Below are 57,671 nucleotides of genomic sequence, written 5' to 3' on the forward strand. Positions count from 1 at the left end.
ATGACTTGGTAATCTTAAAGTTACGAATAAACACCCACTTAAACAACTGATACCCAATTTGTTTTTTAATAATTTGTCGTTTTTAAACAGGCTCTAAAAATGGATTGGAAGTTTATATTAAAAATCATGGACCTGAAGAAATCATTATTAATGCGAATCAGTAGTTGAAACAATTCGCTGATTTGTTTAGTTAAATTATTTATTATCAATGAAATAAGCGCGTTGAATATTTGCTCAATCTCTTGAAAATCATTAACTTAAAAGAATAATTCCCATTATTTTTTTAATTATGATTCCCAAGAAGAAAGAGCTTAAACTGATAAAGATTTATATGTATATCTGTGATTTATACGATTCAGAACTGAAGTATTACTGTCAAAGATATAGTAATAATTCCAATCCCGTATTTACCGATCAGGAAATAATGACAATTTACCTATTTGCAGGACATTGTCAAAAGTATTTATTGGTCAAGGATATACATACTTTCGCATCAGAATATCTTTCCTCTTGGTTTCCTTATTTGCCATCCTATCAAACATTTAATCTTAGATTAAACCGTCTTAGTGAGGCATTCAAGATATTGAACCAAAGACTGATTAGTTCATTCATACCAAAAAATTACTTTGGTGTTAATTCATTATTAAATAATTCGGCTTGGCCTGCACAAAGAACAGGTACCATTGGAGGCAGAGCAGGAGATTATTCTTTACGATGGGAAAATGATAAATTTGCATTTGACGGAGATAAGTTCAGAAGTAACGCTATTGAATTTGGGTATAAGAATTGGATGATAGGGACAAATGTATATACTACAGACCCAAACATAAATGGAAAAGAAAATTATGATACGAATAGTAATGGGTCTAAAATCTTTAATAATAAATATAATACATATAAGGAAGGGAAACAATTGTCAAGCCCATTATACATAGGATATAAACATAAAAACGGAGCTGTTACTCGGATTGGATATAATCATCGAGCTATTGGCGACATGGTTCAAAATGGATTTCATCATTTACCTTTTATCGCCTCCCCTAACTTTAAAAGAGGAACCCATCATAATAGTTTTTATTATCAAGTAGGAAGATATAAACCAAATTCTATGTATTGAAATATGAAGTTTAAATTATTTATTTGCCTTTTTATAGGTATACTGTTCTGTTCTTGTGTTTTTGGATATTTAATAAAACCAATTGGTTTTAAATATAAATATGATGGCAAATATACAGGTATTGATACATTGATTAATATTGAGGGATATTATTATGATGGAGGATCTCATTATATAATGTTTTATTCAGATGGATTAGCCTCTAGTTATTCTCATAGAATGGATACGATAACTCATAGAAGTCCGGTTTGGGGTAATTATGTTTTATCAAAAGATACAATCAAATTTCAAAAAGTAGTGGATAATGGATTGATGACAGATATAGGTGTCGATATGGTTTATTTCATCATTTTATCCCCAAAAGAGATAAAAGAAATTTATCCTGCTTATAAAGGAGAAAGAGAATATTCATTTCATCCATTAGAAAACCGGATTGATTCCACTAACTGGTTGTTGAAGAAAAAATGGTTTTGGAAAGATAAAAATGCATATAAAAAACGAAAAAAAGAATGACTCGTTTGTATCAAACGAGTAGGTGTGTTTGAGTATTTCAGATAGCGATTAGTGAATGTCCGACTGTATGACCCAACCCTTGGACGTTTCCTTTCGCCCGATCCATATGTACAAGCACCCGATTTCAGCCAAAATTTCAATAGATATACTTATGCACTGAATAATCCGTTGAAATATACAGATCCTGATGGAGAGTGGCTCATAATTGATGATATAATAGCAGCTGTTGTAGGAGGAGCTATTAATGTTACTGTAAATGCTATCCAAGGCAATATACACAGTTGGGGGCAAGGATTTTCCTTATTTGGAGTAGGGGCTGTAGGCGGTGTAGCAAGTTTATACGGTTCTCCGCTTTTAGGTGGGGCTATTATGGGTGCTGGAAACTCTATAGTGAATCAAGGGTTTGGTTCAAACGGAACATGGAACTCAGATAATATTAACGGTCAGCAGGTTTTTTTCGATGGAATAATGGGGGGGGCGCTAGGTGGAGCTTCAAGCTATTGTGGAAGTTTTATTTCTCCTCATATAGGGAAGATGGTTTCAGGCATAAATAGTCCTGTTTTACAACAAGCTGTAGCAGGAGGTATTTCTAGTTCTGCTATGGGCTTTACCATGACTACTGCATTAACTCTTGCCAATAATGGAGGAGATATAGGAGGTGCTTTAGATGCTGGATTCAATAGTGCCCTAACTGGATTCGGCATAGGTGCTACAACTGGAGCCGCAACTGGTTTTAGAATGGCTCACCAGAAAAATGTAAACCCTTTTACAGGAGCAAGTAAGCAGGCAGCACAAATAGAAACAGCTAAAGGAGGATTGAACTTATTTAAGTGGGGAGCAGAACAAACAAGCGAACAAACAGGATGGAAAACTGGAGACTATATGTTACATCTCCCCGACCAAGGAACACCTAAGCTAAATTGGAAAGCCAACTATGGATCATTACGTATGGAAATGAAATTAGGAAACCCAATATACGATTCATACCGTACTCCTAAAGGTAGTCTTATTCCTACAAGAGGCTTCTTGAATGCTGAAAGGTTTACATTACAAAGTCGTGGTTGGATTTATAATTCAAATAGAGGAGCATGGCTACCACCATTCAAATAACTTATACTATGAAATTTACATCACTTGTAAAAGCACAGCTTTTTCCAATATTTCAAGAATATGGATTTAACATAATAAGAGAATCTGAAAATACTATACAATTTAAATCTTTAATTTTAAAGATAAATGTAGTATTTAATAAATATGATAAATCACACCTTATTGAGATAGGTAAAGAAGGTGCATTATACCCATTAAATAACAATGTTGTTAAAGAACTTTTTGATTCTAATTTGTCTATTGAAGAAGTAACATCAGAAACTTTCGTACAAAATCTTTCTGTATTATTTAAAACAAGGAAAGGTGCAGAAATGTTAAATGGAAATGTGGAATTTTTGAAAAAAAACATTATACAACAAAGTGAAGACTACACATCTGAATTGATGCAAAAACAAGAATTAGAAGCTGCTTGGGAAGCCTGGGAAGTTGGTGATTATGAAGTTTTTATTAATAAAATAGATAGAATAGGGGTAAACAAAGTACCACAGTCCTATCAGTTGAAATATAAGATAGCTAAACATAAATTATGAAACATAATAGCAATTAAATTGGGGCTATAACCATTTATCCTCGTTCAATAAAACCACGAAAATAGAATATAAAATATTTGAAAATACAAAAGTTATGAAATATCTATCCCTTTTTAATTGTATAATATGAGGACAAACATATTTTTATTATTGTTTTTTCTGTTTTTTATTGGCTATGGATGTGTTTCTAAGAAATATATTTACATCCAAAATAAAACAGACCATGATATCCAAGTTTATAAAATAGATATTTTAGATGTAGGAAACGATTCTGATATGAAAATGGTAATGCAAAAAAATAATTTGTATAGTAATCTTCAAAATGGCAAGTTAACAATGCGCTATCAGAGGGTTTTAAAACCTGATTCATTAGCATTTTTAGATGTTGTTTATGGAGAAAAATCGAAGACGGAACTAATTGATTCCAATAGTAATTATTTTAATGGGCTATTAGTCATCTTATCAAAAACTGACACAATAATGTTTAACCAAACTGAAATAATACAAAAAGTCAATGAAGCCTGGTTTGAAAGGAATACGGACTCTTCTATAAAGCTAAAAGTTCATGAGAAGACCCGATTGACATGGAAGTTTAGGGATTAATTCCTCCATTTTATACAAATCATTACCGGCATTTTCTTAAAAGAAGATGTCGGTATTTTTTATATGTATGCCTGTTTTGAGTTACCTCTGAGCAGGTTTTTCTTCTTTGTCGCGGAATACGTAATTGAACGATGTGCCTTCTCCTTTTTCATTTATTAAAGCCAAAGTCATTCCGTTTTTGTAATCGACGTATTCGTAGTCGGTTTTGGCTCCGGTTTTATTGTCGATACACTGGTATATCATCATTTGGGTTGTTTTACCCAATATTCCGGCATAGAAAGCAGGCTTGTAGTCTCCTAAATAGATAGGAGGTAGCAGCAAGGAGTTTTTGTTTTCGATGCTTAGCGATGGCAGAAACTTATAATCGTAATATTTGTTCTTAAAACCAATAGCCTGATGGTCGGCATTGTATTTTATATCGCAAAAAACCTCCGGGCCTTTGGCAAAACTAATAGGACGTTCCTCAACGATGCGTACCAGATAGCTTTTTTCGTAAAAGAAACGCACTATATACCGGCCACTTAGGGATGTAACGTAACACTCTGTGGCATAACCCTCCTCCATCTTGTAGCGAAAAATACGCTTATCGAAACGGTCGAACATTATTACTTCATCTTCTTCGTATTTAACCGAATCTATCGCAAAGTAAGATGTGATGCCATTGTGAACCGTCACATCCACGTAACACGAAAGCCTGTCTTGATTGTCATATTGGATAAAACTTTCAACGGTTTTCATATCTGGATATTTTTCCACAACATGTTCAATCCACCTATCCTGAAATACTTTGTCGGCTTTTTTGTTACACGAAAAAAAGAGGAAAACCAGCAGTAATAACACAAAATACTTTTTCATAATCAAACATTTAACCGTTCAACAATTTCTTAGCTTCATACTTTTGATACGTTTTGTAGCCTAACCATCCCATCAACAACCCAAACGCAATTCCGCAAACAACATCCAACGGGTAATGCTTGCCTACGTACATACGGCTATATGCAATGAGGGTAGCCCAGAAGAAAATGAACATCGAATAATACCTGTTTCTGAAGAACAGTGCGGTAAACAGAGCCAAACAAAATGAATTGGACGAGTGTGCCGAAAAAAAACTATAACTGCTACCACAATCCTCCAATACATTGACCACACCGTTGAGAGCCTCGCATGGGCGAGGGCGCATGACAATTATTTTCAGAAGATTACTCAATCCGCTGTTCAGCCCTATTGTCATTAACAAAAAGAAAACGGCTATTGTTCCTCGTTTTCGGTATTTATATGCCATAAAACAGAGAATCAATATCAAAATGGCTCCCCAGAAGAAATATGTACTGAAAAAAATCATGGCAGGATCGAGCAAACTGTGTTGCTTTTCATTTATCCATACCAGCAAATCGGAATCCCATTGAGGGAAATCGTATAATAATATAAACCAATCGGTAGTCATGAAAAATATCTTTGGGTGATAATCTTCTGGAAAAGACAGTAAGCGAAATTCCTCAAGGCTTGAGGTAACAATTCAAAGATTCGCCTATCCACGCGTTTTTACGCTGTATTTTCTCAAAATAATTTGCCGTGAAATTAAGCAAAATATATCAAATCCAACGCACATTTTTCTCCTTTGTTTTTCTGCTAAACACTTCTCCTTTCAGAAATATGGCTTTTATTGTTCATATAAAATAGGGTTATATTATAGTTTCATTTTCCTTGTTAACGGTTGGTCATTTATTCCCGCAAGCAACAACTAAAACACCAATAAAAAGGAGATAAATCCTAAAAAGCATTCGGTTCTCCCTACAATCATTAAAGTAGGAAGAACCGAATATCTTGACTGGTTTATACTGTGTACCTGTTATTTTGTAACCGTCACGCTACCAGAACCATGAAGCACTGATGTTTGCGAACAATAGTTCCGGGCAAATACAGTAATCTGGCTACCGTCGAAAGTTCCGGACTTAAGAACCTTAAACCTTAATGCATTACCTTCTTTAACAACACACAAACCATTACTGTAAGAACCTGCCATCGGTTCTAAATATTCTTCGGGATATGTCCATATATAATATGTGGGTATACCTATAACGGCCGGATATCCACTCAAAGAAACATAAAGAGAGCCTTGTACTGTATTATTAAATCTCATTTCAGAAATATGCTCGGACAAGACTACACATACCCCAGCCCTAACAAAATACATGATATCCTCAGAATAACCACTTTCTCCACAATTATTTACAGCCCTCACTTTAACTGTATAGTCTCCGGGGGGTATTGAACTGGGTACACTGAAGCTTAGATAAGGTACATTAGTTATTATCGGAGTCGATGATAGTATTGAAGGCAGCACCCATTCGTAATAATCGGCTCCCGCAACCGGTTCTACTGAAACAATCATAAGGCTACCAAGACTTGAATATTTAGGATAAAAAGTTATTTTGCCCGGAGTATCAGGTATAGGACAAGGATCGGGGATTGTTACATTTATAAATCCGGTTCCTTTTCCCGATACATATCCACAATCGTTAACCGCATAAACTATAATATCTTCACCCGAATAATTACCTGTTTTTTCGGCAGTTATTGTTATAGAAGGGCCTGAAGAATGTCCTGTCAGCCCATTGGGCAATACCCAATAATAAAAATCGGCGGTGGCATTGGTTACAGGTGTTATCGAGGCCGTAAAAGTATCTCCTTTATTGATTGTTCTACTACTAAAAGAAATAGGCCCTATATCCCCGGGCTTGGGGCAATCCACGCAAGGATTGACCGGATTTACAACCATTGCTATCGAAGAAGCACGGGCTTCTCCGATGCCGCAATCATTTACAGCTTTCACCTTTATGGTGCCAGCACTGTAAGTTCCATCCTTAACTGCTGTAATTTCAATAGTTGAAGTTGTAGAAAAACCCATTAATCCCTCGGGTAGCTCCCAGATATAAGACGTAGCTCCGTCCACGGCTGCTATCGATGCAGTAAATTTATCGCCCTGATCTATCGGACCGACCGGCGTAAATGTTATTTGCCCCGGCATAGCTGGCACAGCACATCCCTCGCCGTCCAGCAAATGCCATGCACCATCAGACCATACGTATACTCCAATACCTTCCAGTCCACTTTCTAAAGTCTTAATATCATTTTCATTATATACAATCATACCTTCAGTTGCGCTTCCGAACAAAGGATTCCACACAATAGCAGATGTTAAAGCTACCTTAGGCAGAAGCAAGCCTTTGTTGTCGGAATATAATTCGAGTGCTGCGCCATCTTGAGCTTTAACATCCTTACCTATAGCCACCTGCGAATAAGACGGATTGGTGAATAGCATTAAACAGGCTAAAACAAAAGCTATTCTCAATAATATATTATTTATTTTTTTTGATTTCATTATTTTATTTTATAAAAGTTAGGAGAATTCGAGTTATGAGTCACGATGAACAGACTCCACCTAATTAATTAACCTCAATTGTACCGGTACCCGATACTTGTGAGCCAGAACCACAATCATTGCTAACCGACACCTTTATTTGAGAGGCATCATAACTTCCTGAGGCACTTGCTGTAATAGTAATATAGTTTTCGTTCGAAGTACCTGTTAACCCTACCGGCAAAACCCAGCTATAAGAACTTGCACCTTTAACTTCGGGCACTGAGGCTACAATAAAAAGGTTATTACTGCCTTTATCTATTGTACGAGTATTAAAAGAGATGCTGACAGGGGTACCAGGAGCCGATGTGCAGGGAGAAGACGCCCGCTGTAAGATATTCCACCGGTTATTGTACCATACATACGTACCCTTTCCTTTCAAATTATTGAGGGTTGAGGTGTTAGTATTAAAAACAAGCATTCCATCATCCGGAGTTCCCTCAAGAGGCTGCCAGTAATCGTACCGTGCCAACGAAACCCGTGGCAGCAAAAGTCCTTTACTACTATTCGATTCTATTTCCAGAATAGATCCCGCATGGGCAGCCGTACCCCTACCAATTGTTACCTGGGCATTAGCCGATATAAATAGTGCAAAAAATATAAGTATTATATATGCTTTCTTTTTCATTTTACTTGATTATTTTGGTTATATATAAAACAACTCTTCATTCTACTATCTATGCTTTTTTTTACTGCGTTACAATAGTTCCGGTTCCGGTTCTTGGGAAACTTGATTCGCAACTACTGTTGGCAATAACCATAATTTCGGAGGCATCAATAGTTCTTCCTGAAGCAATTACCTTGAGTGTGATTGAAGGTCCGACAGTTAAGTTCATATCAGCTTCGAATACATCGTCGGGATAAAACCATTCATAATATATGTCATTACCCGAAGGATAGCTCGACATGGAAATGGTTAAGTTATCACCATTATTAAGTACTCGTGAACTAAAATTTAATACGCCCGGCTGATCCGGCACAGGACATGACGATCCGGTTTGAACATCTACCGATATAGTTGCTCTATCGCCTTCCGCACAATCATTTACCGGTGTTACGTTAATCGCATAAGTACCTTCCGGTAGGTTCGAAGGGATATTGAAAGGATAAAATATGGAAGATGAACTAACAATAGGTGTAATCCCCAGACTCGTTAAGTCATACTTGTATGAGGTTGCGTATCTTGCAGTAGGTACGACAAGTATAGCCTCTCCTCCTACTATTACTTGCTTTGGATATATCCGTATATTCCTTGAATTAATAGTTCCGGGCTCAGGACACCTTACTAAAATACTTTGCTGATCGTTGGTTATCATACTATATCCACAATCGTTAACCGCATAAACCTTTATTGTTCCCTTGGCGTATGTTCCGGCCACATCGCCGGTTATTGTTATTACTGAACTTGTAGAATATCCGCTCAATCCGTTGGGCAATACCCAATAATAAAAATCAGCACCGCTAACAGGCGTTACCTCCGCTCTCATCTGGTCAGTGCGGTTAATACTCACCGGATCGTCATTGTTTACAACATAATATGTAAATATAATTTTATCGAGAGTTCCGGGTTTTTCGCACTCTACGCAAGGATTAACATAATTCACAATAAGCGCCGTTGCAAAAGACTGTTCTTCACTTATACCACAACTATTAACAGCCCTGACCTTGATACTTCCGGCAGGATAATTACCATCAAAAACGGCTGTAATAGAGATTTGGTTGGTTGTAGAAAATCCCATTAGACCATCGGCTAATTCCCATATATAAGAAGTAGCACCACTTACGGCCGCCACCGAAGCTGTAAACTTATCTCCTTGATCAAAAGGGCCATTATCCGAAATAGATATACTACCGGGCCGGGCCGGAACAGGACAATCCTGATTATCGAGCTTATACCATCGGTTATTTACCCATGTGTAAACCCCAACTCCATCGAGCCCATTTTCAGGGGTACTATTAGTGTTATACACCGTCATACCATCAACGGAACTACTACTTGTCATCGGAGGATTCCAAGCTGTTGCAGATACAAGAAACAACCTCGGTAACAACAAGCCTTTGTTACTGTTCGAGACTATTTCTAAGGCGGCACCCTCATGAGGCGGAACGTCTTTACCTATCGTTACCTGAGAATGTGTAGATAATGCTGTAAATGTTACACATATCAGAATAAACATTTTTTTTAGAACTAACTGATGATGTGCTGTTTGTAGTTTTGTTGTTTTCACCTTTTTTATCATTCCTTTCTAATTATTGTTATTAACATATTTTTCAAGCATTCCTTATCTTCTTCTTGATTAAGAACCTGTTATAATATCTATAATCAGTTTAACACACACTTAATCAATACAAATCGTATTGTGTGCCATTTTTAAATTATTTGATTGTATTGATGTTAGTGCATCTTTGGCACAAAAAATGGAAGGGGAGTCCTTTTCCAATTTGTACATATTGCTTACTATTTTCGCAAACGGCACGGCAATTAAATCGAATCGAATGAAAGGCAAATATAAAATAGGAACTCCCCGACCCCTTTTTTGTAAAGCTCTCGGATAATATATTGAACGAAAAAAATTAAATGTTAATTTTTTATTGTTGGTAGATGTAGGGCACAAAAAAACAGGATATATTTTTTTATAAAAAAATACCCTGACCTTTTTTCTGATAAAATTATTTCGTATAATGCGCGCACATGTACACGCACCTAATGATATGAAAATAGAAACATATATTTCTATATTCTGTACAAAAAATGAAAAAAATAGAGATATTAATCGACCCTTATGTGAGGCTCTCTCTCTCTCTCTCTCTCTCTCTCTCTAATAAAATAACGGTACTATCCAAATTTTGGACAATAAAAGCACAGTTGCGAATTCTTGTTTTTGGGCTTCCCATTATTTCAATTCATTATTCAGACGACAAATATAATTATAAAAAACGAACAAAAAAGCCCCGAAATGAATATTGTGGCAAATATGTTAAAATACGAATACGTAGATTTCACAGATTGAGAGCACCTTTTTTCTGTTCTGTTTTTCTTAAAAAAATTCTTTACAATTAGCCCCATAATCCTTTATTCATAAGCATTACTGCATACTGAAGAAATATGCGAAAATAAAAAAATCCAGAACCTTTTATGACATCTTGTAATGTTATATTTTCGCACACCATAAGCTCATTTATTTACATTTTTTAAAATAAAAAGAGGTTTATTTAACAATATGGATATACCTCCTGTTTTTTAACTATTTTTCGATTAGTTATATTAATATCAAGTTGCCTTTTATAAAATAAATCAATAAAGAATTTAATCCCTTAACCTTTGCACAGAACATACTACATTATCTATGGAAAGAGAATTAAAATAACCCGTGACGCACCTAAATAACTCACCACAAATTTCTCATTATAAGCAATTTGCAATTCTTACCATTGAATCACCTACACTCATCGAACGTTGTTTCTGAACAAAGTGAAGAGTCTCTGTTTTTTTATTAAAGATCCTTCGTTTCACTCAGGATGACAAAATGGATATATCTTATTTCTCAGATAATGAATTTTCATATTCTAAATGCGCCACGGATTTGAAATGACTTTCTCGGATATTGCTAAATATATGCTAATAAGATTTATACTGTAACCGAAAATTGCTTTTTGATTAAACTTATTATACTCATTCGGGTGTATACTCTTTTTATTATTCGCACAAACCATAAATAGCAATTTGAATTACAAAGTATTCTTCTTTCATTATAATTTCGGCATATATCGCTCTGTCTTATTTTTGTTTTCAGAAATAATATGTTTTCTGTATAGATTTTGTTTTAATAGCTCTGTACTTTTCATTAACTTTGTTCCACATTTCAGAAACTTACTAACAAGTTACAAAAAGAAAATATGGTTGCTTTCTTCCAGAATCCTGCTAAGGATGTTATTATTGCAGTTCAAACCGATTTAGTATTAAACCCTGCCGATGTTCAGAAATTAACTTGGCTCTTTGGCGAAGCGCAAATGCTCGATACCTCCCAGATAGATGGCTATTATGTGGGGCCTCGTAAGGAAATGATTACTCCGTGGAGTACAAATGCCGTTGAAATAACCCAAAATATGGGCATTGCAGGCATTCTCCGCATCGAAGAGTACTTTGTATCGAGCCAAGATGCGAAATTCGACCCCATGCTCCAGCAAATATACAGTGGGCTTACGCAGGATTTATTTACAATAGATAAGCAGCCCGAACCAATCATCGAGATTGACGATATTGAAGCCTACAACCGCAAAGAAGGTTTGGCACTGAGCGATGACGAGGTTGGATATCTGAACGATTTGAGCAAAAAACTTGGTAGGAAGCTTACCGATAGTGAAGTGTTTGGTTTCTCGCAAGTAAATTCGGAACACTGCCGCCATAAAATATTTAACGGAACGTTTATTATTGATGGCGAGGAAAAGGAAAGTTCACTATTTAAACTGATAAAGAAAACATCGGCCGAAAATCCAAACAGACTTGTTTCGGCTTACAAAGACAATGTTGCTTTCAGCGACGGACCCGAAATTGAGCAATTTGCTCCCGCAACAGGCGATAAGCCCGATTACTTCCAAACAAAACAAATAAAATCGGTTATCTCTTTGAAAGCCGAAACACATAATTTCCCAACCACAGTAGAACCTTTCAACGGTGCTGCAACAGGAACGGGAGGCGAAATACGCGACCGTCTGGCCGGAGGCCGTGGCTCGCTGCCTATTGCCGGCACAGCAGTTTATATGACAGCCTATCCCCGCACAAAGGCAGGCCGCAAATGGGAACAAGGTATGGCCGAGCGCCAATGGCTATACCAAACACCCGAAGAGATTCTTATAAAGGCATCGAACGGAGCTTCCGATTTTGGGAATAAATTTGGGCAACCCCTTATCTGCGGTTCGTTGCTCACGCTGGAACACGAAGAAAACGCGAAGAAATTTGCTTACGATAAAGTAATAATGCTTGCCGGAGGTGTAGGCTTTGCTAATAAGCGGGACGCACTGAAAGCAGAGCCCACTCCGGGCGAAAAGGTTGTTATCCTCGGTGGAGACAACTACCGTATAGGAATGGGCGGAGGCGCAGTCTCGTCGGTCAACACAGGTCAGTATTCGAGTGGAATTGAGCTGAATGCCGTACAGCGTGCCAACCCCGAAATGCAAAAACGGACATCGAACGTTATCCGTACACTGTCCGAATCGGACAATAACCCGATAGTTTCCATCCACGACCATGGTGCAGGCGGTCACCTGAACTGCTTGTCTGAGTTGGTGGAACACACAGGTGGTATTATCGAGGTAGACAAACTTCCTGTTGGCGATCCTACCCTTTCGTCGAAAGAAATTGTAGGAAACGAAAGCCAGGAAAGAATGGGTATGCTCATACCTGCCGAAACAACAGAGATGATTAAGCGTGTTGCCGACCGTGAACGCTCGCCTATGTATGTTGTTGGCGAAACTACCAACGATATGAAGTTCGTTTTTGAGCAAAAAGACGGTAAACGCCCTATTGACCTTAATCTGGAAGATTTCTTCGGGAAAGCGCCTAAAACAATCATGCGTGACACCACCCTTGAAGAAACTTACAGCAACCCCGAATACAATATTTCCGGCCTGAAGGAATATATAGAAAACGTGCTTCAACTCGAAGCCGTTGCTTGCAAAGACTGGCTCACAAATAAGGTAGACCGTTCGGTTACCGGGAAAATAGCCCGTCAGCAATGCCAAGGAGAAATACAGCTACCATTGAGCGACCTCGGAGCCGTAGCACTCGATTATCGGGGACGTACAGGTATCGCAACTTCAATCGGCCATGCTCCACAAGTGGCGATGGTCGACCCTGCGGCAGGATCGGTAGTATCTATTGCCGAAGCCTTAACCAACCTCGTTTTCGCACCTATCGAAGGAGGGTTGAACAGTGTATCGCTCAGCGCAAACTGGATGTGGCCCTGTAAAAATCCGGGCGAAGACGCACGTCTATATAACGCCGTGGAGGCTTGTTCCAACTTTGCGTGTAGTTTGGGTATAAACATCCCGACAGGGAAAGACTCCTTGTCGATGACACAGAAATATGGCGAAGAAAAAGTATATTCACCGGGAACGGTTATCATTTCGGCAGCAGCAGAGGTAAAAAACATCCGTAAGATTATTTCGCCTGTTTTAGCTTATATAAAAGGTACATACCTTTACTATATAGATTTTTCGTTCGACACGTTTAAACTTGGAGGTTCGGCCTTTGCCCAAACTTTGAATAAGGTAGGCGAAGAAGTTCCCACCGTGAAAGATAGCGAATATTTCAAAAACGCATTCAATGCCGTTCAGGAATTGATAGACCGTGGTCTTATCCTTGCCGGACACGATATTTCGGCAGGTGGTATGATAACCGCTATGCTCGAAATGTGTTTTGCCAACCCTAAAGGAGGTCTGGAAGCAAGACTCGATAAACTGCATCATTCCGATTTGATAAAAATTCTGTTTTCCGAAAATCCGGGTATTCTCATTCAGGTGAAACACCATCATCTGGTAGAAAAAATTCTGGAAGATTATGGACTCGGATTCGCTATCGTTGCACGGCCAACCGAAAACCGAAAACTTACAATTCAGAAAGACGACTTTTATCAGGAATTCGATATAGATCAGTTGAGAGACGTTTGGTACGAATCGTCGTATTTACTTGATAGGCTTCAGAGTGGAGAAGAATGCGCTAAAGCCCGTTTCGAGAACTATAAGAATCAACCTTTGCAATTTAATATAAGGCACGACTTTTCGGGTCGCTTCTCTAATTTGGGCATAACGCCCAACAGGGAGGGAATGTCGGGTATTAAAGCTGCTGTTATCCGCGAAAAGGGAACAAATGGTGAGCGTGAAATGGCGTACTCGCTTTATCTTGCAGGCTTCGATGTGAAAGACGTACATATGACCGACTTGGCTTCGGGCAGGGAAACGCTTGAAGACATAAATCTGATTGTGTTCTGTGGCGGATTTTCGAACTCCGATGTGTTTGGTTCGGCCAAAGGATGGGCAGGCAGCTTTATGTTTAACGAAAAAGCGAAACAGGCTCTCGATAATTTCTATGCCCGCAAAGACACCCTTAGCCTTGGTGTATGTAACGGTTGCCAGTTGATGATGGAATTAGGACTGGTTTATCCCGAACACACACAAAAACCAAGGATGGAGCATAACATCTCACATAAGCTCGAATCAGCGTTCGTCAGTGTAGAGATACCCGAAAACAAATCGGTTATGTTCGGTTCACTATCTGGCAGTAAGCTTGGCATCTGGGTGACACATGGCGAAGGACGTTTTGTGTTACCACAGGCAGAACAAGACTATGAGTTTGTTGCAAAATACGTTTACGATACATATCCCGGAAATCCTAACGGATCGGACTACAATACGGCAGGCGTTTGTTCTAAGGATGGTCGCCATTTGGCTATTATGCCTCACTTGGAGCGTTCGCTCTTCCCTTGGCAATGCGCATACTATCCCTTCGAGCGCCGCAAAGACGATGTTACACCTTGGATAGAAGCATTTATCAATGCCCGGAAGTGGATTGAAAACATTAAGGAATAAAGCCTTATGGCAGGTTTTTGTAGATATCACTAAGAGAGAATATATCCAGATAAAAAGAGGTTTAACCGCCTCTTTTTTTGTTCAGTATCCCTGTGAAATATACAAAAAATACGACAGCAATTTTTATGCTGAACTTATGTTTTGAATAATAGGGTTTGTATTAATAAAATAGCGAAAAAGAATGTCCTTCTTTTCCGCTATTTCTTTATGATATGAATTATTTTCTCTATACAACAGAAACCTACAAAGCAGACGCTCCTCCGATAATGTCGAGCAACTGGTTTGTAATAGCACCCTGACGACTCTTGTTGTACTCAACAGTAAGGTCTTGTACAAGGTCTTGAGCATTGTCGGTTGCTATTTGCATAGCCATACTCCGTGCCGCATGTTCGGATGCATTAGAGTCTAACAGGGCTGAATATAAGTTTGAAGCCAAAACCTTAGGTATAAGGTGCGAAAGAAGTTCTTCGCGAGTTGGTTCAAGTATATAGTCGGTTTGCACATTATTAGATCCTCCTTGGGCATCTTGTTCCCTTACACTATCCAAATCGAAAGGCAAATAAACAGAGTTCGTAACTTGTTGCGACCCTGCCGATTTAAAGTGTGTGTAAACGAGAATAATCCTGTCTACCTCTTTGTTCAGGAATTTTGAAACCAAATCGTTCGACAGCTCCAGCACAGGCTGAAACGAAGGCTTATCGGCCATAGCCGTAAATTGCCCTTCTATCTTTATATTCGATTTGTTCGCAAAGTCCATTATCTTTTTCCCAACGGGATAAACAAGGATATTTTCTTTACCCAAATTTTCGTACTGCGAATATGTTTGGCTGAACTCTTTAAGGATATTGGCATTAAAGCTTCCGCAAAGGCTTGAGTTTGACGAGAATGCCACGATAGCAACTCTTTTCACTTCACGCTCTTGCGCATAAGCCGAATCAAAATTGCTGTCGGAAGCCAACAAACAAGTAAGGATTTGATTCAATTTTTGTGTATAAGGCAAAAAAGAAACGATTGTAGCCTGAGCCTTATGCAACTTAGCTGATGCAATCATCTTCATGGCTGAAGTAATCTTTTTCGTACTATTGACCGATGCAATCCTGCCTTTTATTTCCTTTAATGATGCCATAGAGTTTCTTTATTTTTAAGCTTTATACAAACTTGCAACTTCTTTCGCCACTTTTTCTATTGTAGCGGCAACTTCGTTTGTTAACTGACCTTTTTTCAGCACGTCAAGTACCGATTCCTTGTATTGCGTTTCCAATACTTTCAGGAACTCAGATTCAAAGTTATGAACCTTGTCGAGAGGTATGGTGTTAAGCAGCCCGTTAGTTCCGCAATAAAGAATAGCCACTTGTTTTTCCACTGGCATTGGCGAATATTGCGCTTGGATAAGCAACTCCGCATTTTTCTGTCCTTTATTGATTGTAAGGGCAGTAACAGGGTCCATATCGCCACCAAATTGTGCAAACGCCTCCAATTCGCGGAATTGAGCTTGGTCTATCTTCAAAGTACCCGCAACTTTTTTCATTGCTTTGGTTTGTGCACTACCACCCACACGCGAAACGGAAATACCCACGTCGATGGCCGGACGGTTACCCGAGTTGAACAAGTCAAGGTCAAGGAATATCTGTCCGTCGGTAATAGAAATCACATTGGTTGGAATATAGGCCGAAACGTCGCCCGCTTGGGTTTCGATGATAGGCAAAGCAGTCAGAGAACCTCCGGCTTTCACTTTTCCTTTCAAAGATTCGGGCAAGTCGTTCATTTGCTCGGCAACCTCTTGCTGTTCGATGATTTTGGCCGCACGCTCCAATAAGCGTGAGTGCAAGTAGAAGATATCACCGGGATATGCTTCACGACCGGGAGGCCTTCTCAAAATCAGAGAAATTTCGCGGTAAGCCACAGCTTGTTTCGACAAGTCGTCGTAAACAACAAGTGCGTGACGACCTGTATCGCGGAAGTATTCGCCAATAGCAGCACCGGCAAATGCTCCGAAATATTGTAAGGCGGCTGGCTCGGCTGCTGTAGCAGAAATAACCACAGTATAGTCTAAAGCGCCTTTTTCTTTTAATGTTTCAACAATGTTTGCTACCGAAGAAGCTTTCTGACCGATAGCAACATAAATACAATAAACAGGATCGCCCGCTTCGTAGTTGGCTTTTTGGCTGATTATGGTATCTATGGCGATTGCGGTTTTTCCTGTCTGACGGTCGCCGATAATCAACTCACGCTGACCACGGCCGATAGGAATCATCGCATCAATAGCTTTCAATCCGGTTTGCAAAGGTTGAGTTACAGGCTGACGGTATATTACACCCGGAGCTTTACGCTCAAGGGGCATTTCAATCAACTCGCCCTCAATATCTCCTTTTCCGTCAATCGGTTCGCCCAGAGGAGTGATTACACGCCCCAACAAGCCTTCGCCTACTTTAATAGAGGCAATCAGGCCTGTGCGTTTCACGATATCGCCCTCTTTTACAAATACCGAAGGACCCAATAATACGGCTCCCACGTTATCTTCTTCAAGGTTCATCGCTACGGCTTTCAGTCCGTTGTCGAATTCAAGCAACTCGTTCGATTCTACATTTTTCAAACCGTATACACGAGCCACGCTATCGCCCACCGAAAGAACCACTCCCGTTTCGTCAAACTGAACACGGTTGCTGATTCCATCCAGTTGCATCTTCAACACTTCTGAAACCTCGCTTGCTTTTATATTTCCAGACATATTAATTTTTTCTTATTAAAAAACTATCATCAAGTTAACGATAACGGTTTTACACAGGGTTACACAACTTTTTTGTTACTTCTGAGCAATTGCTCTCTGATTGACTTTAATTGTGTAGATACGCTTGCATCCAATCGATAAGTATCGATATATAATACAAAACCACCTCCAATTTCAGGATCTATCCGGGTCTCGAATTCGAGAGCACCTTTCACCTTGCTATTTACCAGTTGTTTTATCTTATCTTGGGCAGCTGTATCGATAGAACCTGCCGTTACTAACTTGCCTACACTAATATTTTTATAGTCTCTGTATAAATCCAAATATACTAAACTGATCGTTTGCAGATTTTTTTCCCTTTTCTGATGCAATACTAATTCTATGAAACGGACGAAGGCATCAGATACCTGGCCTCCGGCCGCTGTTTTTGTCAGTTCAAGTTTATCGCTGGTAAACAATACAGGATTATCTAATGCCGTACGAAGCGAATAATCGTTGGTCAAGGCTTGGCTTAACTTTTGCATGTCTGTAAAAACCTTGTCTTCAACGCCCTGTTCTTTCGCATATTCGAAAAGAGCCCGTGCATAACGCTTAGATACTGTTCCTGAATTCATAACTTATTAATATATTAAGATTTTGATACCATAGCCTCGTCTACCAAACGGTCTATCATTGCCATTTGTTCCTTGTCGGTACGCAAGTTGTCGCGGAGAACTTTTTCGGCAACACCAACCGATAGTTCGGCAACCTGACGACGTATGTCCTTGATTGCCTCTTCTTTTTCAAGTTGTATTTGCCTTCTTATTTCGTCCAGCTCCTTCTGGCCTTCGGTACGGGCCTGCTCGCGTGCTTCGTTTACAAGACGGGTTCTGGTATTTTCTGCATCATTTAAGATTTTCACCTGCTCGCTTCTTGCCGAAGCTATCATAGCTTCGCTCTCTTCTTTTATATTAGCCAATTGTTTGTTGGCTTCTTTGGCTGCGTCCAAAGATTTTTCGATATACTCATTGCGGTTATCGACCATCTTTGTTATCACAGGGAATCCGAATTTCGCAAGAATGAAAAACACGATCCCGAATGACAAAAGCATCCAAAATAAAAGACCGACTTCAGGTTGTAAAAGCATTTTTTATTAGTTTTCTTTGGTTTATATGATAAATCCGCAAACTACTACCGCAAACAAGGCAACCCCCTCGATAAGAGCCGCTGCAATAATCATAGACATACGGATGTCGCTACTTGCTTCTGGTTGACGAGCGATACCTTCCATTGCCGACGCACCGATTTTTCCGATACCAATAGCTGCTGCTATTGTTGCTAAACTTGCTCCAAGAGCTGCTCCTAAACTTGCTAAACCTGCTGCTTCTAATAAAACTGATAGTAACATAATTCTTTGATTTTTAAGTATTGATTTTATTAATTTAATTTCTGATTTAGATTTTTTCCTTTAATGTTTTGCATGATGGGGTTCCACCTGCGCCAAACCGATAAACACCGCCGAAAGCATAGTAAATACATAAGCTTGGATGTATGCCACAAGTATTTCTACCATGTTGATAAACACGGTTAACAATACCGACATAACACTCATCGACGAATTTATGGCCGTACCCAACGATACGGTTACGAATACCAAACATACAAGACCCAACACAATAGAGTGACCGGCAAGTATATTGGCAAAAAGACGTATCATCAAGGCAAAAGGTTTTGTAAATATACCTACAATCTCGATGACAGGCATAAGCGGAATGGGGAACTTAAGCCATGTAGGTACATCGGGCCAAAGTATTTCCCTCCAGTACTCGCGCGAACCGAATACGTTTACCGTAAAGAACGTGAAAACCGCCAAAACCATAGTTACGGCTATGTTTCCCGTTACGTTCGCTCCAAAAGGGAAAATAGGAATCAAGCCCATAATATTATTGGTGAAAATAAAGAAAAATGCTGTCAGAAGATAAGGCGCAAATTTCTTGTAATTTTTACCAACACATGGTTTAACAATGTCGTCGTTGACGCTCATTATGAACATTTCCATAAATCCGACAAACCCTTTTGCTACTTGCGGATTATCGGGCGTATTGTGTTTCTTATACCAACGAGCCACGCTTAGGATAATAGTAATGAGTACGATACTACTCAATATCAGAGCCATCGCATTCTTTGTAAGCGAAAAATCCCAAGGACGAACTTCTTCGCCGGCAGCATTTTTCTCTACAATCTTGCCTCTGTAACTACCTTCCTGTGCAATATAAAAGCCGTTATATTCAACCGTTCCGTGATGAAAATTTGACGACATGAACACCTGCCAGCCACTATTCTCGCCTTTCACAATAACGGGCAGGGGAACAGATACTTCGCCCCAAAGATGCCAGTCGTACGAATCGCCAAGGTGGTCAAGAATCAGTTCTTTCACATTCAGTTCACCGCCTTCTTCTGTACTTCCTCCCGACGCCATAAGCGTTGTGTTGGCAACAAATATTGCGCACAACAGCAAGAGTATATATTTAAATTGGCTATTCATTTTTTTCTTTATTTTTTTTTATATGCTTTTCTATTTTTACAAATAAAATCGATTCAACAAGCAAAAACAAAAGATAGAAGGCCATGAAAACCGCCACAAAAGGCTTTATCATCTCTTTGCCCTCAATCACAACAAAAATACCGACAAATATGAGCGATACCGCTATTTTTATAACTTTGGTCAGCATATAAATCTGTTGCAATTGCTTCTTTTCTTTTTTGCGGCTGAAGGCCTCGACCATCGTCACCAACAGAAACTCCGTTATCAGAAAGAACGACAGTATGCCTACAAACCACTGTTGGCTGAATGTGGGAACAAAATAAAATGTAACGGCTCCTACCAAAGCCCCGATCATCATACCGGAAGCGATAATCGTAGTTATCAGTGTTGCTTTAAACAGGTCTTTTGCCATAAACAACTTTAATTATTGCTCAACACAAACAGTAATCACATTCTGCTTCACCTCCACAAAACCTCCGGATATTGTTACAGTCTCGGTAGTGTCTACACTTTTACCATAAACTATTTCTCCTGCTTGTAGCGATGAGATAAGCGGCGCATGGTTATGATGTACACTGAAATTTCCTTCCGTACCGGGTAGCTTCACAAAGGTAGCTTTTCCTTGATACAGCGATTTTTCGGCCGATATTATTTTTAAATCCAGGTCTTTCATCTTAATATTTATTTTTCAGGATGTTGTGAATCAAGGGCTCTTATGCTCCGGCTGCTTGCACCTGAAGTTTACGGCCTTTTTCTATTGCGTCTTCGATGGTTCCAACGTTCAGGAATGCTTGTTCGGGAAGGTCGTCAACCTCTCCGTCAAGAATCATCTTGAAGCCTTTTATTGTGTCTGCTATATCAACAATCACCCCAGGAACGCCTGTAAACTGCGTTGCCACGTTAAATGGTTGCGACAGGAAGCGTTGCACACGACGCGCGCGGTTAACCGTTTTCTTGTCTTCGTCCGAAAGCTCTTCCATACCCAAGATAGATATGATATCCTGAAGTTCTTTGTTACGTTGTAATATTTGTTTTACACGTTGAGCCACATCGTAGTGATCTTGTCCCACTACGTTAGGATCCAAACTGCGTGCTGTTGACTCCAATGGGTCTACCGCAGGATAGATACCAAGCTCTGTAATCTTACGGCTCAATACGGTTGTAGCATCCAAGTGCGAGAAGGTTGTGGCGGGAGCAGGGTCGGTCAAGTCATCGGCAGGTACATAAACCGCCTGTACAGATGTGATTGACCCGTTTTTAGTAGATGTGATACGCTCTTGCATAGCACCCATCTCCGATGCCAAAGTTGGCTGGTAACCTACCGCCGAAGGCATACGTCCCAAAAGCGCCGACACCTCAGAACCTGCCTGAGTGAAACGGAAAATGTTGTCGATAAAGAACAATATATCTTTAGGACCTCCGTCTTTGTGGTCTGCATCGCGGAAAGATTCGGCAACAGTTAGCCCCGTAAGCGCTACCGACGAACGTGCGCCCGGAGGTTCGTTCATCTGCCCAAACACCAACGATATCTGTGAGTTTTGAAGTTCATTGTAATCTACTTTCGACAGATCCCAATGACCTTCTTCCATACTTTTCTTAAATTCTTCGCCATAGCGAACAACGTTCGATTCTATCATCTCACGCAACAGGTCATTACCTTCGCGCGTACGCTCTCCAACACCCGCAAAAACCGAATATCCATTGTGTTTTTTTGCAATGTTGTTGATCAACTCCATAATCAACACGGTTTTTCCTACACCGGCACCACCAAACAAACCTACTTTACCTCCTTTGGCATAAGGGGCAAGCAAGTCGATTACTTTAATACCAGTGAACAGTACTTCGCGCGATGTAACCAAGTCTTCGAACTTAGGAGGTTCCCTGTGTATAGGCAACGAAGCGGCACTGCTTACAGGCTTCATGCCATCTATCGATTCACCTACAACATTCATCAAACGACCTTTTACCTGGTCTCCGATAGGTACTTCTATGGGCGAGCCGGTTGCTACAACCTCCAAGCCACGGCGAAGACCATCGGTACTATCCATAGCAACGGTACGAACCGAGTTTTCTCCAATATGTTGTTGAACTTCGACAACCAATATGCGGCCGTCAGGTCTTTTAATGTGTAGAGCTTCATGTATTTGCGGTAATTTCGCTGCGCTATCCTTTTTCTCAAAATAAACATCCACTACCGGACCGATTACCTGAGATATATGACCCATTGTTTGCGACATAATAGAATTAGAGTTTTTATATTTTGAATTATTTTACTTTCATATTTAAAGTAATACCTTATTATTGAGACACATACAATAATAAAATATTTATTAGGGTTTCTTAATAATTTAAAAACAATTGCATTATTGTCCGATCTGAAATAGACCTACGTACTAAAAAACGCACAAAGATAAATAAAAAATCAAAAAATACGAGCTTTAGCAAGCTTATTACATAGCAATATGTTTACTATTTCATTTTTTAATTTTATTTTTACATTGAGAAACAAGGATACATGCATGTTTTTTATTTTTTTAGCATCAATTTGTTTTAAAACATATATTTAAATCACCATAATACATTGAATAAAATGGGAAGAGTTCTTATTATTGGGGCGGGTGGCGTTGGCACAGTTGTTGCCCACAAGGTAGCCCAAAACAAAGACGTGTTTACTGACATTATGTTAGCCAGCCGTACTAAATCGAAATGCGATGCTATTGCCGAAAAAATAGGAGGAGGCCTTATCAAAACCGCCCAAGTGGATGCTGATAATGTGGAAGACCTGAAAGCCTTATTTAATTCGTTCAAACCCGAACTGGTTATTAATGTAGCTTTACCTTATCAGGATTTAACTATAATGGATGCCTGTCTGGCTTGTGGCGTTAACTATCTGGATACGGCAAACTACGAACCTAAAGACGAAGCCAAATACGAGTATAAATGGCAATGGGCATATCAAGACCGTTTCAGAGAAGCTGGCCTGACTGCTATTTTGGGATGCGGATTCGACCCCGGAGTAACCAGCGTATTTACGGCTTATGCGGCAAAGCACCATTTTGACGAAATGCACACCCTCGATATTGTAGACTGCAATGCGGGCGATCACGGGAAAGCTTTCGCTACAAATTTCAATCCCGAAATCAATATACGCGAAGTAACCCAAAAAGGTAAATACTGGAAAGACGGCAAATGGGTGGAAACAGAACCACACGAAATACACATGCCACTCAATTATCCCAACATAGGGCCTAAGGAATCATATCTGATTTATCACGAAGAATTGGAGTCGCTTGTCAAAAATTTCCCTACACTGAAGCAAGCACGCTTCTGGATGACCTTCGGACAGGAATATCTTACTCATTTGCGTGTAATACAGAATATAGGTATGGCACGTATCGACCCTATTATATATAATGGTGTAGAAATTGTGCCTATTCAGTTCTTGAAAGCGGTTCTTCCCGATCCGGGCGAACTGGGAGAAAACTACACCGGCGAAACATCTATCGGTTGCCGCATTCGTGGTGTGAAAGATGGAAAGGAACGGACGTATTATATATATAACAACTGTTCGCATCGGGCGGCCTACGAAGAAACAGGAGCGCAAGGGGTTAGTTATACAACCGGTGTTCCGGCAACAATAGGGGCCATGATGTTCATGAAAGGCTTGTGGCGTAAACCGGGAGTATTTAATGTAGAAGAATTCAATCCCGATCCTTTTATGGAACAACTGAACAAACAAGGCTTGCCTTGGCACGAATTGTTCGACATTGATATCGAACTTTAATAGCCTAACCGACAGGATATAAAAAAACGCCTCTTGCTTTTTTAGTTTAGAGGCGTTTTTCGTTACAAGAACCTACCTTTTTCGAGGTATTTTGAAATACTTTATATTCAATCTCCCCTCCTGCAAATCAAATTGATTTTTGTTTATGATGTATTTGCAAAAATTATCTTAAAAAAACTTTTCAACATCAAAAAAACTCCAAAAAGCCTATCTATAGAGGGTTTCAAGAAATATAAGGAGTTTGTGACAGTTGATTACAAAACTGAAATTCCGGATTTTTACTATTTTTTACGTTTAGTATGAGGGTTTTGACAATATAAATACCTATATTTGTATGCGCTTTTCAAGCGTCATATCAACACTATACAATAACGAAGAGAATTATCTTAGAGAGGAGTTAGCCGTGAGGCTCACTCCTTTTGCTTTTACAAAGCACTCTTTAGATATATTATCATCCGTGGGTATCTTTATTATAAATCGAAAATAAATATTTCAGATTATAACGAAATTGATATTACTGTATGCGTTGGTACACTATAAATGTATGATTATACATATTTTTCTCGTCTTTCGGGTTTTCTGTTCTGGATATTTCCTTCCATTTTGTTAAATCCAAGTTAGAAAAAAAGACATCTGCCTCATCAAAAACGTGATCTATTATTGTTAAATATAGTTTATCGGCAAGGTCTATCGTTTCGTTATATACCGAAGCCCCTCCCATGATAAAAACTTCGTTTTCGTTTTCGCAAAGGCCAAAAGCTTCATCTATATTATGACAGGTTTCGCATCCGGGAAAAACCATATTTTTATTGCGGGTGATGACTATATTACGCCTGTTAGGCAATGCTCCTTTGGGTAACGATTCAAAAGTCTTCCGCCCCATAATGACGGTGTGCCCGTTGGTAACGGTTTTAAAATATTTTAAATCGTTTGGCAGATAGCACAGCAAGTTATTATTCTGCCCTATGGCTTTGTTCCGGTCAACGGCAACTATAATAGATTTTATAGACATATTACTTTTTTGAATCCGAGCAAAGATATTTAAAATAACAGTAATCAATATCGTTTTTAAAGATGCTGTAAAACCAGTATTTATAATTCTCTTTTTTAAACATAGTCTATTTTATCTTATCTTTGCACCTTGAATTTAAAAAGACTTGCGTAAGCAGGAGATTGTATTGTTTATGAGCGATTTAGAAAAAGAGATAAAAAGAAGGCGTACTTTTGCCATTATTAGCCATCCGGATGCCGGTAAAACAACACTTACCGAAAAACTATTGTTGTTCGGAGGGGCTATCCATGTGGCAGGAGCTGTAAAGTCGAATAAAATAAAGAAAACCGCTACATCCGACTGGATGGAAATAGAAAAACAACGTGGGATTTCGGTTGCAACTTCGGTTATGGGATTTGAGTATGGCGGATATAAGATCAATATTCTGGATACCCCCGGTCACCAAGATTTTGCGGAAGACACTTACCGCACCTTAACGGCAGTAGATAGTGTTATAATTGCTGTCGATGTGGCAAAGGGTGTTGAAGCCCAAACACGTAAACTGATGGAAGTGTGCCGTATGCGCAACACCCCGGTGATGATTTTCATAAACAAGATGGACCGCGACGGGAAAGACCCTTTCGATTTGCTTGACGAACTGGAAGAAGAACTGAAAATAAAAGTCCGTCCTTTGAGTTGGCCTATCGACAGCGGACAAAGCTTTAAAGGTGTATACAATATATATGAGCAAAAACTGAATCTTTATACACCAAGCAAGCAAACCGTTACCGAAAACATAGAGTTTAAGGATATCAGCAGCCCCGAACTTGAGTCGCACATCGGCGATAGCCTTGCCGCCAAACTACGTGAAGATATTGAATTGATTGAAGGGGTTTACCCTGAGTTGGATATAAATACTTACCTTGATGGTGAGGTTGCCCCTGTGTTTTTTGGTTCGGCCTTGAATAACTTTGGGGTAAAAGAATTATTGGATTGCTTCGTTAAGATAGCCCCCTCGCCACGACCTGTGGAAGCGGTTGAAAGAGAAATAAACCCGATGGAAGATGCTTTTTCGGGTTTCATCTTTAAAATTCACGCCAATATGGACCCGAACCACCGCTCGTGTATAGCTTTCGTTAAGATATGCTCGGGACGATTTGAACGTAACGCCAATTACAAACACATCCGTTTTAACAGACAGATGCGCTTTTCGGCCCCTACGGCATTTATGGCTCAGAAAAAAGAAACGGTAGACGAAGCCTTTGCCGGAGATATTATCGGTTTGCCTGATACGGGTAACTTTAAGATAGGCGATACGCTTACTTCGGGCGAAGAGATTCACTTCAAAGGTCTGCCCAGTTTTTCGCCCGAAATGTTTAAATATATCGAGAATGCCGACCCTATGAAAACAAAACAACTCCAAAAAGGTATCGACCAACTTATGGATGAAGGGGTGGCACAGTTGTTTGTTAACCAATTTAATGGACGTAAAATTATTGGGACTGTCGGGCAATTACAGTTCGAGGTTATTCAGTACCGCTTGTTGCACGAGTATGGGGCACAGTGTAAATGGGATCCTATCAACCTCTACAAAGCTTGCTGGATTGAAAGCGATAATGCCGAAGAATTGGAAAACTTCAAAAAGCGGAAAGCACAATACATGGCCAAAGATAAAGAAGGCAGGGATGTATTTTTAGCCGATTCTAATTACGTGCTGATGATGGCGCAACAGGATTTTAAAGATATACGTTTTCATTTCACATCAGAATTTTAATACACATGATTTCTGTAATCATATCTTTTTACAAACGTTTGGATAATCTAGAAATGATTCTTCGTAGACTTAGTATGCAAAGCGAGAAAGATTTTGAAGTAATAGTTTCGGAGGATGACAATGCGCAAACAACTATAGACTATTTGAAAGATGCTCGTAAAAGATTCGACTTTACGATAAAGCATATAAGTCAAGAAGACAAAGGTTTTAGAAAAAACAAGGCGTTAAATCAGTCAATAAAAATTTCGGAAGGAGAATACTTGGTCTTTTTGGATGGAGATTGTATCCCTCATATCGAATGGTTGAAAGGGTACAAAAAATGGTTAAAACCCAAAACTGTTTGTCTTGGTAGACGATGTTATTTGGATGAAGCTATAACCAATAGGATATATGAAACTAAAGGGAAAAGGATACCCTTCTATTATGTTTTGCTTCATACCAAACGTTTAACTAATGCCTTTTATCTGCCATTCTTAGACCCTGGAAAACCTAAACGAAAAATTATAGGATGCAACTGGGGAGTACACAAGCAAAGCCTGATAGATATTAATGGTTTTGATGAAGATTATGAGGTTGCAAGTGTAGGCGAAGATATGGATGTTGATTATCGTTTCAGACATACAGATGTTATCTTTAAGAATATTAAACACTCGGTAGTCACTTTGCACCTTTGGCATAAAGCCAACTATAAACCGGAAGATGTAAAAAAAGCCAAAGCAATCTGGGCAAAAAAGAAAGAAGAAGGCCTGGTTTTCTGCAAAAACGGCTTGATTAAAAACAAGGACAATTAATATTACACAGAAGAAACGAAGGTAATCTCCGTTAAGATTCCTTCTTATCCATGGTCTTTATTATCTGTCTTCCTATATTCTGCCCTTTTACTTCGATATACTTGTAGGTAATGCTTGATACAAGATAAGTTATCAAAGATACAAGTAGATACATCAATACAAAATTGAGAAGCGATGTGTATATATCATTTACACCGAACAAGTAATTAAACCCAATATTGTTGAGAGCGTGAATGATTGCGAAGTGTACTAAGTACATACTGAAACTTACTTTCCCTACTTTTGCCAGAACTTTGTTTGATAATATTTTGAAAGGTTTTCTTGCTTGTATTACAACAAGGATAAGCAGTATCAAAGAAAACAGAAGATGTTTGGGTATGGGCATAAAGAAGAAAAAGAAGACAAATGCCGCCAACATCAATGCTAACGTAGATCTTCTGATTGGTTCTTCGTTGTTGTTCAATATCCTATAACAAAGAAATCCAAGTGTAAACACCGGAAACTGAACAAAAAAATTGAATACCGCAAAACCATCATCACTGTTCTGCTGCACAGTATCGGGTATGAGGTAATAGCATGCAATACTGCTTATTATAGCACCCACCACAAACGCGATTGCCGCAAAGCTAATACTTTTGTTTACATTACTTATTTTACTGCATAAGAACGGGACAAACAGATAGAAAATAAACTCAACAGAGACAGACCAACCACCAGGCACATACAGGTTTGCGTAAAAAGGAAACAAGGAATTAACAAACAGAATACTGCTTAGTAATGCTTTTAGTGGTATAAGTGAAAAATCGAGATTTGAGAAATCAAAACCAATAAATTGATCGAAAGTAAAATATATTATAGCCAGATAATACATGGGAGCAATCCTGAAAAAACGGCGGATAAAGAATTTTTTCACAGGTTGTGTTTCTCCTTTACGATTGTTGTGCGACATAAAAAGGGTCAGTGCGCTAACAATAAAAAACAATTGCACCCCATACCGTCCGGCAGATATGATACGACAAAGCCATTCCGGATAATGATACTGAATCTCATCCTGAGGTAACAACATGTTTCCGATGTGTACCAATATCACCATCAAAACGGCAATACCGCGCAGGCTATCTATGTATTCGTATTTTTTAGGTTCCAAGTAAGCAGGTGTTTTTTGTTTATAAAAGTTTGGTAATATATATCCTCCGATTATGCTTTATATACGCAATTTCAGGTATAAAGTTTTGCATTGGATATGATTGGGCTAAAAGCCAGATATTCTTTGTTATCGGCATAGATAAACAACAAAGAACCATCTTTTATTACATCTATAACCGCGTCATTGATATCGGGTGGTAGGGCGGGGCAACCCCAACTACGGCCAAGTCGGCCGTTCGATTCCATGTAAGATGGCTCGCAATAATCGGCGGCATGTATCACGACTGACCTTGCCTTGGCATTGTCGTTAATGCCTTTTTCCAATCCGTTTATTATCAGCGAATAACCATTCTTGCCGTTGTATGTGTTTTCTGTAAGGTAAAAGCCGAGGGAACTTTTATGCGAATTTTTACGGTTCGAAAACGATGTGGCGTAGTTCTCGCCACTGCCACGCCCATGTGCTACATGGCTTGCGAATAATATCGTCTTGTTTTCGAGGTCGAGAACAAAAAGGCGTTCTTGAGTTGAGGGTTTGGTGAAGTCAATCAGCGTGATTATCGTTTTGTTTTTAGGATTTATGGCCTTATATCCGGCCATTGCCTGTTCAAACATTTCTTGTCCGATAAACTCCTTGAGGTTCATTTCTTCGTATAGAAGTTCGGTTTCGGACATTGTCGGTGCTGTGATTTTTCTTGCCGGCTTTTGGCTTGAAGTATTGTTGTTCGAATTACTTGCAGGAACAAATATGAAAATTGAAATGAGGGTTAAACCGAAAAATAATTTATACATAAGTTTTTATGGGCACAATAATGTTTTCTTTCCCCTGTGTGCCTCAGAGGTTTTTATTAATCTAATACAAATACTAATGCCTCATATTTTGGGGCCCAATCGTATACAAACTTTGCGTGCGACGACGCATTACGCACACACATGTGCGAACGCGGGGTTGTACCCAATGTTGAACTGAACTCGATAATATCGGTCCGTGGCAGATTGACAGGAACGCCATGTATATAAGCTCCGTTTGTGAAACGGCTTGCATAAGGGGCAAAGCCGGCATGCTCGGTCAATGATCCGTCTTGCAGGAATATCATTGTAGATCTTTTGTCTTGTACTACAAACAAACCTGTTGGCGTTTCCTGCCCGTATGGTGGCCTGTGTTTTCCGGTAGTTGCAGGATTCATGCTGCGGACTACCCAACAAGTGTCTGTTTTTTCGAGCGTTGCAATGTTCTGATTTGTAACGTCAACAAATACCGCCTTGTTAAAAACAACTGTGTCGCCAATCGTTTTGATATATCGTTTGGGAACCAACCATTCTTTTTTAGTTTCAGCTATTTCCACCTTTACAAAGTCGGATACATCCTCCAAATATCTCACCAAACTTCCATCCCGTCCGTAAAGTTCAGCTTCGAGGGTATCGTTTTCCAAAAACAAGGGAACAGATTGATAGCGCTCCACCCCTAAAGTATCTGATATGCGCTTATATTCGTCTCTGTTCCATACTTTAACCAAAGGAGCTTGTCCATTCAGATTTTTGTAATTTTGCAACACTGCCCACATGGCAGGTTTGCGTTGCATGTTTTCGACCAATGCTAACCGCTCCTTTATTTTGTCCCACTGAAAAACACGAACCGTATCTTTATACGGGTAAGTATCTTCGAGTGTATATTTATCGTATTTTAATTCTTTTACTATCAGTATATCGTCAGCCGAGAGAGTGTCTATCACCGGTTCTACGTCTTCTACCAGCAACGAGTCTGTTTTGTTTGCATCGTTGGTTGGCCGGTTAGAATTTGTATTGCAAGACGAAAAATAAAATATATTTGCTAAACAAGTAAATAGTATTACAACTTTTCTCATTATTTATGTTTGCTGGAAGTAATATGTGTTAAGTATTAGATTTCAGCCAACAAAGATAATGAAATTATTAAAAACCCCTCAGCTCTTTAAATAACTTCTGTACGGGTAGCCCCATAATATTGTAGTACGAACCCGAAATATATTCAACCGCAATATAGCCTATCCACTCCTGTACGCCATATGCTCCGGCCTTATCCATCGGTCTGTATTTTTCTACATAATATTCTATATCGTTTTCGCTCAATTCGGCAAAACGAACATCCGACACAGCCGAGAATGTTTTTTGTTTATCCTTCGTGTACAGGCAAACTCCTGTTACAACCTGATGGGTTTTGCCTGACAGTTTAGCCAGCATTTGCTTTGCATGCGTTTCATTTTCGGGCTTTCCGTATATTTGCCCGTCCAGTATCACTACCGTATCGGCTGTTATAACCATCGTATCGCCATCTACCAAGGAAGCATAAGCCTCAGCCTTTTTATTGGCCAGGTATTCGGGAACTTTTGCCGGTTCAATATCCGGAGGATAAGACTCGTCAATATCTTGCAGAACTTTCACCTCGAAAGGTATATCCAACCCTTTCAACAGTTCCTGCCTGCGTGGCGAGTTCGATGCAAGGATTATCTTGTAACCGTCAACCATTACAAAGCCTGTTTAAGACGAACCAGACGGGTCATAAGCCCTTCCATTTGGTCTAAAGGTAACATATTTGCCCCATCCGATTTTGCTACCGATGGGTCTTGATGGGTTTCTATGAACAAACCGTCAGCACCTGTGGCTATACCGGCCTTGCACATGGTTTCTATCAGTTTGGGCTGCCCGCCGGTAACCCCCGATGTTTGGTTTGGCATTTGCAAACAATGGGTAGCATCGAGTACAACAGGGAAACCAAAGGCTTGCATTTCGGGTATCGCGCGGAAGTCTACCACGAGGTCACCATAACCAAACGAAACTCCACGTTCGGTCAACATCACATTTTCATTGCCCGAATCAACTATTTTCTGAACCGCAAACTTCATGGCATGAGGTGCAAGAAACTGTCCTTTCTTTACGTTTACAATCTTCCCTGTTTTAGCGGCCGCAACCAACAGTTCGGTTTGCCGGCACAAAAAAGCCGGAATCTGCAACACATCTACATACTGCGCGGCCATATCGGCCTCGTGCACTTCGTGAATATCGGTCACGGTGGGTATGCCGAAGGTTTCGCCCACCTTGCGTAATATCTTCAGGGCTTTTTCGTCGCCTATGCCCGTGAAGGAATCAACACGCGAGCGGTTTGCTTTGCGGTACGAACCCTTAAAGACATAAGGAATGTTGAGTTTGGAGGTAATGTTCATTATTTTTTCGGCAATATCGAGAGCCATTGCTTCGCCTTCAATAACACATGGGCCTGCCATGAGAAAGAAATTACCGTTCTTCAGTTCAGATATATTCATTTTCGTTATCGGTTTCTATTTAGGTCTGTTAATCGTTTTGTTTCTTTATCGTAAATGGGCAAAACATGTTCGGTATCCGTTTGTAGGCAATAGCGTGCCACCTCAAGCAGATTGTGTTGCTTCAATCTTACATAATGTTCGCTGCGTTCTATGTATTTGCCAACATCGGCTTTGGCTTCGTGCCACATAGATAGAGTCACTTGCACGGAGTCGGACAGAACGGAATAGTTGCCCTCCGTTTTCAGTATATCGGCCAAAGCTCCTCCAAAAAGGGTATCTTCTATATTGAAACGGTCTCTCCATCCGGAGCAAAGCACAAGTACATTTTTCTGTTCCGCAAGGCAGTAGTTTGCCACAGCCGACAGGTTCGAAAATGAGCCGATTACCAGCGAATAACAGTTCTTGGCTATTTCTATGGCGCGTGTTCCGTTTGTTGTGGAAATAACGATATCCTGATCCTTCACCTTATCGGGCGAATAATCGGACGGAGTATTGCCAAAATCGGCAAAATCGACACGCATCACATTACGCTCACCTCCCACCAGATAGCCTTTATCTTTATACGCCTTGGCTTCTTCTATGGTTTCGACGGGGATGACGCTCTTTGCTCCACTACCCAAAGCACCGCATATTGTTGAAGTAGCCCTGAATACGTCTACAACCACTACAATGGCATCGGGTTCTTCATACACGGGATATAACCGGGGCGAAAAGCATATTTCTATCTTACTCATTTTCTTAAATCTTTCGGGGATGCAAATTTACTAAAAATACACGAAAGCTGTGGATTCTCAAGGGGGTATTGTCGTCTCCCGTTCACGGTTATTATTTGCAAAGATTGATGAGCCGGTCTATAAAGCTTGCTTCGGCTCCCAGTTCTTTTGCTTTTTCAAAGTCTTTCTTTGCCGCAAGTTTATCGTATTGTTCCAAGCGGATTTGTCCACGCATGATATACAATTCGGGACTTTCAAAACCTAAACTCTGAGCTTTGTTCAGGTCGTCGGTTGCATAGCGGAATTTGCGGGTGTTCAGATAACATTCGGCCCTGTCGAAATACAATTTGGCCAATCCTTTGTTTTCGCCAATAAGATTGGTATATATTTTTTCGGCATCGTTCCATTGGTTCAGGTGTTTAAAGGCCAATGCGTGCCCTTGCTGTGCCATAATGTTGTTGGGTTCTATTTCTTCAATCTTATCGAAGTCTTTTCTGGCGGCGGGAATATCATTCTGGTTTATATGGAGCAGTCCGCGCCTGTAACGGGCAAGGATATCATTTTCGTTGTAAAAAAGGATAGAGTCATAGTCTTTCATTGCATCGTCGTCGCGTCTCATTTCGCAATACAGAACAGCCCTGTTGTGCAGAATACTGGGTACATTGTGGTTTTTAGACAGAGCAGTGTTGTAAGCCAGCAATGCCTCCTCCTGCTTACCCAACTTGCGCTGTATTGTTCCCAGATTAGACAGCAAAAGTGTATTACCTGCATTTGCGGGTTCTGCACGTAATGCTTGCAAGAGAGCAATTTCGGCCGAAAGGTAATCTCCTTTTTCGGCATAGTCGGCCGATTTAAGAACTAATTCTTCATACGTTTGCGAAAGAGTGAAACTTGAAAAGAAAAGTAACGGAATGAAGATAAATAAGCTTTTTTTCATTTTCGGTCTGCAATCTGTATTTATATTTCAAAAGCAAAAATACTTTTATTTTGTGTAAATACCTCTCCGATGGGCGTATAAAGAAACAGAAACTATGTTTACAGATGTTATTCCAAGAAATAGAGACGGAGGCAGAGGCGCGTCTATTCATCATCCCATTCCTTGAATGGAAGGTAAAGCTGCATGGCTCCGCTCCAATCGCTTTCGTCTACATCCGTATTTTTGATGGTAAGCCCAATAAGCCTCACTTTAGGGCTTATATCTATTGTTTCGAGCAACTCTGCCCCTACCGAGTAGAGGGTTTCGAAATCAGAAACAACCAACGGCATGGTTCTGCTACGGGTTATTATCCGGAAATCGGCAAATTTCACCTTCAAGGTAACGGTTCTTCCCTGAAAGGAACGCCGGCTTATGCGCCCTATAACATCTTGGGCAACACCCTCCAACTCCTTTAGGAGTTCGGGCAAAGAATCGAAATCGCTGGCAAAGGTATTTTCGGCTCCTATCGATTTGCGTACACGATTGGGCTGAACCTCTCTGTCGTCTTGTCCACGAGCATTCATAAAATAAACATGTCCGGCTTTACCGAAGGCGGCCGCAAGCTCGGCTTCGGTTTTGAGTTTCAGGTCGCCCCCTGTTTTTATTCCCATTTGGTGCATCTTTTGGGCAGTAACCCGTCCTACACCAAAAAACTTTTCTATGGGCAGGGCTTCAACAAACTGCTCAGCAACCTTGGGGCGTATAATGAATAATCCGTTGGGTTTATTCTGATCGGATGCTATTTTTGCGAGGAACTTATTGAAGGACACACCTGCCGAAGCCGTTAGCCCTGTTTCCTGAAAAATACGGTCTCTTATCTCTTGTGCTATCTGTGTAGCCGATTCTATATTTTTATGGTTTGTGGTGACATCCAAAAAAGCTTCGTCGAGCGCTAGAGGTTCAACAATGTCGGTATACTCAAAAAAAACATCCATAATATGCCTCGATACTTCCTTGTAAGCATCGAACCGGCTTTGAACAAAAATAAGGTGCGGACATTTGCGTAATGCAGTTTTGGAGGGCATCGCCGAGCGCACACCATAACGGCGGGCTTCGTAACTGGCCGCTGCAACAACACCTCTATCGCCCGGATGACCAACCGCCAGAGGCTTCCCTCTGTACGCCGGGTTGTCGCGCTGCTCTATGGAAGCATAAAACGCATCCATGTCTATATGTATAATTTTCCGTACCATGAATCTTATACACAAAGATAGATTTATCCGGCTGTATACACAGAGTAAAAATGAGAAAAAAGAAGAGACTGGCTCAATCGGAAAAAATGACAAACCGAATTGAGCCAGCCTCTCGTTATTTTACTATCGTACCGTCACTTTTATTCCGGCCGTATGCGATACAAATTCGGGAGCATACATACACTGTATTGTTGTGATGCCGTTCGAATATTCGCCCGTGCGATTGGCATAAACAGGATATTCGAATACATATGTACCTTTAGGCAGATGATCGAAATAGAAATTTGTAGAGGCATCCTTTGTTGCTTGATAATAAATAGAGGCATTCTGCCAACGCACACCCGAAAGTGTTTCTATCGGTTCAAAACACGACGCCCGCATATCTTTCAACTGAACAAAGTCTAAATCGCGGTCGGCACGCACGGTTAGGCGTACAACAACTTTATCGCCCACTTTTATCGGATTGCTTTCAGTTATCTGTACCAAAGTTTTTCCGCCGGCTGTAACCTGTTCCACAAACAGTTTTTTATCTACATTTAAATCGCCCTTTTGTGCCGAGATCTTGTCAAGGTCTTCGTAATACTGCCAATACATGGCCCCCCATTCGGGTCCGCCATCGGGTTTTTCTATGCGTATTTTTGCCATGTTTGCGTTAATATCTTGTCCTGTCCAAGCCTCTTTAAAGTAGCCTGTTCCCAGCTCTTTGTTTTCAGGTGCAATCTCCTTACCACCTACAAAAACCTTTGTGCCGGCATCAGAAGAGAACCAGTCAGAGCCATTACTCAACAAGGCGTAAATAGCATCAATCGTGGCATGAGTCGATTCCCAGGCTTGCGTTTGCTTTTGTTTCAATAACCATTGTTTCAACAAATCCATTTCTTGGGCTGGAGCTTTCATTTCTTTGAACGCTTCCATCATAAAGGTATGAGTCGTTACAGCCGATTGCGACATAAATGCCGAACTTTGGTTATTTGTCCAGAACATACCCATTTCGTCGTTTACGGTTGCATATTCACGTACCGATTTCATTATCTTGTCGGCCAATTCTTTATTTCCGTTACGCAAGGCAAGCACTATCATCAGTGAACGTTCGTAAAGGTTTAGTTTTGTCCAATTCTTTTCAACAACCGATGTATAGAAACGTTCCGCTTCGCGTGCATCCTTGTCGATTGGTATATCCCTGTATGCCGAACGTACGAACATATATTCCAACTGCGAAGTACTGATGTTGGTTGCTTTTTCCCAATCTTTCGTTTTTTTCAGTTCAGTGTAATCCTTCACTATTTCTTTATCCAAGAAGTTCAAGGCATTCATCTGCGCTTGTTTTATCTGGTCGCCATACTGAACCGCATTCAATCTTACCAACTGTGTGTATCCATAAAGGATGTATTGTGTTACACTGCGGCTCGAATACATACCCTTATACCACGACCAACCTCCGTCGTTTCTTTGCAAATCAAGCAGTTTGGTGGTAGCGGCCTCGGTTTGCATGCGCGAGTTATTCATGTCGAACAACAACGACAAACGGTTCATTTGCTCCGTCTCAGTTTTAGCATCAAGTACCCAAGGTGTTTCTTCCAAAAGAACGGCTTTCAGTTCTTCGTTCTTTTGCAATTTCGATATCAGCGTTTCTTTGCTTCCGGCTTGCTTTTTCCATGCGTCAATCATAGCGTTTACTTTCGGATATTGTTTCATAATGTGCATGCCCAATGTATTTACATAGTAGCTGGCAAGCCAGTTCACGGCATTTTCGTTAGCCGGATTACTCAATACCGGCAGAGTTTGAACGGCATACCAAGCCGGATTATCGGCATATTCTAACGTCAAGCGATAATTGCTCAACGATGCCGATTTGTTGCCCGCAAAGCGGTCGAAAGTAAATTCTTTCACTCCTGCTTTGTTGGCGTTTATTGTCATGCTCTCGGTAACCAACATGCGGTTGGGCAATACAGAAAGAACATGCTGTTCGCCATCGCTAAACGACGGACTCTCGGCAACGATGCGACAACCCAAAAGGTCAATATCGGCAGGAACGGTAAATGTCCATGTTGCTGACGAAGAAGCATCTTTACCCAGACTGAATGTCTGCTTCTGTCCATCTATTGCAAAATCCAGAATTTTGTCTGTCAATGGGTCAAAAAACTCGATGCGAACCTCTCCGCTCACGGCATTGTCCGACAGATTGGAGATTTTGGTAGAAATACTGGTTCTGTCGCCCTGACGAACAAAACGTGGCATATTGGGCGTCACCATCAGCTCCTTGCGCGACACAACCATTGCCTCCAGCGAACCCTTGTTGAGTGACTTATCGTAAGCCAAGGCTCGGAATTTCCATGTAGTGTTGCTTTCGGGAACCGTAAAGCTGATAATTGTTTCACCCTGCTCATTAGTACGCAATTGTGGATAGAAAAATGCCGTTTCATTAAAATTACTACGGATTTGGGGAGATGCACCACTTTGTTTTTTAGGGGCACTTCCATATCCTTTCACAACAATCTCCCCTGTTGCTTCTGTTTGCAATCCGTCAATTTTACTTTCTAAAGCATCTGCCATATCATTCATAGGCGACATCGGCGCAGCAGCAGCCATACGATAACGGGTATTATACCCCATGCCTAAGCTTAGATCAAACCAATTCAAGCGGTCAAAAATAAACGCCGGATATTCTAATGTTTGATAACCAAAATAAGAGTAAAGATAAGTCATTCTTTGATTTTCCCTCTGAAACAGAGAAGGAGAATCCCATGAAAAGGGGAATGGGTAGAAATGCCAATCTTTCGTTTTATGTATTTTATCGAGTGACGAATCGTACATTGATGCTAATAGCTCTGCGAAAGCAGGTTGTCCTTTTTTATCCTTCACAGATATTCGCCATTCCTCATGTGCTCCAGGACGAAGTTTATCGCGGAATACTTCTAACTTCAGATCCAAACCTTTACTATTATCTTCTACTTTATATAAATCACACTTATTTACATATTCCCGGCCTTCAACCACATAAGTAAACACAGCCGAAACTACATCCTCGTATTTATCCTTATAAGGAATTGTAAGTTTACGATTCTCATTATTTAAAATAAACTGCTGCCGCTCCAGAACTTCACTCCCTTTCATCAAATCGAACAAGACAGTTGTTTTGCCGGAGACACCAATAATTATTTCTACATCTTTCGCTTTCCTGAATACATTATTTTTTTCTATAATCCAATTATTGGTTTCTATTGGAGGCTTTTTGTCGTTATAAGAATACAATACAAAATCGTTTATTGCTTCCACATCTCGCCCTTTTTCATCATTGGTTTTCAGCACTATACGATATTTAGCCGATGGTAAATTCCGAAATACTCCCATCAAATCCATTACTCCATTTGTAGAAAAATTGCCTGTCTTAACCTCAGAGGCTATACTGTCGTTCTTCTGTAAACTATAAATGTTATATATTCCATTCACAGAAACCGGCTCTCCATTCAGATTAACGGCCGTTACTTTGAGTGAGTCTTTACTATTTTTATTCAAACGTTCGTCAATTTCTACCGACAGCGCCATAGAAACATCGCCCACTGCAAATGAGTAATTGCCCGATTGAGTTTCGCCATTCACATCCGTTATAGCTGCATCAACCGTAAAATTGTAAACGTTAGCTCTTTTCAAAGGAATTATATCCGAAGGGTTTTCTTTATTTTGAGGAATGGTGAAAGTTATCTTGAACGACCCATCATTGGCAGTGGTTACGTCTCCACTTTCCACAAAAGTGCTTCCTGTTTGATACCAACGCAAAAAAGACGATTTATTTATAGTATAAGAAACATTCGCTCCTTGCAGTTTTACGCCCGAATAACTTTCGGCATGCCCTGTTAGGGTTACTTCATCGCCAAAAGTATAAGTTTCCTTTAGTTTATCGAAAGTAACCTGAAATGTGGGGCGTTTATATTCTTCAACTTGTATATATTCGGAAGCATCACCAATCTTTATCCGATAGCTACCTGTTAGCCCTCCCTGTGGCAAAACAAATTCGCCCGCAAAAGAGCCGAATTCATTGGTCAATAATTCTTTTTCTGCAATAACCTGCCCATTAGGGTTAGAAAACGTTACTTTATAACTCTCCTTTGTAATCAATTTGGCTGTTCTTGGCTTTCCCTGTTGAACAGCAATCACCTTAAAATAAACAGTTTGTCCGGGGCGATAGATATTCCTATCTGTCAGAATCGTAATATCTTCATCATTCTTATTATCTGTCCTATAAGAATAGAAACGAGGCATTTGAGTTTTCCCTGTTAAACTATCATTTTTCAAACTAACGGAATAAAAATAACGATAACTCTCTTTTGTAGGTAGTGTGTACTGAGCAAATCCCTCATTATTGGTTTTAACAGTACCTTCTTCTTTATAATCATCCCTTTTCAATAATGAATAAACCGTTACGGTTGCATCCCTCACCGGTGTTCCATCCTTGCTGTCAACTACATAAAATTCGTAGCCGGTATCGCTTAAACAACGAGCAAAATGAGCAAGCTTTGTTATTCCAAATTCAAAAATGCTATCTGTATTAGTAGTATTTTTATCGTATTTAACAGTGGCTGTGTAACTACCAACTTCACTAACTGTCAGCACAAAAGATGTATCCTGAGCCTCAAATACATTGGGCGAAGTGAGATTCATAGTGATTGTTTCCGCAACCTTGCCTGTATTCTTCTCTTTTATTTCGATAGTAGCCTTATTCAGATTTCTATATCTAAAACTTATTCTTTTATTTTTGTTGTCAGGACGAAAGGTCGCGCTACCCATAATTTGGGCATAAGGGTGTGCCATCAAAGTTAATTGGTTTTTCAACAAATTAATCCGCTTGTAATTGGGGTACTTTTCTATTCCATATTCTGCCCAGTTGTACATTTCTTTTCTTTTTGTAGAATATTCCTCGCTTCTTTCTGATAAATAACGCTCCGGATCAATAATCGAAACGATGGCATTGATTACCTCCACATTATAATCGTAGGCTTGGTTTTCTTTTTCAAGAGCCAACAGTCGTTCTTTCGCATATTCGGTTTTGTATTTATACGATTTTCCAGCTAAATAATTTATCAAACTAATCTCCGTAAAAACAGCCGATTCGTTCAATCCTCTTTTCTGTAAAGATTTCAGATACTTGGAATAATAAAAAAGCGGACTCAAGCTTCCTTCGGAAGAAAATTTAATTTCAGCAAATTGCCTTGCCGGAACAGCAAGCCCTTCGAGGGTTATATTTTCTGCTTTGAGCGCATCGTTGAAGCCTACTATCAAAATCTGGCTCGATTGCTCAATAGCGCGCTTCATCAGAAAATCGTAAAGCGTAGGCGACAGGGTGCGGGAGTCTGCCCCTAAGATGATGATATCTTCATATTCTTTGGCCGAGGCATTCAGAAGCAAAGATTCCTGCTCAACCGACCGTGCCAAATGTTCGCGTACCTTATTAAAGAAGATATTGGCCGACCACTCTTTGATATCGTCCGGCACAAAGTCCTCCAGATTGGTTCTATTTCGTATCTGCCATTGGTTAGCAGTATAATAATTAAGATAAAGTTCCCCAATCATGGAGTGCAGCAGGGCCTTATCGGTAGGCTTTGCAGAAGTCTGCAACAAACCGGACAAGTCGTTTATTATCTCTGCATCAACGTTTCTGTCGGCAGCCGTTGTTAATTTATTTTGCCAGATAAGAGCCTTAATGGTTTGTGGGGTATTTTTCTCGGCAATAGCCTCTTTCAGTATTCCGCCCACAATAGTGCCCGCCGATTTTGGCAAATCGCTTTCTTTCCAGATTTTTTCTACCTGTTGCCATCTGTCGGCATATTTATCCGTTGATTTTTTGTTTGGAGCGGTTTGCGCCAATAAACCGACACACACCATAAAGGCGAACCCAAAACTAAGTAACTTCTTCATAAGAATATATATTATTGCATTTACTATTACTGTATAGATGTTGTTCTTGAAGAAAAACCATAAACGCAAATCGTTTTTTTACATTTATTATGTTCGTTTTTGCAATTTACGGTTCAACTCTTAATTAACGTTTAAAGCAGACGATTAGTTTTCAGATATTCGCTCAAAGCATCAGCACTTCGTTCTCCATCCATTGCTGCCGAAACGATACCTCCGGCATAGCCTGCACCTTCGCCACAGGGGAATAATCCCTTCAGCTCAATATGCTGCATGGTTTCTCTGTCTCTGATTATGCGGACGGGCGATGAAGTGCGGCTTTCCACACCAAGCAAAAGGGCTTCGTTGGTCAGGAAACCTTTCTGCCGCTTACCCATTTCTTTAAACGCCTTTTGCAGGCGATTGCTCACAAATGGGGGCAACCACTCGTGCATAGGCGACGAAACCACTCCGGGCGCATAAGACGACCGCGGCAAACTGCCACTTTGCTTACCCTTTACAAAATCGTACATCCGCTGGGCGGGGGCAACCTGCGTAGCTCCTCCGGCCTGCCAAGCAAGTTTTTCCAAATCTTCCTGAAACCGCAGAAGGCACAACTCCTCATACTGTGTATATTCGGGGAAATCTTCGGGATGAACCTCAACCACTATGCCCGAATTAGACCAATGCGAACCACGCCCCGAAGCCGACATGCCGTTCACCACAACCTGCTCCGCCCCACTGGCTGAAGGAACTACCGTTCCACCGGGACACATACAGAACGAATACACCCCTCTACCTTCTGCCTGAACGGTAAAGCTATATTCGGCAGCAGGCAGATATTCGCCTCTGCCTGCTTCGTTATGATACTGAATACAGTCTATCAGCTCTGCCGGATGTTCTACCCGAACACCTACCGCCAAACCTTTAGCTTCTATCTTCACTCCTTGCCGTTTCAGCATACGGTAAACATCGCGTGCCGAATGTCCCGTAGCAAGAATAACAGGCCCCTCAATCGTATCCCCCCTGTGGGTTTTGATGCCTCTTACTTTACCTGATTCTATAATCAACTCTTCCATCCGGGTCTGAAAATGGACTTCACCGCCCGAAGCCTCTATCTGCAAGCGCATACGCTCAATTATACCGGGCAGCTTGTCTGTCCCGATATGGGGGTGTGCATCTATCAGTATATCGGTGCTTGCTCCGTATTGGCAAAACGTGTTCAGTATTTTATCTACGTTCCCCCGCTTTTTGCTCCGTGTGTAAAGCTTCCCATCCGAAAAGGCTCCGGCTCCTCCTTCGCCAAAACAGTAGTTCGAATCCGGGTCAACAACATGATTTTTACTGATCCGGGCTGTATCCAATTTTCGGTCGCGCACATTTTTACCCCGTTCCACCACAATAGGGCAGATGCCCAATTCTATCAAGCGTAGGGCCGCAAACAATCCGGCAGGCCCTAAACCCACCACAATAGCTTTGAAACCACCCGAAACATTGGGGTAACCAGTAGCTTCAAACATTTGCACAGGCTCAGGTTCATTTATATATCCCCTTACTGTGAGGTTAACAAAAATATTTCGTTGGCGGGCATCGACCGAACGTTTAATTATGCGTACAGCATTTATATCCTTGAGTGCGATTCCGGTTTCGGACGCAAAAACTCTCTTTATTGTATCTACTTCTGAAGCATCTTTTGGATTTAACCTCAGATTTATATCTTTTTGCATATCAAATCTGTTTCCCACAAAGATAGCAGAAAAGAGGTTAAGCCTCATCATAGTTTATGCTTAGATAGTCTGCCGATTAAAGAAAAATGTACTACTTTTGAAGAAACAGAATACCCAAAGTATATATATTGGCACTACTGATTATATTATAAACTCAACAAAAAAGGGATGGACGTAAAAATAGACAAAACATGGAAAACAGCATTGAGCAGTGAATTTGAAAAGCCATACTTTGTACAATTGACTGACTTTGTACGCAACGAATACCGTACAAAAAAAATATTTCCACCCGCCAAACTTATATTTAATGCCTTCGACCATACTCCATTCGATAAAGTAAAGGTTGTAATTCTGGGGCAAGACCCATACCACAACGATGGACAGGCTCATGGTTTATGCTTTTCGGTTAACGATGGCATACAATACCCTCCATCACTACTGAATATTTTTAAAGAAATACAGGGCGATTTGGGCACTCCCGTACCACCTTCGGGCAACCTTACCCGATGGGCAGACCAAGGGGTGTTGCTGCTCAATGCCACGCTTACGGTTCAGGCTCATATGGCGGGATCGCATCAGAACAAAGGCTGGGAAACATTTACCGATGCGGCAATACAAAAACTGGCGGAACAACGCCAAGGGCTTGTTTTTATGCTTTGGGGGTCGTATGCCCAGAAAAAAGCGGCACTCATTGATCAGCAAAAACACCTGATACTGCAATCGCCCCACCCTTCACCGCTTTCGGCTCACAGGGGTTTTTTCGGCAACAAACATTTCAGCAAAGCAAACCAATATCTCGTATCGAAAGGTATCGAGCCAATTATCTGGTAAGGTCAAGGAAGATTAACCGATATAAAAATAAAAGCTTTCCCCCGGTATAAGGAGAAAGCTTTTACTATGTATTATAAAGTTGAAGTTTCTATTTATCTTGCAGCCATATTGTAGCTTTGTGCTATTTTCTGCATTGCCAACACTCCGGCTTGCGACAACTCTACACGTTGAGTTTTTCCATCGGGAAGATAAACAAGTGCATTGTCTTTATCTTCGATAGTAATCAATTTGTTGGTTTCGCCGGCAGCAACAACGCTCCATGTATTTGTAGCTTTGTCGTAAATAAGTTCCATGTCTTTTCCTTCTTCATTTTCGATATGGTAACCATTCTGAAGCGTTTCGACTGTATAGATGCCATTTTCGCCCTGAACTGTTTTTACAACTCCCGCCTGAACAGGGTTATCGCCCGACCAAAACTCAATAGAGTTCAGCACAAGAAGGTCTGCCAACATTGTGATTTCGTACACCGGAACAATCCATAGAGCAAAGAAAACCACTTCATTAACAAACTTGCTATCGATTGTCTGGTTCCAAGCCAACACTTTGTTCGACAATCCAAAAGAACCAATACATGAAGAAAACATGAAGCTACCTGCCAAGATAGATACAGTAGCAACCGTCAGAAACCTTTTTTTCATAAATAATAATTTGTTTTTTAAGTTAGCGTTAGACTGATGCAAATATAAAAATGTTTTTCGTATCAACATTCTATCTTTTCGGGAAATATGTTTATTTTTGTTCTGAACATAATGTCAATAATCATGAAACTCTTACTATTAAGCAATTCTACTAATCCGGGCGAAAGCTATTTAGGCTATCCCAAACAGGAAATCAAAAAGTTTTTGGGCGAAAAGCCTCTGAACATAGTTTTTATTCCATATGCGGCAATACGGTTCAGTTATGACGAATACGAACGACGTGTAAACGAAAGCCTCGGTGAAGTAGGTATCGCCGTAAAAGGAATACACCGTTTCGAAAATCCGATTGATGCCATAAACAATGCAGACGCAATATGCGTGGGAGGTGGAAATACCTGGAAACTGGTACGTATGCTACACGATAACGGATTGATGCCCGTAATTAAAGAACGGGTAATGGCGGGAGTGCCATACATAGGCTGGAGTGCCGGTTCTAACATAGCCTGCCCTACCTTGCGTACAACCAACGATATGCCTATCATAGACCCTAAGGGATTCGATACTATCGGTTTAGTTCCTTTCCAAATAAATCCGCATTATCTGGATGTAAATCCTGCCAACCACGGAGGCGAAACCCGCGAAGACCGTATCATGGAATTTATAACCGAAGACCCTAATGCTTATGTTGTGGGGCTTCGCGAATCTACCATGCTACATGTTGACGGAAATACCCTGAAACTTATTGGCAGCCGTCCGGTGCGTATATTTAAGTTTGGCGAAGAAACCCGTGAACTAACTTCAGCAGATGATTTCAACTTCCTGATGAAGTAACGAAAAAAACATATATAAACAGTTTTTCAAAAGGCTGTCCTAAAAGCAAAAGAGTGTAAAAGCACTCTTTTTTTTGTCATTCTGAACGTAGTGAAGAACCTTAACTCTGAAACAGAAGATGTTTCACTAATGTTCAACATGACAAACAGAAACGAAAGATTGCTTTTAGGACAGTCGTTTTTTTATTTGTTTTTTGTCTAAAAAATTAGACAAAAATTTGCACGTCTAAATCTTTAGACATATATTTGTATTAATCATTCTGATGAAAATAATATTAACGAATATGCAACTAACAAAAGCCGAAGAGCAAATAATGCAAATACTCTGGAAATTGGGCGAAGGCTCGGTACAGGATATCAGAGAAAGCTTTACAGACACAAAGCCTGCCCGAACAACAATTGCCACAATACTTAATATACTGGAAACAAAACAGTTTGTTACCCACACATCCGAAAAACGTGTGAACAGATATAAAGCCACAGTGAGCAAAGAAACTTATTCTAAAAAGCAGCTGTTCGGATTTATGAAAAACTATTTTGGCGGATCGTTTTCCACAATGGCATCGTTCTTTGCTAAAGAATCGAACATGACAATCGAAGACCTCGACCAGCTTTTTGAGGAAACCCGTCAAGCTTTGGAAGAAGAAAAAAATAAACCGGAATAAAATTTGACTGGCTATGAAAGAGTTTATTCTATATTTGATAAAATCGGGTATATGCCTCAGCATATTCCTTCTGATATATCAGGTTTTCTTGCGCCCGAATACTTTTATTAAATTCAACCGATTTTATCTGCTTTTGGGCTTGATTGCCTCGCTTATCCTGCCTGCGTTCAAATACACGCATAACATCGTAGTGCAGCCTGCGCCGGTAATAACAGTACCGCCTGTTATAGAAACAATGCCACAACCCCTCCCGGCAACAACAATCATTGCTCAGCAACCGGAAATATCATCCACAATAAGTACACCACAGGTAGACCTTTGGTCTGTAATATTCGCCATCTACATTTTGGGGGTAACGGTTTTGCTGGTAAAGAAAATTATATCCGCCCTCCGAATCAGAAAACTTATTCTGAATGGTGCAGTGACCAAACATAAAAGCTACAAGTTGGTTGACAGTCCCGATGTTGTATCTCCTTTTTCCATATTCAGATATATACTCATGGATACTAACAAATTATCTGATACCGAAAAAAATATAATCTTGAAACACGAAATATCGCACATAAAACAATTCCACAGGATAGATCTGCTTTGTAGCGAATGTGCACTAATGCTGCAATGGTTCAACCCTTTGGCGTGGTTCTATGTACGACATATGAAAGAAAACCACGAGTTTTTGGCCGATGATGCTGTTCTGCAAAACGGCGACGTATCGCTCGCAGCATACAGGGCTACACTCATCAATCAAAAATTTGGGTGCAAAGTATTTTCTTTCTCCAATACATTCAATTCTAACCAATTAAATCGTTTAACTATGATGAAAAAGACTAAAAGTTCCTCTATAAGAAAAGCTGCTGTTCTGATACTTATTCCCGCATTCGGGTTGTTCTTCAAAGCTTTTGCCGAGACCAACTATGTAACGGCAAACGTTCCCGATTTGCAGGAAGAACAAGCCGCTGTAAATGAGACTGCAATCGAAGCCTCTATCGCAAACACAGGAGAAAAAGTTTCGGAAGAAGTTACAAAGAAAGAGGAAATAAATACTTTGCCTCAAGACGAAGAATTAGATTTCCTATACCTGATTGACGGAAAAATAGCATCTGTTCAAGATCTTAAGAACTTGAAGAAAAACCAAGTAAAAGCTGCGGCAGGAAGGTTTGGGCAAATTATTTTAAAAAAATATTTTCCGGAGGTAAAAAACAAAAAGGGAATTCATCTTCTTTTAACAAAAACAGGAGATGAAGACCAAGACTTACTCCTTAATGGAAAAAAAATATCGCCCAGAAAACTCTTTGCTGAGATTACTAACAGACAAGATAGCTATATATCAACCTTATCATTATTAAGTATGGAGAGGCAACAAAACTATGTATCTTTTTCAGACAAGAAGGCTTTATATATGGTTGACGGCAAAGAGGTATCGAAAGAAGAATACGATAATGTTCCCAAAGAGTCTGTAAAAGATTACAATCAGTATTTCGGAAAGAGAGCAGCTGCTATAATAGGTAATAGAGATTATCATTTCGTTCGTGAAAAATTAACGCAAAAAGAAGTTTCTGTATACCAAGAATATGTAGAATCAATGAAAGATAATACAGAAAGCATCACTCCCTTATTTATTGTTGATGGAATAGCGATGGACGCCAACAGCGTTGATGTTGACTACGAAAGCATTAAATCTATCACCATCCTCAAAGACAAATCGGAAACGGCAAGCTATGTAAAAAAGTATGGCGAGCAAGCAAGTAAAGGGGTGGTCATTATCAAAACGAAATAACAAACACAATTAAATAAATTCTCACCTACCAGGTACGGTAAAAGGGGGCTGACAGCAAAAAAAGTCAGTTCCCTTCCGTTTTTTCGGGTTCTATGCGGACGATTCCCGCTTCTTTCAGATACCCGGCAGGAGTTGTATTGGCATATTTACTAAAAGTACGATAAAACGAAGCCTTACTGAAACCACAGCGGATAGCCAATTCGCTCAACGTACAGTGGTTATACTCAGGAGTGGCTGCCAATCGCTTGAATTCTTCCATCCGGCATTTATTGGTAAACTCAAAAAAGTTCTGGTGATAATAGTATTTTAGCACATACGGCAGGTCGGCCGAAGAACAGCCTGTCAGATTGGCCAAGTCCGACACCTTAAGCGAAGGATTGAGATAAGGTTTTTGGGTTTCTATACATTGTCTCAGGTTTTCGTACATTGGCAGTAGTTTTTCTTTCTGAACGATATCCAGATCAGTATTGCTCAACGTGTTTTCTTTCAGGGAGGCTCTTTCACCTTCTTTTTTTATACGCCGATAACCGAAAAAAAACAGTAATCCAACCGCTATTAAAAGCAATACCGTTCCAATCCCAATAACCTCTATCCGGAAACCTAAATTCTGAACAAATAATACTCCCTCAAACATATCTTAAACTTTCCTCGTCACAAAATTAAGGCTTTATTCTTCATTTATACGTTAGAGTCTGTTTAAAATTTTCACACAGTTGTACCCAAAACAAACAGGATTGGAAGTCAATTTTATCGATATTCGATAAAAAAACAATAAAAATTTATACCTTTAGTGTGATTTTTAAGACTATCATCCGACTTATTAGAAAAAACAATTTTATAAACTGTATTATTTTATGAAAAAAATTTTTGTTACACTTGGCTTATTTTTCTTTGCTGCAACAGCTTTGGCTCAGCACATAGAGTTTGAAGAATATGACCTTGACAACGGATTGCATGTAATTTTGCAACAAGACAAATCGGCTCCTGTAGTCACAGCAGCAGTTATGTATCATGTAGGTGCAAAAGATGAAAGACCCGACAGAACGGGGTTTGCCCACTTTTTTGAGCATCTTCTTTTTGAAGGAACCGAAAACATTGGCCGTGGCGAATGGTTCAAAATGGTATCATCGAACGGAGGGCAGAACAATGCCAACACGTCGGACGACAGAACTTACTACTACGAAACATTCCCTTCAAACAATTTGCAGTTAGCCTTGTGGATGGAGGCCGAACGTATGTACCATCCCGTGATTAACCAAATCGGGGTTGATACTCAGAACGAAGTGGTGAAAGAAGAAAAACGCCTGCGGGTAGACAACACTCCTTACGGACGCCTCTTGGAAGCCATAAAGAAAAACATTTACTCTAAACACCCTTACCGCTGGACTACCATCGGCGAAATGGAGCATCTTGATGCTGCTACCCTCGACGAATTTAAAGATTTCTTCAAGAAATTTTATGTGCCTAACAACGCTGTGCTTGTTGTTTCCGGCGATTTTGACAAGGCGCAAGCTAAAAAATGGATTCACGATTATTACAACAGCGTTCCTCGTGGTGCCGATGTAGTGAAAACAAAATACGTAGAAGAACCTATCACTCAAGAGCGTAAGGTAACTTTCGAAGATCCTAACATTCAACTGCCTATGTACCTATCGGCATACAGAACAACTTCGCAAAAAGATAGGGATGCTTATGTTTTGGATATGATTTCAATAATACTTTCGGACGGAAAAACATCGCGCTTGTATCAAAACATGGTAGACAAAAACAAAACAGCGATCGAAGCTACTTCTTTCTCTTTTTCTCAGGAAGATTACGGTATTTACGTGCTTTTAGCCCTACCTACTCCGGGCCATACAGCCGAAGATATCAGAAAAGGATTTGACGAACAAATTGCCCGCCTACAAACCGAACTTATCTCGGAAGACGAATACACTAAACTGCAAAATAAGATGGAAAACCATTTTATAAGCCAAAATGCTTCGACCGAGAAAGTTGCTGAAAATCTGGCCACATACTATATGCTTTTCGGTAATGTAAACCTTATTAACGACGCTTTGGGTATCTACAAATCTATCACCCGCGAAGAAATACGCGATGTTGCAAAAAAATACCTGAACACAAACCAACGTGTGGCAATAGATTACATTCCGGCTACAAGTAAATAATTTTTTGACATCAAGAAAAAATACAAACAAAATAACGTATGAAAAAGATATTATATATATTTCTAATATTGGCGTTGTCTGTATCGGCTCAAGCGCAGATAGACAGAAGCATACAACCCAAGGCAGGACCTGCCCCAAAAGTTAATCTGGGAAAACCTCAAACCTTCAACCTACCAAACGGACTTACCGTGATGGTTGTTGAAAACCATAAACTACCCAGAGTTACATTCTCTTTATCGCTCAACAATCCGATGTCGGTCGAAGGCGATATAAAAGGAGTTGAAAGCCTTACCAGCAGCATGATGGGAAACGGCACCAGCAAAATGAGCAAAGATGAGTTCAATAACAAAATTGATTTCTATGGCGCATCTGTATCGTTTGGTATCGGAGGCGTAAGTGGTAGCACATTGTCACGCTACTTCCCCGAAGTATTGTCGCTTGCCGCACAAGGCGCTCTTGATCCCAAATTTACGCAAGACGAATTGGACAGCGAACGCACCAAACTGATAGAAAGCCTTAAAGTAGAAGAAAAAAGCGCGCAGTCTATTGCCAGCAAAGTACGCAGAACCCTTCTTTATGGCGCAAAACACCCCAAAGGCGAATACTTGAGCGAAGCCTCTATCAACAAAGTAACATTGGCCAACGTTCAGAACTGCTACAAAAAACGTTTTGTTCCACAAGATGCTTATTTGGTTATTGTGGGGGATGTTAAATTTGCGGATGTAAAGAAACTGATTACAAGCAATTTTAGCTCTTGGGCAAAAGCTGCTGCTCCAAAAGACGCATTTACCGAACCTGTAAATCTTACTAAAACTGAAATTAATTTCATTGACGTTCCCAATGCCGTTCAGTCTGAAATTTCGCTGAACAATACCATTTCTTTGAAAATGACCGACCCTGACTTTTTTGCTACAACTTTAGCTAACCAAATATTAGGAGGCGGTGGCGACAGCCGTTTGTTCTTGAACCTTCGCGAAGTTCACGGATGGACATACGGTGCATATTCGGGCATCAGTTCAGACAACAGGTATGTTACCGACTTCAGCGCCTCGGTTTCTGTTCGTAATGCGGTTACAGACAGTGCTATTGTGCAAATGCTTGCCGAGATAGACACTATCAGAACATTTCTTCCTACACAAGCCGAGCTCGATTTGGCCAAAGCTAAATATATAGGAAACTTTGTGATGAATGCCGAAAAACCTCAAACCATTGCAGCGTTTGCCCTTAGAGAAAAAACTCAGAATTTACCGTCCGATTACTACGAAAACTATATAAAGAACATCAACGCTGTTACTCTTGAGCAGGTACAGGCTGCTGCCAGAAAACACTTCCTTAAGGATGCCTCTCGTATCGTTGTTGTAGGTAAAGCTTCTGAAGTGTTACCAAATCTCGAAAAAATGAATATTCCTATCAAGTATTTTGACCGTTTTGGTAACCCAACATCGAAACCCGAAGCAAAAACCGTTGATGCAGACGTTACTGTTGATGCCATCTACAAAAAATATATTGCCGCAGTAGGCGGAGAAGCTGCCGTGAAAGCTGTTAAAAGTGTTTTCCAAACATCTAAAACCACAGCCCAAGGTATGGAAATAACTTTTGTGCAAAAACAAACAAACGACGGAAAACTCTTGCAAGAAGTTAACGCGATGGGCATGACAGTATCCAAAACTATGTTCAATGGTACTACCGGCTATATGATGGTACAAGGCCATAAACAAGATCTGCCTCAGGAAATGATTGACGAGATAAAGGTATCGGGATTATTCCCTGAATTGCTTCCCATATCGGCCGACACTAAGGTTGCAGGTATCGAAAACATAAACGGATCGGACGCCTACAAGATTGAGAAAGGCAAAAAATCTTCTTACTACGATATTGCGTCTGGCCTGAAAGTTGCCGAAGAAGCCACTGCCAATGTACAAGGACAGTCTATGACTCAACGCACATACATCAGCAATTATAAAGACGTGAATGGCGTGAAACTTCCATTCACCACTACTACCAGCGCAATGGGTATGGAAATGGAAATAAACGTTGTCAACGCATTGATTAACGAAGGTGTTACCGATGCCGATTTCAAATAAAAACGAAAATACCTTATAACTTCAAAAAGTTGCTATCGGATATCCGGTAGCAACTTTTTTTTATCTTATCATAAAATTTTTATCTTTATGCATCAATAACTTAAAAAAACACGCTTACCACTATGATCAGGAAAATCGCACTCTTATTATTCATCTCTATTTTTTGTTTGCCCACAATATCCGCACAGAGCCAAGTAACGGTTTCAGACCTTTATATGGCTCCCTATGTAGATGTTCGTGCCCCTTTATTTTTGGATAGCACCAATCTCAAAGGTGATAAATACGGAGCGGGCGATTATCTGTCTACATTCGTTTCCCTTCCCAAAAACGATGCTTACAGACAACAGGTGAAACCCGACCCTTTCAATTTTTTTCATTTTAGCAGGCCCGAAAAGGATGCCCGCTTTTATTTTGTTTCGTTCCAACTATCTGCCAACAAGTACGCAAAAACCAAAATAAAAATCACCGCGCCCAGCATGTATGAGGTATATATAAACGATAAGCTCGAAACATCGAAAAAAACAATCGAAGATAGCCTTCCGGCTGCAAAGATGGCCGATGTATCGCTAACCATGTTTCCGGCCGAAACCAAGACATTTGTTATCAAATATCTGAGCCTATCGTCTAACATATGTCCCGAACAGATAAAGATAAAAATAGAGAGCAACGGAAACGATTCGCTTGTTAACTACACCGTATCGAAGATTAACGAAAAAAGACATATAAACATAAAAGACATAATAGAAGGAACCAGAGTAGCTTACAGCACCGTGTCGCCAAACGGCAAATACTCTATCCTGACCTACTCCACCACTAAAGACGATGGCAAGACCTACTCCACAAAAGAACTGCTGAACACGGCTACAAACAAACGCAGCGCTTTAGTGGCGGGCAAAAACTATACATGGATGCCACAGACCGACGAGTTATATTATTTAGACAATTCCGAAAACCTGCCAAAACTGTATGTAGTCAACCCCGAAACCTTCGAAGAAAGATTGTTTGCCGAAAACCTGCCTTCGGCCGATGGGTACTTTACGCCCGATGGCAAGAGCCTCCTCTATATTGATACCGAAAAAGGGAAAACTCACGACGGAAATCTAATTTTTTTAGAATCGCCCGAAGACCGTCAGCCCGGTTACCGGGATCGCCGATTTATCTATAAGTACGATTTCGCCACAGGGCTGAAACAGCGCCTTACCTTTGGGAAACACTCTACCAACCTCAACGATGTTAGCTCCGATTCGCGCTACCTACTGTACTCTACCGATCGTGAGGCTACAGAACGTCCGTTTTTCCTTACATCTATGTTCCGGTTAGACATGCAGACCATGACTGCCGATACACTTTGGCTGGACGATGGTTTTGCAGAGAGAGCAAGTTTTTCGCCCGACGGGAAATCGGTTCTCATCGTAGGGTCAGCCCAAGCCTTTGGCGGTATAGGCAATTTGTTGCCGGATGGCCAGATTCCTAACATGTTCGACCGTCAGGCATTCATTATGGATTTATCATCCAAAAAAGTGGAAGCCATAACACGCGATTTCAAACCCAGCATCAGTTCTGCAACATGGAATCCGGCGGATGGAATGATTTACTTTAAAGTCACCGATATGAGCTACGAACGTATCTACCGTTACAATCCATCGAAGAAACAGTTTACCCAACTTCCCCTCAACGAAGATGTGGTGAAGTACATATCATTCGCAAACAAAAAGCCTTATCTGGCTTACATCGGGGCAAGCATATCCAATTCGAACAGGGCTTATATAGTGGATCTAAAAAGTGACAAATCGACACTCATAGCCGACCCTTATAAATCAAGGTTAGACCATATAGAGTTGGGAGAGGCCAAAGACTGGACATTTACTTCAGCCGAAAACACAACTATCGACGGATGCTACTATCTGCCATCCGACTTCGACCCATCAAAAAAATATCCGCTGATTGTTTACTATTATGGCGGAACATCCACCACCCCACGGGCAATGGAAGGCCCCTACCCTCCGCATGTGTATGCGGCTTTGGGGTACATAGTGTATGTGATACAACCCAGTGGAACATTCGGATACGGAACTGAATTTGCGGCACGCCACGTAAATGCGTGGGGCAAATACACGGCAACCGATATTATTGACGGAACCAAGAAGTTTATTGCCGAACATCCCTTCGTAAACGGAGAGAAGGTAGGTTGCATAGGAGCTTCGTACGGAGGTTTCATGACAATGTACCTGCAAACACAGACCGATATGTTTGCTGCAGCGGTTTCGCATGCCGGTATCAGTTCTATTTCGAGTTATTGGGGTGAAGGATATTGGGGCTACACTTACAGTACGGCAGCCAGTGCAAACAGTTATCCGTGGAACAACAGGCAGATGTATATTGAGCAGAGTCCGCTTTTCAGTGCCGACAAGATAAATACACCCCTCTTGCTATTGCACGGAACAGCCGACACAAACGTACCCATCGGCGAAAGTATTCAGATGTACACCGCTCTGAAAATATTGGGCAAACCCGTAGAGTTCATTCAGGTGAAAGGCGAAAACCATAGCATCCGCGATTACAAAAAACGCATAGAATGGAATCATGCCATTTACGCTTGGTTTGCCAAATGGCTGCAAAACGATTCTTCTTGGTGGGATAGCTTATCGGAATAATCGCTCTCAGCATATATAACAAATAAGAATGCCCCCGGTTGTCTGCAAACAACCGGGGGCATTTATCTAATAGAGTCTCTCTCTGATAACAATTCTCTTACTCTACACTATCGAGGTCTACAACCGTTTTGCGGTTCGATGCAACCCTGTCGAAGTCTTCTTTGTTACCTACAACAAGTTTTTCGAACTCACGAAGACCTGTTCCCGCTGGAATCAAGTGACCGCAAATAACGTTTTCTTTCAAACCTTCCAAACGGTCTACCTTAGCGTTGATAGCTGCTTCGTTCAGCACCTTAGTTGTTTCCTGGAACGATGCTGCCGACATAAAGCTTGTTGTTTGCAATGCCGCACGGGTAATACCCTGTAATATCTGGCTTGCTGTAGCAGGAATCGCATCACGAACTTCCACTACACGGAGGTCGCGGCGTTTGAGCATAGAATTTTCGTCTCTCAACTTACGTGCCGTAACAATCTGTCCGGGTTCGAATGTAGACGAGTCGCCCGCGTCCACAACCACTTTTTTGCCCCAGATACGGTCGTTTTCTTCCATTACTTCGTGCTTGTCGATAACCTGTTGCTCAAGGAAACGGGTATCACCCGGATCCATAATTTCAACTTTACGCATCATCTGGCGTACAATCACTTCGAAGTGCTTATCGTTGATTTTCACACCTTGTAGGCGATAAACGTCTTGTACCTCGTTCACGATATATTCCTGAACGGCTGTCGGTCCTTTAATGGCCAAGATGTCGGAAGGAGTAGTTGCCCCATCCGAAAGTGGCATACCGGCACGGATAAAGTCGTTTTCCTGAACAAGTATCTGTTTAGAAAGCGGCACAAGGTATTTCTTGGTTTCGCCGGTTTTAGAGGTCACAATTATTTCCCTGTTACCACGTTTTATTTTTCCGAACGAAACTTCACCGTCAATTTCAGACACAACCGCAGGGTTGGATGGGTTACGAGCCTCAAACAACTCAGTTACACGAGGAAGACCTCCGGTGATATCGCCAGCCTTACCTACGGCACGCGGTATCTTAACCAACACTTCGCCAGCCTTGATGCTATCGCCATTTTCTTTCACTACGTGAGCGCCCAATGGCAAACTATAAGTCTTGATGACGTTACCTTTCGCATCCAAGATATTAGCTTCGGGAGCTTTTGTCTTATCGCGCGATTCGATAATGATTTTTTCCTTCAATCCGGTTTGCTCGTCCGATTCTACTTTGTATGTTACATTTTCTATAACATTATTAAAGTCGATCTTACCGCCAACTTCCGATATAATAACGGCATTAAATGGGTCCCATTCGCAAATCACATCGCCTTTCTTAACCACATCGCCTTCCTTGAAGTACAGTTTAGAACCGTAAGGAATGTTATGTGTAAGCAACACAATTTTTGTATTCGGGTCAACCACACGCAACTCAACCAAACGGCTTATAACGATTTGAACCTTCTTGCCCATCTCGTCTGTTGCTTCTACAACACGGAGGTCGTCTATTTCCAAAACACCTTCGTATTTAGTAACAATACTATTTTCGGTTGCAATATTAGAGGCAATACCCCCAACGTGGAAGGTACGAAGCGTAAGCTGCGTTCCCGGCTCACCAATAGACTGCGCGGCAATCACACCAACGGCTTCGCCTTTCTGTACCATCTTGCTTGTTGCAAGGTTACGGCCATAACATTTGGCACAAACACCTTTTTTAGACTCGCAAGTCAATACCGAACGGATTTCAACACGTTCTATTGGCGATCTTTGGATTATTTCTGCTATTTCTTCAGTAATTTCTTCGCCCGACTGAATAATAACCTCTCCTGTTTGCGGATGTTGGATATCATGGACAGAAACACGTCCCAAGATACGTTCAGAAAGCGAAGCAACAACTTCTTCGTTGTTTTTAAGCTCTGTGCAAACAAGTCCGCGAAGTGTTCCACAGTCTTCTTCGTTGATAACAACATCCTGCGATACGTCAACCAAACGACGAGTCAGATATCCGGCATCGGCCGTTTTCAGAGCCGTATCGGCAAGCCCCTTACGGGCACCGTGCGTAGAGATAAAGTACTCCAACACCGACAACCCCTCTTTAAAGTTAGAAAGGATAGGGTTCTCGATAATCTGAGCGCCTTCCGCCCCACTCTTCTGAGGCTTGGCCATCAAACCACGCATACCCGACAACTGGCGAATCTGCTCTTTCGAACCACGGGCTCCCGAATCGAGCATCATATATACCGAGTTGAAACCCTGATTGTCTTCCGACAGTTGTTTCATCAGGATGTTCGACAGACGAGAGTTTACATGAGTCCATGTATCAATAATCTGGTTATAACGCTCGTTGTAGGTAATGAATCCCATGTTATAGTTATTCATGATTTGCTCTACATCGTCATAACCTTTCTGTACCAATTCTTCTTTTTCTTTTGGTATAATCACATCTTCGAGGTTGAACGACAGTCCTCCACGGAAGGCCATCGAATAACCCAAGTTCTTGATATCGTCAAGGAATTGTGCCGTTTTGGCAACTCCTGCTTTTTTAATAACCACCCCGATAATGTCGCGAAGCGATTTTTTAGAAAGCACCTCATTTACAAATCCTACTTCACGAGGAGTGTGCATATTAACGAGGATACGTCCCACCGAAGTTTCGCGCATTGTAGGTACTGTTTCACCTTCTTCGTTCAGGTCGTCAACATACACCTTTACCAAGGCATGAATATCGACTCTCTTTTCGTTGTAAGCGATGATAGCTTCTTCCGGTCCGTAAAAAGTAAGACCTTCGCCCTTAGCACCCGGACGTATTTTTGTTATATAGTATAATCCCAGAACCATGTCTTGCGAAGGCACCGTGATAGGCGCGCCGTTGGCAGGGTTAAGAATGTTGTGCGAACCCAACATCAACAACTGAGCCTCAAGTATAGCTTCATTACCGAGAGGCAAGTGAACAGCCATCTGGTCGCCGTCGAAGTCGGCATTGAAGGCCGTACAAGCAAGCGGGTGCAACTGTATTGCCTTACCCTCAATCATTTTTGGCTGGAATGCCTGAATACCTAAACGGTGTAGCGTTGGGGCACGGTTCAGCAACACGGGGTGTCCCTTCATTACGTGCTCAAGGATATCCCAAACAACAGGCTCCTTACGGTCTACAATCTTTTTAGCCGATTTTACAGTTTTCACAATTCCGCGCTCAATAAGCTTGCGTATTATGAACGGCTTATATAGTTCGGCAGCCATATTTTTAGGGATACCGCACTCGTGCATTTTCAGTTCAGGACCAACAACGATAACCGAACGAGCCGAATAGTCGACACGTTTACCCAACAGGTTCTGACGGAAACGTCCTTGTTTACCCTTCAAACTGTCTGAAAGAGACTTCAACGGACGGTTAGATTCTGTTTTGATGGCACTCGATTTACGAGAGTTATCGAACAGCGAATCGACCGCTTCCTGAAGCATACGTTTTTCGTTACGAAGAATCACATCCGGAGCCTTAATGTCGATCAGACGTTTCAAACGATTGTTACGGATGATAACGCGACGGTAAAGGTCGTTCAAATCGGATGTGGCAAAACGTCCGCCATCGAGCGGAACCAAAGGACGCAATTCGGGTGGA

44 protein-coding genes and 1 pseudogene (1 of these 45 running past the window's edge) are annotated in these 57,671 nt (G+C 40.7%); 17 read left to right on the forward strand and 28 right to left on the reverse strand.

Going from position 1 to position 57,671, the window contains the following annotated elements:
• Positions 1-289: 289 nt before the first annotated feature.
• From M2132_RS01890 to M2132_RS01910, 6 genes and pseudogenes are all read left to right on the forward strand, one after another.
• On the forward strand, positions 290-1,117 hold the full coding sequence (locus tag M2132_RS01890) for a polymorphic toxin type 23 domain-containing protein (protein ID WP_280670974.1): 828 nt from the start codon (positions 290-292) through the stop codon (positions 1,115-1,117).
• 3 nt (positions 1,118-1,120) lie between these two features.
• On the forward strand, positions 1,121-1,630 hold the full coding sequence (locus tag M2132_RS01895; RefSeq protein ID WP_280670972.1) for a hypothetical protein: 510 nt from the start codon (positions 1,121-1,123) through the stop codon (positions 1,628-1,630).
• Positions 1,631-1,681: 51 nt separating this feature from the next.
• Positions 1,682-1,762: pseudogene (locus M2132_RS12095) on the forward strand (hypothetical protein); the annotation flags it as partial.
• Positions 1,763-1,798: 36 nt separating this feature from the next.
• Positions 1,799-2,740, forward strand: a complete 942-nt coding sequence (locus M2132_RS01900; protein ID WP_407932408.1) for a hypothetical protein — start codon at positions 1,799-1,801, stop codon at positions 2,738-2,740.
• A gap of 8 nt (positions 2,741-2,748) precedes the next feature.
• Positions 2,749-3,270, forward strand: a complete 522-nt coding sequence (locus M2132_RS01905) for a hypothetical protein (protein WP_280670968.1) — start codon at positions 2,749-2,751, stop codon at positions 3,268-3,270.
• Positions 3,271-3,396: 126 nt separating this feature from the next.
• Positions 3,397-3,873, forward strand: a complete 477-nt coding sequence (locus M2132_RS01910) for a hypothetical protein (RefSeq protein ID WP_280670966.1) — start codon at positions 3,397-3,399, stop codon at positions 3,871-3,873.
• Positions 3,874-3,954: 81 nt separating this feature from the next.
• Here the strand turns inward: M2132_RS01910 and M2132_RS01915 are convergent, their stop codons facing one another.
• The 5 genes from M2132_RS01915 to M2132_RS01935 all read right to left on the reverse strand — a co-directional run bounded on the left by M2132_RS01915 (position 3,955) and on the right by M2132_RS01935 (position 9,471).
• On the reverse strand, positions 3,955-4,728 hold the full coding sequence (locus M2132_RS01915; protein ID WP_280670964.1) for a DUF4595 domain-containing protein: 774 nt from the start codon (positions 4,726-4,728) through the stop codon (positions 3,955-3,957).
• 10 nt (positions 4,729-4,738) lie between these two features.
• Positions 4,739-5,317 (reverse strand): phosphatase PAP2 family protein, encoded by a 579-nt coding sequence (locus M2132_RS01920; RefSeq protein ID WP_280670962.1) that lies wholly within the window; start codon positions 5,315-5,317, stop codon positions 4,739-4,741.
• A 405-nt stretch (positions 5,318-5,722) separates the two neighbouring features.
• Entirely contained in the window at positions 5,723-7,255 is a 1,533-nt protein-coding gene (locus tag M2132_RS01925; RefSeq protein WP_280670960.1) for a hypothetical protein, read from the reverse strand.
• Between the two features lie 64 nt (positions 7,256-7,319).
• Complete coding sequence (locus M2132_RS01930) at positions 7,320-7,922, reverse strand: hypothetical protein (RefSeq protein WP_280670958.1); 603 nt, start codon at positions 7,920-7,922, stop codon at positions 7,320-7,322.
• A 61-nt stretch (positions 7,923-7,983) separates the two neighbouring features.
• On the reverse strand, positions 7,984-9,471 hold the full coding sequence (locus M2132_RS01935; protein WP_280670956.1) for a hypothetical protein: 1,488 nt from the start codon (positions 9,469-9,471) through the stop codon (positions 7,984-7,986).
• Positions 9,472-11,191: 1,720 nt separating this feature from the next.
• On the opposite strand from M2132_RS01935, the gene purL reads away from it, so the two are divergent.
• Positions 11,192-14,881 carry a phosphoribosylformylglycinamidine synthase gene (purL, locus tag M2132_RS01940; RefSeq protein WP_407932406.1) on the forward strand — a complete coding sequence of 1,230 codons (3,690 nt, stop codon included), beginning with the start codon at positions 11,192-11,194 and terminating at the stop codon, positions 14,879-14,881.
• A 241-nt stretch (positions 14,882-15,122) separates the two neighbouring features.
• Here the strand turns inward: purL and M2132_RS01945 are convergent, their stop codons facing one another.
• The 9 genes from M2132_RS01945 to atpD are packed head-to-tail and all read right to left on the reverse strand — an operon-like array spanning position 15,123 to position 22,370.
• Positions 15,123-16,007, reverse strand: coding sequence for a F0F1 ATP synthase subunit gamma (locus M2132_RS01945; protein WP_280670954.1), 885 nt, complete (start codon positions 16,005-16,007; stop codon positions 15,123-15,125).
• 15 nt (positions 16,008-16,022) lie between these two features.
• Positions 16,023-17,609 carry a F0F1 ATP synthase subunit alpha gene (atpA, locus tag M2132_RS01950; RefSeq protein ID WP_280670952.1) on the reverse strand — a complete coding sequence of 529 codons (1,587 nt, stop codon included), beginning with the start codon at positions 17,607-17,609 and terminating at the stop codon, positions 16,023-16,025.
• A gap of 59 nt (positions 17,610-17,668) precedes the next feature.
• Entirely contained in the window at positions 17,669-18,223 is a 555-nt protein-coding gene (locus tag M2132_RS01955; protein ID WP_280670950.1) for a F0F1 ATP synthase subunit delta, read from the reverse strand.
• A 14-nt stretch (positions 18,224-18,237) separates the two neighbouring features.
• The gene (atpF, locus tag M2132_RS01960) at positions 18,238-18,735 is read right to left on the reverse strand and encodes a F0F1 ATP synthase subunit B (RefSeq protein WP_280670947.1); all 498 of its coding nucleotides are present in this window, start codon (positions 18,733-18,735) and stop codon (positions 18,238-18,240) included.
• A gap of 21 nt (positions 18,736-18,756) precedes the next feature.
• Positions 18,757-18,996 carry an ATP synthase F0 subunit C gene (gene atpE / locus M2132_RS01965; protein WP_280670945.1) on the reverse strand — a complete coding sequence of 80 codons (240 nt, stop codon included), beginning with the start codon at positions 18,994-18,996 and terminating at the stop codon, positions 18,757-18,759.
• A 60-nt stretch (positions 18,997-19,056) separates the two neighbouring features.
• Complete coding sequence (gene atpB, locus M2132_RS01970) at positions 19,057-20,067, reverse strand: F0F1 ATP synthase subunit A (RefSeq protein WP_280670980.1); 1,011 nt, start codon at positions 20,065-20,067, stop codon at positions 19,057-19,059.
• 58 nt (positions 20,068-20,125) lie between these two features.
• The gene (locus tag M2132_RS01975) at positions 20,126-20,545 is read right to left on the reverse strand and encodes a hypothetical protein (protein ID WP_280670943.1); all 420 of its coding nucleotides are present in this window, start codon (positions 20,543-20,545) and stop codon (positions 20,126-20,128) included.
• Positions 20,546-20,557: 12 nt separating this feature from the next.
• Positions 20,558-20,806 carry an ATP synthase F1 subunit epsilon gene (gene atpC / locus M2132_RS01980; protein WP_280670941.1) on the reverse strand — a complete coding sequence of 83 codons (249 nt, stop codon included), beginning with the start codon at positions 20,804-20,806 and terminating at the stop codon, positions 20,558-20,560.
• Positions 20,807-20,846: 40 nt separating this feature from the next.
• Complete coding sequence (atpD, locus tag M2132_RS01985) at positions 20,847-22,370, reverse strand: F0F1 ATP synthase subunit beta (RefSeq protein ID WP_280670939.1); 1,524 nt, start codon at positions 22,368-22,370, stop codon at positions 20,847-20,849.
• A 353-nt stretch (positions 22,371-22,723) separates the two neighbouring features.
• On the opposite strand from atpD, the gene M2132_RS01990 reads away from it, so the two are divergent.
• The gene (locus tag M2132_RS01990) at positions 22,724-23,917 is read left to right on the forward strand and encodes a saccharopine dehydrogenase family protein (RefSeq protein WP_280670937.1); all 1,194 of its coding nucleotides are present in this window, start codon (positions 22,724-22,726) and stop codon (positions 23,915-23,917) included.
• A 514-nt stretch (positions 23,918-24,431) separates the two neighbouring features.
• Here the strand turns inward: M2132_RS01990 and M2132_RS01995 are convergent.
• Complete coding sequence (locus M2132_RS01995) at positions 24,432-24,929, reverse strand: dihydrofolate reductase (RefSeq protein ID WP_280670935.1); 498 nt, start codon at positions 24,927-24,929, stop codon at positions 24,432-24,434.
• 172 nt (positions 24,930-25,101) lie between these two features.
• Here M2132_RS01995 and M2132_RS02000 point away from each other — a divergent pair, with 172 nt between their 5' ends.
• Both M2132_RS02000 and M2132_RS02005 read left to right on the forward strand, forming a co-directional pair.
• Complete coding sequence (locus M2132_RS02000) at positions 25,102-26,682, forward strand: peptide chain release factor 3 (protein ID WP_280670933.1); 1,581 nt, start codon at positions 25,102-25,104, stop codon at positions 26,680-26,682.
• A gap of 5 nt (positions 26,683-26,687) precedes the next feature.
• The gene (locus M2132_RS02005) at positions 26,688-27,473 is read left to right on the forward strand and encodes a glycosyltransferase (protein ID WP_280670930.1); all 786 of its coding nucleotides are present in this window, start codon (positions 26,688-26,690) and stop codon (positions 27,471-27,473) included.
• A gap of 31 nt (positions 27,474-27,504) precedes the next feature.
• On the opposite strand, the gene M2132_RS02010 is transcribed toward M2132_RS02005, so the two are convergent.
• From M2132_RS02010 to M2132_RS02055, 10 genes are all read right to left on the reverse strand, one after another.
• Positions 27,505-28,620, reverse strand: coding sequence for an acyltransferase (locus M2132_RS02010; RefSeq protein ID WP_280670928.1), 1,116 nt, complete (start codon positions 28,618-28,620; stop codon positions 27,505-27,507).
• Between the two features lie 71 nt (positions 28,621-28,691).
• On the reverse strand, positions 28,692-29,408 hold the full coding sequence (locus M2132_RS02015; RefSeq protein WP_407932407.1) for a murein L,D-transpeptidase catalytic domain family protein: 717 nt from the start codon (positions 29,406-29,408) through the stop codon (positions 28,692-28,694).
• 56 nt (positions 29,409-29,464) lie between these two features.
• The gene (locus tag M2132_RS02020; RefSeq protein ID WP_280670926.1) at positions 29,465-30,481 is read right to left on the reverse strand and encodes a L,D-transpeptidase; all 1,017 of its coding nucleotides are present in this window, start codon (positions 30,479-30,481) and stop codon (positions 29,465-29,467) included.
• Positions 30,482-30,548: 67 nt separating this feature from the next.
• Entirely contained in the window at positions 30,549-31,121 is a 573-nt protein-coding gene (locus M2132_RS02025; protein ID WP_280670924.1) for a Maf-like protein, read from the reverse strand.
• On the reverse strand, positions 31,121-31,915 hold the full coding sequence (kdsA, locus tag M2132_RS02030) for a 3-deoxy-8-phosphooctulonate synthase (RefSeq protein WP_280670922.1): 795 nt from the start codon (positions 31,913-31,915) through the stop codon (positions 31,121-31,123). Before kdsA ends, M2132_RS02025 begins: the two co-directional genes overlap by 1 nt.
• A 5-nt stretch (positions 31,916-31,920) precedes the next feature.
• Positions 31,921-32,649 carry a 2-phosphosulfolactate phosphatase gene (locus M2132_RS02035; protein WP_280670920.1) on the reverse strand — a complete coding sequence of 243 codons (729 nt, stop codon included), beginning with the start codon at positions 32,647-32,649 and terminating at the stop codon, positions 31,921-31,923.
• A gap of 91 nt (positions 32,650-32,740) precedes the next feature.
• A complete protein-coding gene (locus M2132_RS02040) occupies positions 32,741-33,565 on the reverse strand; it encodes a tetratricopeptide repeat protein (RefSeq protein ID WP_280670918.1) in 825 nt (274 codons plus the stop codon).
• Between the two features lie 143 nt (positions 33,566-33,708).
• Entirely contained in the window at positions 33,709-34,797 is a 1,089-nt protein-coding gene (dinB, locus tag M2132_RS02045) for a DNA polymerase IV (protein ID WP_280670915.1), read from the reverse strand.
• Between the two features lie 123 nt (positions 34,798-34,920).
• Positions 34,921-40,710: an alpha-2-macroglobulin gene (locus M2132_RS02050; protein ID WP_280670913.1), complete on the reverse strand. Its 5,790-nt coding sequence runs from the start codon at positions 40,708-40,710 to the stop codon at positions 34,921-34,923.
• 131 nt (positions 40,711-40,841) lie between these two features.
• Entirely contained in the window at positions 40,842-42,413 is a 1,572-nt protein-coding gene (locus M2132_RS02055; RefSeq protein ID WP_280670911.1) for an NAD(P)/FAD-dependent oxidoreductase, read from the reverse strand.
• Between the two features lie 168 nt (positions 42,414-42,581).
• Between M2132_RS02055 and ung the strand changes: the two genes are divergently transcribed.
• Positions 42,582-43,244: a uracil-DNA glycosylase gene (gene ung, locus M2132_RS02060; protein WP_280670909.1), complete on the forward strand. Its 663-nt coding sequence runs from the start codon at positions 42,582-42,584 to the stop codon at positions 43,242-43,244.
• A gap of 92 nt (positions 43,245-43,336) precedes the next feature.
• Here ung and M2132_RS02065 read toward each other — a convergent pair whose 3' ends face one another.
• On the reverse strand, positions 43,337-43,882 hold the full coding sequence (locus tag M2132_RS02065) for a DUF3332 domain-containing protein (protein WP_280670907.1): 546 nt from the start codon (positions 43,880-43,882) through the stop codon (positions 43,337-43,339).
• A 123-nt stretch (positions 43,883-44,005) separates the two neighbouring features.
• On the opposite strand from M2132_RS02065, the gene pepE reads away from it, so the two are divergent.
• The 3 genes from pepE to M2132_RS02080 all read left to right on the forward strand — a co-directional run bounded on the left by pepE (position 44,006) and on the right by M2132_RS02080 (position 47,154).
• Positions 44,006-44,713, forward strand: coding sequence for a dipeptidase PepE (pepE, locus tag M2132_RS02070; protein WP_280670905.1), 708 nt, complete (start codon positions 44,006-44,008; stop codon positions 44,711-44,713).
• A 283-nt stretch (positions 44,714-44,996) separates the two neighbouring features.
• Positions 44,997-45,377: a BlaI/MecI/CopY family transcriptional regulator gene (locus M2132_RS02075; RefSeq protein WP_280698183.1), complete on the forward strand. Its 381-nt coding sequence runs from the start codon at positions 44,997-44,999 to the stop codon at positions 45,375-45,377.
• 13 nt (positions 45,378-45,390) lie between these two features.
• Positions 45,391-47,154: a M56 family metallopeptidase gene (locus tag M2132_RS02080; RefSeq protein WP_280670900.1), complete on the forward strand. Its 1,764-nt coding sequence runs from the start codon at positions 45,391-45,393 to the stop codon at positions 47,152-47,154.
• A gap of 64 nt (positions 47,155-47,218) precedes the next feature.
• Here M2132_RS02080 and M2132_RS02085 read toward each other — a convergent pair whose 3' ends face one another.
• Positions 47,219-47,788: an AraC family transcriptional regulator gene (locus M2132_RS02085; protein WP_280670898.1), complete on the reverse strand. Its 570-nt coding sequence runs from the start codon at positions 47,786-47,788 to the stop codon at positions 47,219-47,221.
• A gap of 220 nt (positions 47,789-48,008) precedes the next feature.
• Between M2132_RS02085 and M2132_RS02090 the strand changes: the two genes are divergently transcribed.
• The 3 genes from M2132_RS02090 (at position 48,009) to M2132_RS02100 (ending at position 54,060) form a co-directional block, all read left to right on the forward strand.
• Positions 48,009-49,322 (forward strand): pitrilysin family protein, encoded by a 1,314-nt coding sequence (locus M2132_RS02090; protein ID WP_280670896.1) that lies wholly within the window; start codon positions 48,009-48,011, stop codon positions 49,320-49,322.
• A 38-nt stretch (positions 49,323-49,360) separates the two neighbouring features.
• Entirely contained in the window at positions 49,361-51,406 is a 2,046-nt protein-coding gene (locus M2132_RS02095; protein WP_280670894.1) for a pitrilysin family protein, read from the forward strand.
• Between the two features lie 122 nt (positions 51,407-51,528).
• Positions 51,529-54,060, forward strand: a complete 2,532-nt coding sequence (locus tag M2132_RS02100) for a S9 family peptidase (RefSeq protein ID WP_280670892.1) — start codon at positions 51,529-51,531, stop codon at positions 54,058-54,060.
• Between the two features lie 97 nt (positions 54,061-54,157).
• Here the strand turns inward: M2132_RS02100 and rpoC are convergent, their stop codons facing one another.
• A protein-coding gene (gene rpoC / locus M2132_RS02105) for a DNA-directed RNA polymerase subunit beta' (RefSeq protein ID WP_280670890.1) crosses the window boundary here: on the reverse strand, positions 54,158-57,671 show its 3' portion. It continues 770 nt past the right edge of the window; only the last 3,514 of its 4,284 coding nucleotides appear in the window; its start codon lies off the right edge, out of view; the stop codon is at positions 54,158-54,160.

It is taken from the genome of Dysgonomonas sp. PH5-45, assembly GCF_029893235.1.
Lineage (GTDB): Bacteria > Bacteroidota > Bacteroidia > Bacteroidales > Dysgonomonadaceae > UBA1309.

Bases quoted from the DNA above. Each gene is read 5' to 3' on its own strand.
- M2132_RS02095 (WP_280670894.1), top strand. From the start codon at position 49,361: ATGAAAAAGATATTATATATATTTCTAATATTGGCGTTGTCTGTATCG.
- M2132_RS02015 (WP_407932407.1), bottom strand. From the start codon at position 29,408: ATGTATAAATTATTTTTCGGTTTAACCCTCATTTCAATTTTCATATTT.
- M2132_RS01930 (WP_280670958.1), bottom strand. From the start codon at position 7,922: ATGAAAAAGAAAGCATATATAATACTTATATTTTTTGCACTATTTATA.
- M2132_RS02020 (WP_280670926.1), bottom strand. From the start codon at position 30,481: ATGAGAAAAGTTGTAATACTATTTACTTGTTTAGCAAATATATTTTAT.
- pepE (WP_280670905.1), top strand. From the start codon at position 44,006: ATGAAACTCTTACTATTAAGCAATTCTACTAATCCGGGCGAAAGCTAT.
- M2132_RS01905 (WP_280670968.1), top strand. From the start codon at position 2,749: ATGAAATTTACATCACTTGTAAAAGCACAGCTTTTTCCAATATTTCAA.
- M2132_RS01920 (WP_280670962.1), bottom strand. From the start codon at position 5,317: ATGACTACCGATTGGTTTATATTATTATACGATTTCCCTCAATGGGAT.
- M2132_RS02075 (WP_280698183.1), top strand. From the start codon at position 44,997: ATGCAACTAACAAAAGCCGAAGAGCAAATAATGCAAATACTCTGGAAA.
- atpD (WP_280670939.1), bottom strand. From the start codon at position 22,370: ATGTCGCAAACAATGGGTCATATATCTCAGGTAATCGGTCCGGTAGTG.
- M2132_RS02035 (WP_280670920.1), bottom strand. From the start codon at position 32,649: ATGAGTAAGATAGAAATATGCTTTTCGCCCCGGTTATATCCCGTGTAT.
- M2132_RS02085 (WP_280670898.1), bottom strand. From the start codon at position 47,788: ATGTTTGAGGGAGTATTATTTGTTCAGAATTTAGGTTTCCGGATAGAG.
- M2132_RS02025 (WP_280670924.1), bottom strand. From the start codon at position 31,121: ATGGTTGACGGTTACAAGATAATCCTTGCATCGAACTCGCCACGCAGG.
- M2132_RS02100 (WP_280670892.1), top strand. From the start codon at position 51,529: ATGATCAGGAAAATCGCACTCTTATTATTCATCTCTATTTTTTGTTTG.
- M2132_RS01895 (WP_280670972.1), top strand. From the start codon at position 1,121: ATGAAGTTTAAATTATTTATTTGCCTTTTTATAGGTATACTGTTCTGT.
- M2132_RS01990 (WP_280670937.1), top strand. From the start codon at position 22,724: ATGGGAAGAGTTCTTATTATTGGGGCGGGTGGCGTTGGCACAGTTGTT.
- M2132_RS01910 (WP_280670966.1), top strand. From the start codon at position 3,397: ATGAGGACAAACATATTTTTATTATTGTTTTTTCTGTTTTTTATTGGC.
- atpA (WP_280670952.1), bottom strand. From the start codon at position 17,609: ATGTCTGGAAATATAAAAGCAAGCGAGGTTTCAGAAGTGTTGAAGATG.
- atpC (WP_280670941.1), bottom strand. From the start codon at position 20,806: ATGAAAGACCTGGATTTAAAAATAATATCGGCCGAAAAATCGCTGTAT.
- M2132_RS01935 (WP_280670956.1), bottom strand. From the start codon at position 9,471: ATGTTTATTCTGATATGTGTAACATTTACAGCATTATCTACACATTCT.
- M2132_RS01890 (WP_280670974.1), top strand. From the start codon at position 290: ATGATTCCCAAGAAGAAAGAGCTTAAACTGATAAAGATTTATATGTAT.
- purL (WP_407932406.1), top strand. From the start codon at position 11,192: ATGGTTGCTTTCTTCCAGAATCCTGCTAAGGATGTTATTATTGCAGTT.
- ung (WP_280670909.1), top strand. From the start codon at position 42,582: ATGGACGTAAAAATAGACAAAACATGGAAAACAGCATTGAGCAGTGAA.
- M2132_RS01975 (WP_280670943.1), bottom strand. From the start codon at position 20,545: ATGGCAAAAGACCTGTTTAAAGCAACACTGATAACTACGATTATCGCT.
- M2132_RS02050 (WP_280670913.1), bottom strand. From the start codon at position 40,710: ATGAAGAAGTTACTTAGTTTTGGGTTCGCCTTTATGGTGTGTGTCGGT.
- M2132_RS01925 (WP_280670960.1), bottom strand. From the start codon at position 7,255: ATGAAATCAAAAAAAATAAATAATATATTATTGAGAATAGCTTTTGTT.
- atpE (WP_280670945.1), bottom strand. From the start codon at position 18,996: ATGTTACTATCAGTTTTATTAGAAGCAGCAGGTTTAGCAAGTTTAGGA.
- kdsA (WP_280670922.1), bottom strand. From the start codon at position 31,915: ATGAATATATCTGAACTGAAGAACGGTAATTTCTTTCTCATGGCAGGC.
- dinB (WP_280670915.1), bottom strand. From the start codon at position 34,797: ATGGTACGGAAAATTATACATATAGACATGGATGCGTTTTATGCTTCC.
- atpF (WP_280670947.1), bottom strand. From the start codon at position 18,735: ATGCTTTTACAACCTGAAGTCGGTCTTTTATTTTGGATGCTTTTGTCA.
- M2132_RS02000 (WP_280670933.1), top strand. From the start codon at position 25,102: ATGAGCGATTTAGAAAAAGAGATAAAAAGAAGGCGTACTTTTGCCATT.
- M2132_RS02090 (WP_280670896.1), top strand. From the start codon at position 48,009: ATGAAAAAAATTTTTGTTACACTTGGCTTATTTTTCTTTGCTGCAACA.
- M2132_RS02055 (WP_280670911.1), bottom strand. From the start codon at position 42,413: ATGCAAAAAGATATAAATCTGAGGTTAAATCCAAAAGATGCTTCAGAA.
- M2132_RS01945 (WP_280670954.1), bottom strand. From the start codon at position 16,007: ATGGCATCATTAAAGGAAATAAAAGGCAGGATTGCATCGGTCAATAGT.
- M2132_RS02080 (WP_280670900.1), top strand. From the start codon at position 45,391: ATGAAAGAGTTTATTCTATATTTGATAAAATCGGGTATATGCCTCAGC.
- M2132_RS01955 (WP_280670950.1), bottom strand. From the start codon at position 18,223: ATGAATTCAGGAACAGTATCTAAGCGTTATGCACGGGCTCTTTTCGAA.
- atpB (WP_280670980.1), bottom strand. From the start codon at position 20,067: ATGGCGTCGGGAGGAAGTACAGAAGAAGGCGGTGAACTGAATGTGAAA.
- M2132_RS02005 (WP_280670930.1), top strand. From the start codon at position 26,688: ATGATTTCTGTAATCATATCTTTTTACAAACGTTTGGATAATCTAGAA.
- M2132_RS02065 (WP_280670907.1), bottom strand. From the start codon at position 43,882: ATGAAAAAAAGGTTTCTGACGGTTGCTACTGTATCTATCTTGGCAGGT.
- M2132_RS02040 (WP_280670918.1), bottom strand. From the start codon at position 33,565: ATGAAAAAAAGCTTATTTATCTTCATTCCGTTACTTTTCTTTTCAAGT.
- M2132_RS01915 (WP_280670964.1), bottom strand. From the start codon at position 4,728: ATGAAAAAGTATTTTGTGTTATTACTGCTGGTTTTCCTCTTTTTTTCG.
- M2132_RS01995 (WP_280670935.1), bottom strand. From the start codon at position 24,929: ATGTCTATAAAATCTATTATAGTTGCCGTTGACCGGAACAAAGCCATA.